Genomic DNA, 56294 nt, shown 5'->3' on the forward strand with positions numbered 1-56294 from the left:
GCACCACCGGCAGGTCCAAGGCCCGCACCAGATCGGCCTGCATCAGCTCGTGGTTGAGCGGGGCGCACCAGCCGCCGACGCCCTCCACCACCACATCGGCTTCGGCATGCAGCTGCTCATAGGCGGCGACCAGCTGGGGCAGGCCGAAGTGGACGCCTTCGATGCGGCAGGCGATCTCGGGCGCGGTCGCCGCCTTGAGGCAGACCGGGTTGACCAGGGCGTAGTCGGCCTGGAAGCTGCTGGCGCCCATCAGGTCAAGCGCGTCCTGGTTGACCCAGCCGCGGCGGTTCTCGCGTGCGCCCGAAGCGACCGGTTTCATGCCCACCGCGCGCCGGTCGAGGCGACGGATGGCGTGCAGCAAGGCGCAACTGGCGTGGGTCTTGCCCGCGCCGGTGTCGGTGCCGGTGACGAAACAGTTGAAGTGCATGGCGAGGCTCCGCGGGGGCAACAGGCGTCCAGTCTAGCGCCGCGGCGCGCGCTGCTAGACTTGCGCGCCGCATCCACGCACGAGGACCTTCCGCATGTTCGAAGCCGCTGCCCTGGCCGGTTCCAAGCCGGAACAGTATGCCGCCCTGGTCGAGCAGGCCCGGGCCCTTATGGCCGGCGAGCACGACCGCGTGGCCAATGCCGCCAACCTGTCGGCGCTGGCCTTCCATGCGCTGCCCGACCTGAACTGGCTGGGCTTCTACTTCTACGACGGCGAGGAGCTGGTGGTCGGCCCCTTCCAGGGCAAGCCGGCCTGCGTGCGGATTGCGCTGGGTCGCGGCGTCTGCGGCACCGCCGCCGCCACCGGCCGCACCCAGCGCGTTGACGATGTCGATGCCTTCCCCGGCCACATTCCCTGCGATTCGGCTTCGCGCTCCGAGGTGGTGGTGCCGATGTTCAAGGGCGAGCAGCTGGTCGGCGTGTTCGACATCGACAGCCCGGTGCTGGCGCGCTTCGACGCCGACGACGTGCGTGGTCTGGAAGCGCTGGCCGAAGTGTTCGTGGAGTCGCTGCGATGAGCGGTGATCGCCTGCGCAATGTCGGGCCGAAGTCGGCCGCCTGGCTGCGCCAGGTGGGCATCCGCACGCCCGAGGATCTGGTCGCGGCAGGTGCAGTCGGTGCCTTCATGAAGGTCAAGCGGGCCGGCTTCAAGCCCAGCCTGAACCTGCTGTACTCGCTGGAGGGCGCGCTGCTCGGCTGCCATTGGCAGCAGGTGCCGGAAGAGCGCCGCCAGCAGATGGCCGCCGAGGTGGAGAAGCTCAGCGAGCTGCTGCCGGACCCGAAGAAAAAGCGTCCCGGTGGGCCGGTGACCTACAGCGAGGGCCCGGCCATGCAGCGCGAGAACAGCGAGGACGAGCGTGGCCCCGAGCTGAGCTTCGGCTTCGACGATCCCTACGGCGGCAGCGAGGGGGGCGACAGCGCTGGCCATGACGGTGGCCACGACGGCGGACACGGCAGCGACTGAACTGGCTTGCCCGGCCGTCCGGTCCGGGCTATGGTCGCCGCGGTCGGCGATTGCGCCGCGCACGACCGAATCCCTCGGCCCGGGCTGGCAGCTGCCAGTCCGGGCCGATCTGCTTTTGGAGTTTCAGATGACTACCACTGCCCCTGAGCTCGTCGTGTCGAGCCTCGACTACGACCGACTCGACGCCATGATCGCCGCCCTGCCGCTGGAGCAGCGTGCCGCTGGCGAAGCCTTGGCTGCAGAGCTCGCACGGGCCCGGGTGGTCGAGCCGGCCGAGCTGCCGGCCGACCGCGTCAGCATGCGCAGCACGGTCTGCTTCGAGAGCACGCACGAGCACCATCCCTCGCGTCTGACCCTGGTCTACCCGCACCAGGTCGGTACCCATGCCGACCAGATCTCGGTGCTGGCGCCGGTCGGCACCGCGCTGTTGGGTCTCAAGGTCGGCGACAGCATTGACTGGACCCTGCCCGGCGGTGAAGTCACCCGCGTGCGCATTCTCGGCATCGACTACCAGCCCGAGCGCGAGGGCAAGCTGCACCTGTAAGTCGAAGCCTCAGCGCCGGAGGTCCTCGATCACTCCGCCGACCCGCAGGAAGGCGGCCGAGTCGCCTGAGCTCAGGCGGCCGTAGCCGAGGTAGACAGGGCCCAGCGGCGAGTCGACCCCGAAGAACAGGCTCGCGGCGTAATCGAGGCTGCCGGTCGAGGGACGCTCGAAGGGCAGCCAGTTCTGTCCGGCCTCCAGGCTGCCGCCGACGTACAGAGGCAGGGTGGCGAGCCCCAGATCATTGATCCGGCGATAGAACAGACTGCGCACGACAAAGGCCCGCGAGCCGATGCGCTCGCTGTCGCCCAGGCCCGAGAGCTGACCAAAGCCGCCCAGGAAGTTCAGCGCCTCGTCGGTATTGACGCCGCTCAGCGCCCAGTCCGCGCGCAGGCCGAGCAGCGCGGTGAACGGCCGCCATGCGATCGGCAGGTCGGCGCGCAGGCGCAGCACGTCGGCGCGGTTGTCCGAGCCGATGCCCGGGCGGTACAGCTCGGTGGCGACATCGAGCCGTGCGCCGCGGGTCGGAAAGCCAACGTCGTCGAGGCTGTCGAAGGTGGCCGCCAGCACCAGCGCACCGAGCGTGGTGTTGTTGTTGCGCTGGATATCCGGCGAACCGATGTCGCGACGCAGCTGCCGGCGCGCATGCTGCATGCCGGCCGAAAGCTGCCAGCGGGGATCGGGATAGAGGCCGATTTCGCCGCCGGTGCGCAGCTCTCGACGGCTGAACTCGGCGATCCTCACGCCAAGCAGCTCCGCCGGCTGGCGGGTGGCTTCGTACAGCCCGAAGGCCTGCAGGTAATAGCGGCCGTCGCCGCCGAAGGGCTGGTGGATCTCGCTGTACACACCGGAGCGGCGGCCGAGGTTGACCCGCGAGCGCCATTCGCGGCCGCGCTCGTCGAGCCCGGTCAGGCGCAGGTCGGCGCTGGCCTGGTAGCTGCTGCCGCCGCTGAAGTCGTCACCCAGGGCAAAGCCGAACTGCACAAAGCCCGGGCCCCAGCCCTTGTCGACCGGCTGCACCACGAGCACCGCGGCCTCGGCCTCGCGGCGCAGACGGTAATTGATGCGCTCGTAGTCGCCGCCGGCCATGGCCTCGTCGAGTCGCGCCTCCAGCTGATCCAGATCGAGCGCGCCGGGCGCGATGTCGCCGAGCAGCTTCTGCAGGCGCAGCGCCGAGCGTGAGCGTTCGCCGCTGACTTCGAAGCGCGCCACCTGCGGCGCCTCGCGCGCGCTGACGCGGCGCGCCGCCAGATGCTCGGCCCAGGCCGCCTCGTCCAGCGCCAGCGGCAGCAGGGCGGGCAGGGCGGCTTCCGCGGCGGCGCGGCCAACGGCGATGGTCGACAGGCTGTTCTCGAAGTCGGCCGAGGAGAATTCGCCCAGCGCGGGCCGGATCAGCACATCGTCGGGATGCAGTCCGGCCAGCACGCGGTCGGTTTCCTGCTTCATCAGCACCGAGATCATCTGCACGGTCACCGACAGCGGCGAGCCCAGCTGCTCTTCCTTCAACAGCGGCGCGCCGACGTCGACCACGATCAGGCGCTCGGCGCCCTGCTCGCGGGCCACGCGCACCGGCACGTTCTCGACGATGCCGCCGTCCACCATCAGCCGCCCCTCGACGCGGATCGGCGCGAACACGCCGGGGACGGCCATGCTCGCGCGCATCGCCAGTGCCAGATCACCTTCGCGCATCACCACGCGTTCGCCGTTGACGATGTCGGTGGCGACCGCGGCGAAGGGCAGGGGCAGCTGGCTGAAGTCCTCGATGCCCGCCACGCCCAGCGTCTGCCGGCGCAGCCACAGCAGCAGGCGATGGCCCTGCAGGGCGCCGCGCGGCAGCGCGAGGCGGCGTTCGCGGAAGCCGAGTTCGGCGCCGCCCAGGTTGGCGATGTCCTCGCGCTTGCGCCGCATCGGCTGCTCGGCGCGATCGGCGCTGTCGCGGAACAGTCGGCCCCAATCGATGGCGCGCATGATCGCTTCCATCTCGGTGGGCGACAGCCCGGTGGCGTACATGCCGCCGACCAGCGCGCCCATGCTGGTGCCGGCCACGCTGTCGACCGGAATCCGGTGTTCCTCCAGCACCTGCAGCACGCCGATATGCGCCGCGCCGCGCGCGCCGCCGCCGCCCAGGACCAGGCCGATGCGCGGTCGCTGGGCGGGCTCGGGCCGGGCTGCCTCATCGCCGGCTTCGCCCAGCACAGCCCCCGCTTCCATCGCGAGGATGGGCAGGCTGAGGCTCAACAGCAGGGCGAGCAGCAGGTGCGACAGGCTGCGTCGCGGCGGGAGCGATGGTAGGCGGTGCATGGGGTGCGTCCACTCGGAGCTGGCGCGCAGAATGCCGCAGGTGCTGGCGGCCGAGTAGGGTGCGCGGAGGGCCGTGGGCCCTGCGCCGGCAGACTCGATCCTGGCTCGCGGGGAGCCGCGGCGCCGTACCTTGCCGTGGGGATCAGTCCGCCTCGAACAGACGCCGCCAGCCCGCGTGGCCCAGCTCGCGCAGACGCTGCTGGTTGCGCTCGGGGATCGCATCGACATCGGCGCCGGCGTCGACGATGCGGCTGATGCTGTCCTCGCGCAGCACATGCAGCATCGGCAGCGGCGAGCGGTTCGTGCAGTTCTCGACGGCGTCGGCGTCCGCGCCCTCGAAGCGGTAGTCCGGGTGGAAGCTCGCCAACTGGAACTCGCCGGCATAGCCCAGCGCCTGCAGCAGCGCCTCGGCGGCGTGCAGCAGGTCGAGGTAGCCGTCGAAATCGGCGAGCAGCTGCGGAACCACCAGCAGGGTGGTCTCGACCTCGGTGATTTCGTGCTGGCGCAGATGCTCCAGCTCGCGCAGCAGCTCTTCGATCACACCGTCGCTGTCGGCGGCTTCGCTCAGCACCCATCGGATGCGTCCGCCGACATGCGGGGCGCGCGCATACGGGCAGAGGTTCAGGCCGATCACCGCGCGTTCGAGCCATTGCTGGCAGGCGGCGAGGGCGGTGCTGGGGTCGCGGGTGGGCATGCGCAGTCGGATCGAAGGGACAGGGCAGTCTGCCAGCCCCGGCACGGTCCGGTGCGGGGGCGCGTCCGCGCGGACGTCCGTCCGCTCCCGTCGGACAGCTTGAGCGGGGAACAAAGTTCAATGAAAACAGTGACCTGAGCGTTGGCACGCTGCCTGCTAGGTGTGAAGCATCCGCCAAGGAGGCTGACCATGATCCGTGACACCGCCGCCCAGGACCGCGCGCTTGCCCCCGCCACCCTGCCGCTCTGGCAGCGCCCCGCGCTGCGCCGCGGCGCGCTGATCGCGCTGCCGCTGCTGCTCGGCCTGTGGGGTCTGTCGGGCTGGCTGTCGGCCGAGCGTGGCGTGAGTGCTGAGCGCCTGCGCATCGCCGAGGTCAGCCGCGGCACCCTGATCCGCGATGCCGTGGTCGACGGCCGCGTCGTCGCCGCGGTCAGCCCGACCCTGTATGCGCCCTCGGCCGGCACGGTCAGCCTGCGCACCCAGGCGGGTGCGGGGGTCAAGGCCGGCGATGTCCTGCTGGAGATCGATTCGCCCGAGCTCAAATCCGAGCTCTCGCGCGAGCAGGCCAGCCTGGCCAGCCTGGAGGCCGAGGTCGGCCGCCAGCGCATCGAAGCCGAAAAGCTGCGGCAGCTGGCCCGGCGCACGCTGGACGAAGCCGACATCGCGCTGAATGCGCGCCGTCGTGACCTGGCGCGCACCGAGCGCGCCCACCGCATGGGCGCCCTGGCCGAGATCGAAGTGCTGCGCGCGCAGGATGCGGTGAAGAGCGCCGAAATCGTGCGTGAGCACGCGCTCCGCGGTGTCGATCTGGAAAGCCGCAGCGTCGGCTTCGATCTGGCGACCCGCGAGCAGGCGATGCAGCGCCAGAAGCTGGCGGTGCAGGAGCTGGAGCGCCGCGTCGATGCGCTCAGACTGCTCGCGCCGATCGACGGCCAGGTGGGGACGGTTTCGGTGATCGACCGCGCCGTGGTCGCCGCCAACGCGCCTCTGGTGACCGTGGTCGACCTCTCGCGCCTGCAGGCCGAGATCGAGGTGCCCGAGACCTTCGCCGACGACGTCGGCCTGGGCCTTGAAGTCAGCGTGCGCCTGCCGCAGGGCGAGGCGCCGGGGCGCGTGATTGCGATCTCGCCAGAGGTAGTGGCCAACCGCGTGCGCGTGCGCGTCGACTTCGAAGGCGGCCAACCGGCCGGCCTGCGCCAGAACCAGCGCCTGTCGGCGCGGCTGATGTTCGAGTCCAAGCCCGACGCGGTGATCGTGCAGCGCGGGCCCTTCGTTGAAGCCCAGGGCGGCCGCCATGCCTGGGTGATGGACGGCGACATCGCCGTGCGCCGCCCGATCCGCCTCGGCGCGCAGAGCGTCGGCGCGGTCGAGATCCTCGAAGGCGTCGCCCCCGGCGAGCGCATCGTCATCGCCGGCACCGAGCTGTTCGAGGACGCCGAGCGGGTGGCGGTGCGATGAGAGCCGGGATTCGGGATTGGGGATTCGGGATTGGCCGACGGTCGTCATCCCTTCGCGAACTCCGCAGACCCGCTCCGAACCACCGAGAACGCCAACAGCTCAAGTCTCGCCGCGACCTGCTCTGACGAATCCCCAATCCCCAATCCCAGCTTCCAGGACCACCGGCGCGCAGCGCCGACCACAGAAGGATCGCCAAATGCTCTCCATGCGCCAGCTCAGCAAGGTCTACCGCACCCACATGATCGAAACCCATGCCCTGCGCGGCATCGATATCGAGGTGTGCGAGGGTGAGTTCGTGGCGGTCACCGGGCCGTCGGGCTCGGGCAAGACCACCTTCCTCAACATCGCCGGTCTGCTGGAGGAGTTCAGCGGCGGCGAGTACCTGCTCGACGGTGTTGCCGTGCAGGGGCTGGATGACGACGCGCGCTCGCGTCTGCGCAACCAGAAGATCGGCTTCATCTTCCAGGGCTTCAACCTGATCGCCGACCTCAACCTGTTCGACAATGTCGACGTGCCGCTGCGCTACCGCGGCTTCAACGCCGCCGAGCGCAAGCGCCGCATCGAGGAAGCGCTGGGCAAGGTCGGCCTGGCCTCGCGCATGAAGCACTACCCGGCGGAACTTTCGGGCGGCCAGCAGCAGCGCGTGGCGATCGCCCGCGCGCTGGCCGGCCAGCCGCGCCTGCTGCTGGCCGACGAGCCCACCGGCAACCTCGACTCGCAGATGGCACGCGGCGTGATGGAGCTGATGGAGCAGATCAATGCCGAGGGCACGACGATCGTGATGGTGACCCACGATCCCGAGCTCGCCGCCCGCGCCCAGCGCAATGTGCACATCGTCGACGGCCAGGTCAGCGACCTCGACCACGGCCATGTCGCCCTGCGCGCGGTGAAGAGCTGAAGGGAGCCGGACCGATGTTTGCCTACTACCTGAAACTCGGCCTGCGCAGCCTGCGCAGGAACCCCGTGCTGACCGCACTGATGGTGCTGACTCTGGGCGTCGGCGTGGCCGCCAGCATGTCCACCTACACCGTGCTGCGGGCGATGAGCGGCGACCCGATCCCGCACAAGAGCGATCGTCTGCTGGTGCTGCAGGTGGACAATTCGCCCACCCCGCCGCCGGGCCAGACCCCGCCCGAGGACATCGGCATCGGCCTCGACCTGCCGGACCTCAGCAGCTGGCTCGACGTGCGCGCCCTGCTGGAGCACGACAGCGCCTACCGCCGCGCCGGCATCTACGGCATCAGCGGGGTGATCGAGCCCGAGCAGGACGGCGCCCAGCCGGTGCTGTCGCGCGGGCTGGCGGTCAGCAGCGACTTCTTTCCGATGTTCGAAGCGCCGTTCCGCTTTGGCGGCGGCTGGTCGGTCGAAGACGAGGCCCGCGAGGCGCGCGCCGTGGTGCTTAGCACTGCGCTCAGCCAGCGCCTGTTCGGCGATGCCGATCCCACCGGCCGCACGATTCGCATGATGGACAACGACTTCCGCGTCGCTGGCGTGCTCGATGCGTGGATGCCGACGCCGCGCTACTACTGGCTGTCGGTGGGGCGCCGCTTCGGCGAGACCGAGGACATCTACATCCCCCTGCGCACCGCGCTGGCGATGGAGCGCGACCCCGAGGGCAACGTCAACTGCAACGGCCCGACGCCGATCGCGCCCGGCTTCGGTGGACTGCTGCGCTCGGAGTGCGTGTTCATGCAGTACTGGGTCGAAGTCCCCGAGGGCGGCCGCGCCGCCTACGAGCAGCACCTTGCCGCCTACGTCGCCGCGCAGAAGTCGCTGGGCCGCCTGCCCAACGGCGAGCACTCGCGCGCGCTCGACGTGATGGACTGGCTGGTCGAGCAGCAGGTGGTCGGTTCGGACACGCGGCTGCAGGTGCTGCTGGCCTTCGCCTTCCTGCTGGTCTGCATCGTCAACACGGTCGGCCTGCTGCTGGCCAAGTTCACCCAGCACAGCGGCGAGATCGGCGTGCGCCGAGCACTCGGTGCCACCCGTCGCGAGATCTTCCAGCAGTACCTGGTGCAGGCCGGCGTGGTCGGCCTCGCCGGCGGCCTGATGGGGCTGGTGCTGACCTTCGGCGGCCTGTGGGTGCTGTCGCAGCAGTCGGCCGATGTTGCCCACGTCGCGCGCCTCGACACCGGCATGCTGCTGATCACCCTCGTCACCGCCATCGCCGCCAGCGTGATCGCCGGCCTCCTGCCGACCTGGCGCGCCTGCCAGGTGCTGCCCGCTGCCCAGCTCAAGACCCAGTGAGGCCCACCATGGAAATCCGTCCGATCCTTTCCGCCCTGCTGCGCTCCAAGACCGGCGCCCTGCTGATCGCCGCCCAGGTCGCACTCACCCTCGCCATTCTCGGCAACGCGCTCTACATCGTGCAGGACCGCCTCGCGCTGGCGGCGCGTCCCAGCGGCGCCGACGAGGCCAACCTGTTCTTCACTCGACTGGCCGCCTTCCGTCCGGGGCTGGACATCCCGGCCATGCGCGAGGCCGACCTGCAGCGCATCCGCGCGGTGCCGGGCGTGGTCGCTGCCGCCCACGTCAACCAGGTGCCCATGGGCCGTTCGGGCTGGGGCCTGGGCGTGCAGACCGAGCGCGAGAACCCGCGGTTCGCGTTCGGCGTGGCCTATTACTTCAGCGACGGTCCGCTGATCGACGCGCTCGGACTGCAGCTCGTCGAGGGCCGCGACTTCCGGCCGGAGGACGTGCTTGAAGTCGATCCGGCGGTCTCCAACGCCAATCCGAACACGGTGATCGTCACTCGCGAGGTGGCGCGCCGCATGTTCCCCGAGGGCAGCAGCGCGGTCGGCCAGCGCATCTTTCTCGGCGCGGGTGCCGAGGCTACCGAGATGGAAATCGTCGGGGTGGTCGAACACCTGCAGACGCCTTGGGCGCAGGCCGGCGAGGACGCCAAGCTGTCGATCCTCGTGCCGCTGCGCTACCTGACCGATGCGGTCAGCTACGTCGTGCGCACCGAGCCCGGTGAGCGCGACCGGGTGATGCGCGAGGTCGAGGATGCGTTGACCGCGCTACGCGACGACCGCGTGCATCTCGGCACGCTGAGCGTCGAGGAGAGCCGCAACCGCCGCTATCGCGCCGATCGCGGCCTGGCCTGGATGCTGCTGTCGGTGACCGGCCTCTTGGTGCTGGTGACGGCCTCGGGCATCGTCGGCATGGCCTCGCTGTGGGTCAACCAGCGCCGCAAGCAGATCGGCATCCGCCGCGCAGTGGGCGCGCGCCGCTTCGACATCCTGCGCTACTTCCTGGTCGAGAACTTCCTGGTCACCACGGCCGGCATCGCGGTCGGCCTGGCCGTGGCGCTGGCGCTCAACCAGTACCTGGTGCAGCAGCTGTCGATCGCACGCATGCCGCTCGAACACCTGGCCTTCGGCGTGCTCGGCCTGTGGGCGCTGGGCCTGTTCGCCGCCTTCGGCCCGGCCTGGCGGGCGTCGAGGATTCCGCCGGCGGTGGCGACCCGCAGCGCCTGAGGGCGCTGCGGGCGGGATTGGGGATTCGGGATTGGGGATTCCCAGCGCTTCGTTCGGCGGTGTGGCGCAGGTCTGGCGGGCGCGCCGATGCGGCTCACCAAGAACACCTCTGCTTGTCGGCCAACGACCCGTCTCGCAGCACAGCGCTCTTGCGAGTCCCGAGTCCCCAATCCCCAATCCCCGCTTCAACAGACGCTGCTAACCTCGCGGCCTCGAATCTCGCCGCACCCCGCTCTGACGAATCCCCAATCCCGAATCCCCAATCCCGGCTTTCAATGCCCACCGTCCTGATCATCGACGACAACCCGGCGGTCGCCACCGCGCTCTCGGTGCTGCTGTCCCTGCACGACATCGAAACCGAGCACGCGGCGGAGCCGGAGTCCGGGCTCGCGCGGATCGAGCGTGGTGGCATCGATCTGGTGATCCAGGATATGAACTTCAGCGCCGACACGACCTCGGGCGAAGAGGGCGTGGCTCTGTTCCGGCGGATCCGGGCGGCGCATCCGGACCTGCCGGTGATCCTCTTGACCGCATGGACGCATCTCGAAGCCGCGGTCGATCTGGTCAAGGCCGGTGCGGCCGACTATCTGGCCAAGCCCTGGGACGACGCCAAGCTGGTTGCCAGCGTGCGCAACCTGATCGAGCTGGGCCAGGCCAACCGCGAGCTGATGCGGCTCAAATCCAGCCAGCGCCGGCGCAGCGAAGCGCTGAAGAGTGAGCTCGACCTGCGCGGCTTGGTGTTCGCTGACCCGGCCATGGCCGAGCTGCTGCAGCTGGTCGCGCAGATCGCCCGCGCCGATGTGCCGGTGCTGATCACCGGCCCGAACGGCGCCGGCAAGGAGCGCATCGCCGAAATCCTGCAGGCCAATTCGCTGGTGCGCGAAGGCCCCTTTGTGACGCTCAACTGCGGTGCCTTGCCGTCCGAGCTGATCGAGGCGGAATTGTTTGGCGCCGAGGCCGGCGCCTACACCGGCGCCAGCCGGGCACGCGAGGGCAAGTTCGAGGCCGCCGACGGCGGCACTCTGTTCCTCGACGAGATCGGCAACCTGCCGCCGGCCGGGCAGATGAAGCTGCTGCGGGTGTTGGAGACCGGCCGCTTCGAGCGCCTGGGCAGCAATCGCGAGCGCCAGGTGCGGGTGCGTGTGCTCAGCGCGACCAATGCCGACATCCCGGCGATGATCCGCGCCGGTCAGTTCCGCGAAGACCTCTACTACCGGCTCAACCTCATCGAGCTGAAGCTGCCGCCGCTGGCCGCGCGGCCGCTGGACATCCTGCCGCTGGCCGAGCATTTCCTCGCCGGCCGCACGCCGCTGTCGACCGCTGCGCGCGAGGCCCTGCTGCGTCACGGCTGGCCGGGCAACGTGCGCGAGCTGCGCAATGTGATCGAACGCGCCAGCCTGCTGGCGCGCGGCGCGCAGATCGAAGCGATCGACCTCGGCCTGCCCTCGGCATCGATCGGCGCGGCGGGCGAGGGCAGCGGTGCCGAGGAACCCGACCGTGCCAGCATCGAGGCTGCACTCGCGCGCGCCGGCGGCGTGGTCGCGCAGGCGGCGTCCGAGCTGGGCCTGAGCCGCCAGGCCCTGTACCGGCGCATGGAGCGCCTGGGCATCGCGCGCTGATGCCGCTGCGTCGCCGCCGTCGCTCGCTCGCCGGCCGTCTGCTGCTGGCTCTGGCCGGGCTGATGGCCTTGGCAGCCACGCTCTCCGCCGTGCTGGTCGACTACCTGCGCAGCCCTGTGCTGGCCGTGTGCGCGGCCCTGCTGGTCTGCCTGCCGCTGGCCCTGCTGGCGGCGCGGCGCGTGCTGCGGCCGATCCTGTCGCTGTTCCGCGCCCTGGGGGGTACGGTCAGCGGCTACCGGGACGGTGACTTCAGTTCTGGCATCGCCTGGGACGCGGACGATGAGCTTGGCGATCTCGTGCGGGCCCACAACGAGCTCGGCAGCGTGCTGCGCGAGCAGCGCCAGGGTCTGGTCCAGCGCGAGCTGCTGCTCGACACGATGCTGCAGAACACGCCGGTGGCGACTCTGCTGGCGGACGCGCAGGGCTTCCTGGTCTACGCCAACATCGCGGCGCGGCGGCTCTTGAACGGTGGCCGCCGCCTGCAGGGGCTGACACTCGAAGCGGCGCTTGACGGTCAGCCCAGCAGCCTGCGCGAAGCCGTCGAGACCGGCCGCGACGGCCTCGTCGGCCTCGGCGAGCGCGAGGACGACGACACCTGGCATCTGGCCCAGCGCGAATTCCGCCTCAACGGCCGCGCGCATCGCCTGCTGCTGATGCGGCCGCTGACCCAGGAACTGCGCCGCGCTGAAGTGCGCACCTGGAAGAAGGTCATCCGGGTCATCAGCCACGAACTCAACAACTCGCTGGCGCCGATCGCCTCTTTGGCGCACTCCGGCGCCGAGCTCAACCGTCGCGGACAGCACGAGCGCCTGGGCCCGGTGTTCGAGACCATCGAAGAGCGTGCGCGGCACCTCAACGAGTTCATCCGCGGCTACGCGCGCTTCGCCAAGCTGCCGAATCCGCAGATCGAGACGGTCGAACTTGCGCCCTTCCTGCAGCGCTTGAGTGCCGAGCGCAGCTTTGGCCTGGCTGCGCCACCACCGCAGCACGCGCGGTTTGATCCGGCGCAGATGAGCCAGGCCTTGCTGAACCTGCTCAAGAACGCCCACGAGTCCGGCTCGCCACCGGAAGGTGTTGAGCTCGCAATCAGGGAGGAGGCCGGCGGGCTGCGCATAGAAGTGGCCGACCGCGGTCCCGGCATGAGCCCGCAGGTGCTGGAGCAGGCCCTGCTGCCCTTCTACTCGACCAAGCGCCATGGCACCGGGCTCGGCCTCGCGCTGGTGCGCGAAATCGTCGAGGCCCACGGCGGCCAGGTGCGGCTGGCCCTGCGCGAGGGGGGAGGGCTGTCGGTGGTGCTGCGGATTCCGCAGACGTTTGCCGCGTCTGCCTGAGCCCGCGACATTGCGCGCACGAGGTGGGGGCTTCGCGCAATAGCGCTGTGCGCAGGCCCTGCGACGAGGCGGCAAGCTGCGGCTGACACCCCGCCAGGCATGGCGGTGGGGGACGCCTGATCACCGGGTTAGGCGCTGCAGCAAGGGGCAGCGCCAAGGGCTGGCGGCCGAGATGGCGCGGCCGCGCCGACAATTCCGAAGCCCTTCATCGGAGTTTTCGGGCTCCAGTTCCGACTTTGTCGACCTTGGCCGAGTTGTCCGGGATTTTTTCGCACTGCTATACTTCGCCGGCTTTGGTCGGCCGTCCGTGCCGATCTTCACGCAGACAGGTTGCAACCGTGACTTCACCCCTGGCCTCCGGCCGACGTCTGGCACGGCGCTGTGCGCTGGCCCAGCTGGTCATGGCAGGTGTGCTGTCGCTCGCCTTCCTGCTGGTCTCCCCGCTTGCGGCGGTGGCCGCAGGTCTCGGGTCGGCGGTACTCGGGGTCGGCACCTTGCTGCTGGGCTGGCGCGCCTTTCCCGGCCGCGCGCCCAGCGCCAGCGAGGCGCTTGGCGGTCTGGTGGCCGGTCTGGTGGGCAAGATTCTGCTGGTGGGATTCGTCCTGCTGCTGGGCCTTGGGTTGTGGCGACTTCCGCCGCTCCCCCTGCTGCTCGGCGTGTTTGTCGGCCTGGTGACCTTCGCGGTCGCCGCCGCCATCCCCGCCTCGAGCGCTGGCCCGCAACGCGGCTAGCGACACCGGCGGTCCGGGCTCCCCGGACCACTCAAAGCATTCAAACGTTTCGGGATGCATCGCAATGGCGGCTGAAGGCGCACAGACCCCTACGACCTACATCCAGCACCACCTGAAGAACCTCACGGTTCAGATTCAGGAGGGTGGTTTCTGGACGCTGCACCTCGACACCTTCATCACCGCGGTCCTCATGGGACTGTTCGGCGTGTTCGTGATGTGGCTGGCAACGCGCAAGGCGACCGCCGGCGTGCCTGGCAAGTGGCAGGCCTTCGTCGAGATCGTGCTTGAGTTCATCGACAAGCAGGCCAAGGACGCCTACCACGGCAGCAGCCGCCTGGTGACGCCGATCGCCATCACGCTGTTCGTGTGGATCCTGTTGATGAACCTGCTGAAGATGATCCCGGCAGACTTCATCGCCCTGCCCCTGCATGCCATGGGTGTCGAATACTGGAAGCCGGTGCCGACCGCGGACGTCAATGCGACCCTCGGCATGTCGATCAGCGTGTTCTTCCTGATGATCTTCTTCGCCCTGCGTGCGAAGGGCGTCGGCGGCTTCGTGAAGGAGCTGTTCGTCGCGCCTTTCGGTCCCTGGATGTTCCCGGCCAACCTGCTGCTCAACGCGGTCGAGCTGCTCAGCAAGCCGGTGTCCTTGGCGATGCGACTGTTCGGCAACATGTACGGCGGCGAGATCGTATTCCTGCTGATCTGGGTGCTCGGCAGCGCCGGTCTTGCGGGCGCCGTTGCCGGCGGCGTGTTCGGCCTCGGCTGGATGCTGTTCCACATTCTGGTGATCCCGCTGCAGGCCTTCATCTTCATGATGCTGTCAGTGGTCTACCTGAGCCTCATGGAAGAGCACCACTAAGCGCCCGGGGCGCTTGGTTCCACGCAGTACCCCGCCCCCGCGCGGATTCCACCCTTTCGTTTCACCCACCTCAAAGCACTTCGCTCTCGGAGAAAAACCATGGAAGCCATCCTCCACCTCGCGTCCGTCCAGTCGTCCACCGCGCTGGCCATCGGCATCATGATCGGTCTGGCGGCGCTGGGCGCCGGTCTCGGTATGGCGCTCATGGCGGGCAAGTTCCTGGAGTCCGCCGCCCGCCAGCCGGAGCTGATCCCGGTCCTGCAGGTCCGCATGTTCATCACCGCCGGTCTGATCGACGCCGCCTTCATCATCAGCGTGGCCGTCGGCCTGATGTTCGCGTTCGCGAACCCGCTGATCGGCGTTATCCAGGGCGGTTGATCCGGAGTGTGTCGCGCGCCGCCGCCTCTGCGGTCGGCGCGTGAAGCACGCGGTTCGTCCCGGGCGCAGGCCCGGGGCTCACTCCACCGGAAGAGCACGCCATGAATATCGGTTTCACCCTCATCGCCCAGGCGCTGGCCTTCGCCGGCCTGATCTGGATCGTCGCGACCAAGATCTGGCCGCCGCTCCTGCAGGCCATCGAAGAGCGCCAGAAGAAGATCGCCGAAGGCCTCGCTGCTGCCGAACGCAGCCAGCGTGACCTGGTGCAGGCCGAGTCGCGCGTCAACGACCTGCTGAAGGAAGCCCGCGGCAAGGCCAACGAGATCATCGAGCAGGCCCACGCCCGCGCGAACCAGATCGTCGACAAGGCCAAGACCGACGCCGTCGCCGAAGCCGAGCGCCAGCTCGCCGCGGCCCAGGCGGAAATCGCCGCGGCCTCGCACCGTGCCCGCGAGGAACTGCGTCAGCAGGTCGCCGCGCTGGCCGTGGCGGGCGCGGAGAAGGTTCTGCGCCGCGAGATCAATGCTGACGCCCACAAGGCCCTGCTCTCCGAGCTGGCGGCTGAGATCTGAGCATGAGCAGCGCAGCCACTCTCGCTCGTCCCTACGCCCGTGCCGCCTTCCAGGTGGCGCGTGGTCAGCAGGCGCTGCCGGCCTGGTCGTCCGCTCTGGCCTTCGGGGCCCATGCCGCCGCCACGCCGGCCGTCGCCGCCCTGTTTGGGCATCCGCACGTGCAGGCCGACGCGCTGGTTGAGCTGCTGAAGTCGCCCTCGGCCAGCGAGGAGCAGTCGCGCTTCCTGGCCGTATTGGCAGAGAACGGTCGTCTCTCCCTGCTGCCCGAGATCGCCGCCCAGTTCGAAGTGCTGCGCGCCGAGGCCGAGCGCGTGGTGCCGGTGCAGGTGCGTTCGGCGGCGGCACTGTCCGAAGCGGAGATCGAGGCCCTGAAGAACTCGCTGAAGAAGCGCTTCGGCGCCGAGGTCAGCATGGGCTTCGAGGTCGATGCCGAGTTGATCGGCGGCGCGGTGATCAACGCGGGTGACATCGTCATCGACGGTTCGGTCCGCGGCAAGTTGAAGCGTATGGAGCGCGCGCTGGCGTCCTGACGCCAGCCGCGCTGTCTTGTTTTCCGACGGGCCGCCTCGCGCGGTTCGTCCTCCGCGGAGGGCACGAGGCCCTCCGGGCGCAGGGATGTGCCGGTTCGCGGCGATCGATGCAGGTCGTCGGCGGACACGGAACGCAGGCATCAAAGTGGGCTCGCGCGCGCGTCGTGCAACGACGCTGGCAGATGCAGCCCTCAAGGCGTCACGGCGTTCCCGTCCGGCACCCCATCCACGTATTCGAAATCTCCAGGGATCTCCCATGCAGAGCCAGCTCAACCCCTCCGAAATCAGCGAACTGATCCGCGGCCGCATCGAGAAGGTCAAGCTCGCTGCCGAAGCGCGCAACGAAGGCACCGTGACCTCGGTGGCCGACGGCATCGTGCGCATCCACGGCCTGGTCGACGTGATGTCCGGCGAAATGATCGAGCTGCCGGGCAACACCTACGCGCTGGCGCTGAACCTCGAGCGCGACTCGGTCGGCGCCGTGGTCCTGGGTGACTACGAGCACATCAGCGAGGGCGACACGGTCAAGACCACCGGGCGCATTCTTGAAGTGCCGGTCGGCGAAGCCCTGCTGGGCCGCGTGGTCGACGCGCTGGGCAATCCCATCGACGGCAAGGGCCCGATCGCGGCCAGCGAAAGCGCCCCGATCGAGAAGGTTGCGCCCGGCGTGATCTGGCGCAAGTCGGTCGACCAGCCGGTGCAGACCGGCTACAAGTCGGTCGACGCCATGATCCCGGTCGGCCGTGGCCAGCGCGAGCTGATCATCGGTGACCGCCAGACCGGCAAGACCGCGCTGGCGATCGACGCGATCATCAACCAGAAGGGCACCGGCGTTAAGTGCATTTACGTGGCGATCGGCCAGAAGGCCTCCTCGATCGCCAACGTCGTGCGCAAGCTGGAAGAGTACGGCGCGCTGGCCCACACCATCGTGGTCGCCGCCACCGCGTCGGAGTCCGCCGCGATGCAGTTCATCGCCCCGTACTCCGGCTGCTCGATGGGCGAGTACTTCCGCGACAACGGCGAAGACGCGCTGATCATCTACGACGACCTGTCCAAGCAGGCCGTGGCCTACCGCCAGGTGTCCCTGCTGCTGCGCCGCCCGCCGGGCCGCGAAGCCTATCCGGGTGACGTGTTCTATCTCCACTCGCGCCTGCTCGAGCGCGCCGCGCGCGTCAACGAGGAATACGTCGAGAAGCACACCAACGGTCGCGTCAAGGGCAAGACCGGTTCGCTGACCGCGCTGCCGATCATCGAGACCCAGGCGGGCGACGTCTCCGCCTTCGTGCCGACCAACGTGATCTCGATCACCGACGGCCAGATCTTCCTGGAAACCGACCTGTTCAACGCCGGCATCCGCCCGGCCGTGAACGCCGGTATCTCGGTGTCGCGCGTCGGTGGTGCCGCCCAGACCAAGATCATCAAGAAGCTCGGCGGCGGTATCCGCCTTTCGCTGGCGCAGTTCCGCGAGCTGGCGGCCTTCGCGCAGTTCGCTTCCGACCTCGACGAGACCACCCGCAAGCAGCTGGAGCGCGGTCAGCGCGTCACCGAGCTGATGAAGCAGAAGCAGTACTCGCCGCTGTCGATCGCGCAGATGGCGCTGTCGCTGTACGCCGTCGACAACGGCTACATGGACGATCTGCCGCTCAACAAGATCGGTGCCTTCGAAGCCGGCCTGCACGCGCACTTCGCCAACACCCAGGGCGAGTTGATGGCCAAGATCGTCGAGACCGGCGACTGGAACAAGGACATCGAAGGCGCCTTCAAGAAGGGCATCAGCGAGTTCAAGTCCACCGGGACGTGGTGATGTAGCCGGGATTCGGGAGTGGGGATTCGGGATTCGCAACAGCGACCTGGCGCCCGGCTTACGAATCCCGAATCCCCAATCCCCAATCCCGCGTAGCGAGCAAAGCGAGCGAAGCACATGGCAGGCGGCCGCGAAATCAAGTCCAAGATCAAGTCGGTGCAGAACACCCGCAAGGTGACCCGCGCACTGGAGATGGTCTCGGCATCCAAGATCCGTAAAGCCCAGGACCGCATGAAGGCCTCGCGCCCCTATGCGCGCCTGATGAAGCAGGTGATCGGCCACATCGCCCGCGCCAACACCGACTACGTGCACCCCTACATGGCGGCGCGCAACACGGTGAAGCGGGTGGGCTACATCGTCGTGTCCACCGACCGCGGCCTCTGCGGCGGCCTGAACTCGAACCTGTTCCGCAAGCTGCTCGGCGAGATCCGCGAGCATCAGCAGCAGGGCGTCGAGGTTGATGTCGTTGCGATCGGCCAGAAGGCCAACGCCTTCTTCCGTCGGCTGAAGGTCAACATGGTGGCCTCGGTCACCCACCTCGGCGAGAAGCCGCAGGTCGAGCAGCTGATCGGCGTGATCCGGGTGATGCTGGACGCCTACGAGGCGGGCACGGTCGATCGCGTCAAGCTGGCCTACAACGACTTCATCAACACGATGACCCAGCGTCCGACCGTCGACCAGCTGCTGCCGCTGCCGCCGGCCGAGGAAATGTCGCAGAGCCACGACTGGGACTACATCTACGAGCCCGATGCACCGAGCGTGCTGAACGACGTGCTGACCCGCTACGTCGAGTCGCTGGTCTACCAGGCGGTGCTCGAGAACCTTGCATCGGAGCATGCGGCGCGCATGGTCGCGATGAAGTCGGCCTCGGACAACGCCAGCAAGCTGATCGATACGCTGAACCTGATCTACAACAAGGCCCGCCAGGCCGCGATCACCCAGGAGATCTCGGAGATCGTGGGCGGCGCGGCGGCGGTTTAAGAGCACGGGATTCGGGATTGGGGATTCGGGATCGACCAGCGCGGCAACACGCAGCTAGCGCCTCGAACCCAAGCCCGCATCACCGAGCGAACAAAGAAACACACTTCGGAGCACAGCAATGAGCCAGGGTAAAGTTGTCCAGATCATCGGCGCCGTCGTCGACGTGGAATTCCCGCGCGAGTCGGTGCCGCGCGTGTACGACGCGCTCAAGGTCGATGGCACCGCCATCACGCTGGAAGTCCAGCAGCAGCTCGGTGACGGCGTTGTCCGCACGATCGCGCTGGGTTCCACCGAGGGCCTGAAGCGCGGCCTCGTCGCCAGCAACACCGGCGAAGGCATCAAGGTGCCGGTCGGCAAGGAGACCCTGGGCCGTATCATGGACGTGCTCGGCAATCCGATCGACGAGGCCGGCCCGGTCAACGCCCAGCACTACCGCGTCATCCATCAGCCTGCGCCCTCGTACGAAGACCAGGCGGCCGCCAACGAGCTGCTGGAAACCGGCATCAAGGTCATCGACCTGATGTGCCCGTTCGCCAAGGGCGGCAAGGTCGGCCTGTTCGGCGGCGCCGGCGTCGGCAAGACCGTCAACATGATGGAACTGATCCGCAACATCGCGATCGAGCACAGCGGCTACTCGGTGTTCGCCGGCGTCGGTGAGCGTACCCGCGAGGGCAATGACTTCTACCACGAGATGAAGGACTCGAACGTCCTCGACAAGGTCGCCCTGGTCTATGGCCAGATGAACGAGCCGCCGGGCAACCGCCTGCGCGTGGCGCTCACCGGCCTGTCGATCGCCGAGCACTTCCGTGATGAAGGTCGCGACGTGCTGCTCTTCGTCGACAACATCTACCGCTACACCCTGGCCGGTACTGAAGTGTCGGCGCTGCTGGGCCGCATGCCGTCGGCGGTGGGTTACCAGCCGACGCTCGCCGAGGAAATGGGCGTGCTGCAGGAGCGCATCACCTCGACCAAGACCGGCTCGATCACCTCGATCCAGGCCGTTTACGTGCCCGCGGACGACCTCACCGACCCGTCGCCGGCGACCACCTTCGCCCACCTCGACGCGACCGTCGTGCTGAGCCGTAACATCGCCTCGCTGGGTATCTACCCGGCGGTCGACCCGCTCGACTCGACCAGCCGCCAGCTCGACCCGAACGTGATCGGCAACGAGCACTACGACACCGCCCGCAAGGTGCAGTCGACCCTGCAGCGCTACAAGGAGCTGAAGGACATCATCGCGATCCTCGGCATGGACGAGCTGTCCGAAGAAGACAAGCAGGTCGTGTCGCGCGCCCGCAAGGTCGAGCGCTTCTTCTCGCAGCCCTTCTTTGTCGCCGAAGTCTTCACCGGCTCGCCCGGCAAGTACGTGTCGCTGAAGGAAACCATCCGCGGCTTCAAGATGATCGTCGACGGCGAGTGCGACCACCTGCCCGAGCAGGCCTTCTACATGGTCGGCGGCATCGACGAAGTGTTCGAGAAGGCAAAGGCCATGTCGGCCGCGGCCTAAGGCCGCAACCGACCGGGATTCGGGATTCGGGATTCGGGATTCGGAACAGCGCGGAGCGAAAGCTCGCCTCGTTCGGCTCTTACGAATCCCGAATCCCGAATCCCCAATCCCGAGTTCAGCGAGAGAGCACCAATGAGCACCATCCGTTGCGACATCGTCAGTGCCGAGGAGGAGATCTACTCCGGCCCGGTCTCCATGGTGGTCGCCACCGGCGAAATGGGTGAGCTCGGCATCGCGCCCAAGCACGCGCCGCTCATCACCCGCCTGAAGGCCGGTCAGGTCCGCGTGATCCTGCCGAACGGCGAAGAGCAGCTGTTCTACGTCTCCGGCGGGATCCTGGAGGTGCAGCCGCAGGTCGTGACCGTGCTGACCGACACCGCCATCCGCGGCAAGGACCTCGACGAAGCCGCGGCCAAGAAGGCCAAGGAAGAAGCCGAGCGCATCCTCGCCAACCGCAGCGAAGCCATGGAAGTCGCCGAAGCCCAGGCCCAGCTGGCCCAGGCGATCGCCCAGCTGCAGGCGCTGGAGCGGCTGCGCAAGAACCTCAAGCACTGACGCCGACGCGAAAGTGTCGAGCGGCAAGCAAGCGCCGGCCTTTGGGTCGGCGTTTTGCTTTCAGGAGCCGGGATTCGGGATTCGGGATTCGGGATTCGCGGCAGTGTCGCGCGGAGTCAGCGCCTTCCTTCGCGTAGCGGCGCGAGAGGGTCCCATGGGGCCAAACGCTTGCCTGGGGCGAATCCCCAATCCCGAATCCCCAATCCCAGCCTAAAGCGGCAAGCCCTGATCCGCCTTCACCGTCTTCAGCACGAAGCTGGTATTGACGTCCGCCACCGCCGACGAGGCCAGCAGGGTGTCGAGCAGGAAACGGGAGAAGTGGGCGAGGTCGGTGACGACCACCTGGATCATGTAGTCGGTGTCGCCGGACAGGGCGTAGCAGGCGACGACCTCGGGCCAGTGTTTGACGTCTTCGCCGAAGCGGCGCACGGCGTCGCCGTCGTGGTGGCGCAGCTGCAGGCGCACGAAGGCGGACAGGCCCAGCCCCAACGCGGGCGCGGACAGTACGGCGCGGTAGCCCGCGATGACGCCGGCGGTTTCCAGGCGCTGCACCCGGCGCAGGCAGGCAGAGGCGGAGAGGTTGATGCGCTCGGCGAGATCGGTGTTCGCGATGCGGCCCTCGGCCTGCAGGATGGCGAGCAGGCGCAGGTCGGTGCGGTCGAGCTGGAGGTCTTCCATTTCTTGCGTGGCTGGCGAGAACGAAGCTCGAAGATTGCGTCAGCTTGCCCCTGTTCAGCAAGCACGCACGCGAATTGCGCACTTGCGCCGATACAGTAAGGCACTCAGGAACGTGCCGAGCGAGCACGTCCGCCGTCCGGGAGGCCGCCATGAACACACCGCAACGCGTCGAGCACGCGATGACCGACAAGGGCTATGTGCCGCTCTACGCCACCGGCGTGGTGGAGCAGCCTTGGGACACCTACAGCGCCACCGACCACGCGGTCTGGGGCCTGCTCTACCGTCGCCAGCGCGCTCTGCTCCCGGGCTTGGCATGCACGGCATTTCTCGAGGCCCAGGACGCGATGGGCATGGGCGAAGACCAGATCCCGCGCTTCGATGAGCTCAACGCGATCCTCTCGCGCACGACCGGCTGGCGAATCATCGGTGTCGAGGGATTGCTGCCGGAGCTCGACTTTTTCGATCACCTGGCCAACCGGCGTTTCCCGGTGACTTGGTGGATCCGCCGCCCGGACCAGATCGACTACATCGCCGAGCCGGACCTGTTCCACGACCTGTTCGGTCACGTGCCGCTGCTGATGAACCCGGTGTTCGCCGACTACATGCAGGCCTATGGTCGCGGTGGCGTGCGTGCGCATGGCATCGGGCCGGAGGCGCTGGTGAACCTGACCCGCCTGTACTGGTACACGGTGGAGTTCGGCCTGATCCGCGAGGCGCAGGGCCTGCGCATCTACGGCGCCGGCATCGTCAGTTCCGCGGGTGAGTCGAAGTACAGCATCGAAAGCGAAGCGCCGAACCGCATCGGCTTCGATCTCAAGCGCATCATGCGCACGCGCTACCGCATCGATACCTATCAGAAAACCTATTTCGTCATCGACGACTTCGAACAGCTGTTCGATGCCACCCGCCCCGATTTCGCACCGATCTATGCGGAACTGAAGCCGCTGGAGAGCTTCCCGGCGGGCAGCGTGCAGGCCGACGACCGGGTGATCACCCGCGGCACCGGCGAGGGCTGGCTGAGCGATGGCGACGTCTGAGAGCATCTGAGAGCATCTGAGAGCATCTGAGAGCCATCCGCCCGCTGCGGCCGTCTCTGGACGCCCGTGGCGGCAGTGCGCGACGCGAAGTCCGCGGTCATTTGGCCCACCAGACGCTCTTGAATTCACGTGCCGCGCTTTGCCACGAACGCCCGGCGACGCTCTCGCTGGCGCTTCTGGGCTTCTCTCACGCCTGAACCCTGCAGCCGGGCCCGCCATCGGCGGGCCCGGCGGCTTTCGCTACTTGAAGTTCTCGACCACCGCTCTGGGCGCCGCCACCTCGTAGCTCGCGCAGTTGCCACTGCTGCCCGCGGGCTGCGCACAGGCGGCGTTGAGCATGCCCCAGACGAAGTCGGTCTGCAGCGAGATGGGCTGCGGCGTGCCATAGCTGTAGAACCAGGCGAGGTCGGGGGGGCCGAACACGGTTTGCCCGTAGCCGATGTCGCTCAGCCGCGGCTGTGCGCCGACGCCTGGCAGCCCGGGGTTGCCGGTGGCATTGGGGCCAGCCTGCGAGTGACAGGTCATGCACGAGGCGCTGCTGACGAAGCCGCCTTCGGTGATCGAGGCACCGAGATTGATCTCCATGCCGTCCACCGTCACGAAGTCGATCTGGGTGCCTTTCAGCCGATAGCTGTTCCAGGCCGGGTCCTCCTGTGTGGGAACGCGCCCGGTGCCGAGCCGGCGCCCCTGGCCCACGCCCATGCCCTTCATCAGCGCCGCCAGCGCGGCGGTGGCCTGCTCGCCGGTTTCCTTGGATGGATACGGCTTGCCGAGGTCGAAGATCACTTCGGGGCTGCTGCCGCCCGGCGTGGTCGAGTCGAAGGCGGCCGCCGTGTGCGGGGCAATGAAGTTCTGCCGCAGTTCCGCGCCCGACGGTGAGTGCGCCAGCGCGCTGAAGCCGAACGAATCGTTGCAGCCGTTGTAGTCGCAGCGGCCGGGGTTGGCGACGTGCTCGATGGCGTACCAGTGCCATCCGGGCAGCGCTTTCGACGCCGCGGTGATCGCCAGCAGGTAGTAACGGCCAGGCTTGAAATCCGGATTTCCGCCGACCTGGGCGTCGACCACCAGGCTGATGTAGGGCGCCTCCGGATTGTTCGGCACGGGACTGCCGGGGATGTCGCGGATCAGGCCGTTTTCGCGCATCAGCTTCTCGCTGATGAAGTCGGCCTTGAACATCACGGCGTCGGTGGGGTAGCTCACCTGCAGGGCGCGGTTGCGATAAGGCGCGTTGGCAGCGGTCCAGTTGCTCGCGGCGGTGAAGCGCGCGCCCAGGCCCTCCTTGGTGTAGAGGTTCTGCTCGAAGGTGTAGCGCACGAAGCTGCGATTACGGAAGACGATCTCGGCTTCCTCTTCGCGCAAGATTCGGGAGGGGTCGATCGAGCGCAGAAAGCCGAACTGATGGCTGCGGGTCAGCCGCGCCGTGGTGCTCGACAGCTCGGGCGCGTCGGTCCAGTCCGGCGGAAAGTAGGGGCAGGCGGGATCGGGCTTGCCCTGGTAGGGCGGGGTCTGCGCCATGGCCTGCGGGTCGCAGCAGTCGGGGCCGCTGCTGCCTTCAGCGCAGATCGGCTTCGGGTTGGACGGCCACAGGGTCTGGTCGGTCGCCCAGGTCCAGAAGCCCTGGTCGATCGCCTGCAGGAAGGACACCCAGCCAAACGCATCCGGGCAGGTGGCCGCGGGGTTGGCCACGCTGCCCCAGTCCACGCGGCCGTTCGCGAAGCTGGGTTTGCACTCGGGACTGTCCTGCGGTGCGGAGCGGAAATACATGGCTTCTTGCACCCCGTTCGGGGGCACCGCGGGCGCATCGGCAGCGGTGGAGATGGCCGGTGCGGCCAGCAGGGGCAGCAGGCAAAGTCGAGCGGTAAACGAGGGCATGGGCAGGCTCCGGTCGGTGGGGCGCACCCAGCCTGCGCGCGCTCATGCGTGATTCGCATCACAAATACCGGGCGATCAGGGACGCTTTTGCCGGGCTGTTCGCACGGAGGGCGTGCTCAACGCCCGAGAGGCTCGAGGGAAACCCTGCAGATTCAGGTGCCTGAGTGCGAGGAAGGCGTGTGCGCGCTCGGCTGGCAGCGAGAAGCGCTCCGCCCTGGCCGGCCTACGGAAACTGCCCGCCCCGACCCGGCCGCCGGGCGCAGACAGCAACAGGCCCGCGCGGATCGCTCCGCGCGGGCCCGTTGGGAGAACTTCATGAGGCGCCGGTCAGCGCTTCATGAAGTTGAAGAACTCCTCGTTGGTCTTGGTGTTCTTCATCTTGTCGAGCAGGAACTCGATGGCGGCCAGCTCGTCCATCGGATGCAGCAGCTTGCGCAGGATCCAGATCTTCTGCAGGAAGTCCGGGTCGATCAGCAGCTCCTCGCGACGGGTGCCGGAGCGGTTGATGTTGATCGCCGGGTAGACGCGCTTCTCGGTGATGCGGCGGTCCAGGTGCACTTCCATGTTGCCGGTGCCCTTGAACTCCTCGTAGATCACCTCGTCCATCTTCGAGCCCGTGTCGACCAGCGCGGTGGCGATGATGGTCAGCGAGCCGCCTTCCTCGACGTTGCGGGCAGCGCCGAAGAAGCGCTTGGGCCGCTGCAGGGCATTGGCGTCGACGCCGCCGGTCAGGACCTTGCCCGAGCTCGGCACCACGGTGTTGTAGGCGCGGGCCAAGCGGGTGATCGAGTCGAGCAGGATCACCACGTCCTTCTTGTGCTCGACCAGGCGCTTGGCGCGCTCGATCACCATCTCGGCGACCTGCACGTGGCGGGCCGCGGGTTCGTCGAAGGTCGAGCTCACGACTTCGCCGCGCACGGTGCGGCTCATTTCGGTGACCTCTTCCGGGCGCTCGTCGATCAGCAGCACGATCAGGTGTACGTCCGGGTGGTTGTGGCTGATCGCCGAGGCGATGTTCTGCAGGAGCATCGTCTTGCCGGCCTTGGGCGGCGAGACGATGAGGCCGCGCTGGCCCTTGCCGATCGGCGCCATCAGATCGAGGATGCGGCCGGTGATGTCCTCGGTGCTGCCGTTGCCGCGCTCCAGCACGAAGCGCTTGCGCGGGAACAGCGGCGTCAGGTTCTCGAACAGCGCCTTGTTCTTGGAGGCTTCTGGCGGTTCGCCGTTGATCGTGTCGACCTTGGCCAGGGCGAAATAGCGCTCGCCGTCCTTGGGCGAACGGATGCGACCGGTCATGTAGTCGCCGGTGCGCAGGTTGAAGCGGCGGATCTGGCTCGGCGAGATGTAGACGTCGTCGGGGCCGGCCAGATAGCTGGCCTCGGCGCCGCGCAGGAAGCCGAAGCCGTCCGGCAGGATTTCCAGCACGCCTTCACCGGCGACGCCGTCGCCGAAGCGGGTCAGCACCTTCATGATCGCGAAGGTGACGTCCTGCTTGCGCATGCGCGCCACCGTCTCGGTGATGCGCAGGGTCTCGGCCAGGTCCATCAGCTGGTCGGCGCGCATGCGCTTCAGCTCGGTGAGGCTGTAGCTCGGCAGGTTGGCCGGCGGCTGGTAATGCTGGTACTGCGGGCTGGGCGCGGCGTCTTCATCGCCGTCACCGCCGTTCTGCTGGGCCTGCGCGCGCTCGCGGTTGCGGCGCTCGCGGCGGCGCTCACGGAACTCGCGGCGGCTTTCGCGGCGCTCGCGGCGCGCGCGCTCGGCGGCGTCCTCGGTGCCTTCGCCGACAGCATTGGCGCTATCGCCATTGCCTTCAGCGCCTGCCTCTGCCGGCGCGCCGACCTCGCCGTCACCCGAGGGCTTGGACACCGTCGGGGAAGGCGTTGCGGAGCTGGAGGAGCCGGGTGCCGGGGACGACTCGGCGGCCGGCTCCGCGCTCCGCGACTGTGCGGCGGGTGATGGCGTCGCTGGCGCGGCCTGCACGGCAGGTGCGGCGACAGCGGGCTCGGCGGCCGGCTTCTCGGCCAAGGGCAGCTCGGGTTGGGCCACCGGCGCCGGCTTCGGCGCGCGCGGTGCGCGCGGCGGCTTGGGCGCGGGGGCAGGCGTGGCGGGCGTCGAGTCGGCGCGCGTCAGCGCGTCGTCGCCGTTCGGGATCTCATTCTCGGACAAGGGATACCTCGCGTGCTGCGAGCGATGGATTCTTGCGAATCGTGGTGGAAAGCGGGGGAGGGGTGCCGCAGAGGGTGGCGGGCGTGATCGCGCCGCAATGCTCGCGAACACTACACGCCGCGCCGCGCTGCGGCAAGCAGAGCCGCGGCTGTCGTTCAGCCCTGCCGGATCGGAGCTGAGGCCGGACCGGGATGCCTGCACCCGATGCAGGCAGGACGAACCGCTCCGGATTGAGCCGTGTCAAGCCGTGGTCGACGCAGCCGGCGCACTCTTCGCTCCTCGACTCTTCACACTCCGGGGAACCCTCATGGACGCCTGGCGCGCACTCCTCACCACCGATGCCGGCCTGCTCAGCCTCGGCGTCATTGTCTTCATGCTGGCCATGGGCGGCTTCATGTTCTGGCGCTTCCGGCGCTTCATCACCGAAGAAGAGGCGAAGGCCGGCAGGTCGCGCTGACGGGGTCTAGGCTCACAGAAAACGGCGCCCTCAAGGGGGCGCCGTCTCCGCTGTGCTCCGCAGGGGAAGCTTGGTCGCGTTTCAGATCGCCTTCTGCACGAACTGGCTCAGCTGTCCGCGATTGACCGCGCCGACCTGGGTGGCCGCGACCTTGCCGTCCTTGAACAGCATCAGGGTCGGGATGCCACGCACCGCGAATTGGCGCGGGGTGCCGGGATTGTGGTCGATGTTGAGCTTGACGACCTTCACGCGGCCGGCGAACTCCTGGGCAATCTGGTCGACGATCGGGCCGATCGCCTTGCAGGGGCCGCACCACTCGGCCCAGAAGTCGACCAGCACGGGCTCGCCGGACTTCAGCACTTCGGCATCGAAATCGGCGTCGCCGACGTTCTTGATGAGTTCGCTCACGAGGGGCTCCTGATGCGGCCGGGCGCAGCGCCCGGCGGTGAGGTGGGGGCCGGTCAGACGCCGACCGGGGACCGTATTGTGGGCCGGTAGCGCGTGAAGCGGGCGCCGCTGCGGCCGCTCGGGCTTCGGCTACACTTGCGGCCGATGCCTGAACTTCACAAGCCGTCCGCCCTTCGTTCCGCCCCGCTCGGGGCCTGCTTCCGCGCCTGCCGCGGCGGCCTTGGGCGCCTCTCTCGGCCTTTCCTGATGTCGCAGCGGTACCCGGGTGGACTCGCCCGGCGCGCCGCAGTGTGCGTTCGCTGGACGGGCCACGCAAGCATCCGCGCATCGCGCGGACTGCCGGAAACCCCATGAGCGACAAACCCCTTACCGATATCGCGTTTTCCAGTCTCGACCTGCACCCGGTGCTGCTGCAGGGCCTGACCCAGGCCGGCTTCACCCGCTGCACGCCGATCCAGGCCCTGACCCTGCCGCTGGCGCTGACCGGGCGCGATGTCGCAGGTCAAGCCCAGACCGGCACCGGCAAGACCATCGCCTTCCTCGTCGCGGTGGTGAACCGCCTGCTGACCCGGCCGGCGATCGCCAACCGCGGCGAGACCGACCCGCGCGCCCTGATCCTGGCGCCGACCCGCGAACTGGCCATCCAGATCCAGAAGGACGCCCAGAAGATCGCCGCCGATACCGGCCTGCGTTTTGCGCTCATCTATGGCGGCGTCGATTACGACAAGCAGCGCGAAATGCTGCGCGCCGGCTGCGACGTCATCATCGCGACACCCGGTCGCCTCATCGACTACCTCAAGCAGCGGGTGTTCTCGCTGTCGGCCTGCGAGGCGGTGGTGCTGGACGAGGCCGACCGCATGTTCGATCTGGGCTTCATCAAAGACATCCGCTTCCTGCTGCGGCGCATGCCGCCAGCAGGCGAGCGCCAGAGCCTGCTGTTCTCGGCCACGCTCAGCCATCGCGTGCTGGAGCTGGCCTACGAGCACATGAACGAGCCGGAGAAGCTCACCGTCGAGACCGAGACGGTGACCGCCGCGCGGGTGCGCCAGGTGGTCTATTTCCCGGCCGCCGAGGAGAAGATCCCGCTGCTGCTGAACCTGCTGGCGCGCAACGACTCCCGCCGCAGCATGGTGTTCGTCAACATGAAGGTCGCCGCCGAGAAGGTCTGGCGCCGGCTCGAGCGCCAGGGCCACAAGGTCGCGGTGCTGTCGGGCGACGTCCCGCAGAAAAAGCGCCAGAGCCTCTTGGCCAAGTTCCAGCGCGGCGACCTGCACATCCTGGTGGCCACCGACGTCGCCGCCCGCGGCCTGCATATCGACGGCGTCAGCCACGTCTACAACTACGACCTGCCCAACGACTGCGAGGACTACGTCCACCGCATCGGCCGCACCGCGCGGCTGGGCGCCGAGGGCGATGCGATCAGCTTCGCCTGCGACATGTACGCGATGAGCCTGCCGGAGATCGAGTCCTACATCGAGCAGAAGATCCCGGTGGCGCAGATCACTCCGGACCTGCTGGCGCCGGTGCCGGTGATCCCACGCGATGCCGCGGCCGCCGAGGAGGAGGACGAGGATGACGGCTCGGTGCCGACCAACCCGGCGCCGTCCGACAAGAGCGAGGCCGCGCGCAAGCGTCGTCGGCGTCCGCGCCGCTCCGGCAGCGGCGGTAGTGGCGCAGGCGGCAGCAGCGCGGGCGCACCGCCGGCGCCGTCGACCCCGGCAGGCTGAAGCACCATGCAGGCCGCGCTGGCGCGACTTTCCACGGTGTTCTGGGCGCGCCTGCTCGCACTGGCGGCAGCCGCGCTCGCCCTGTGGGCGCTGGCGCGGTTGGCCCTGCTGCTGGTCGCAGGACCCGCGATTCCGCTGCAGCCGTCCGGCTTTCAGCCGCTGGCGGCCGGGGCGGCGCCGGCTGAGGCCAACATCGCCCGCTGGAAGCTGTTCGGTGAGGCGGGCGTGGCGATGGATCTGGCAGCGCTGGCGGCGAATGCGCCCGAGACCGCGCTCAAGCTCACCTTGCGCGGCACCCTGAACCTCGAGGACCAGGACCAGGGTATCGCCATCATCAGCGACGAGTCCGGCCGTCACGCGCGCTACCAGGTGGGCGATGAACTGCCCGGCGGCGCCCGCCTCAGCGCGATCAGCGCCGGCCGTGTGCTGCTGGAGCGCAACGGCCAGACCGAGGGCCTGAGCCTGCCGCGCGAGGACGGCTCCCGCCCCGCGCCTGGCGCGCGGCCGAGCCCCAGCGCCGCGCGCGGCGTCGACCGCAGCATGCCCTCGCCCTTCATCAATCCGATGATCGCGCCCGGCGGTCCTGACATGGAAGGCATCCGCAACGCCACCGGCATTGATGCTGCTGAGCTTGCCAGCCAGGTGCAGGTGTTCCCGGTGCTGGAGAACGGTCGCTTCGCCGGCGTGCGCCTCTCGGCCGGACGCGACAGCGCGCTGTTCGAGCGCTCGGGGCTCAAGCCCACCGACATCGTCACCGCGGTCAACGGCATCCCGCTGGATGGCCCGCAGCGCCAGAGCGAGCTGATGAACTCGCTGCGCGACGCCAGCAGCCTGCAGCTGACCATCCGCCGCGACGGCCGCGAGCAGCAACTCGGCGTGGACCTCAAGTAGCGGCGGTGCCGCGGCGCGCTCGCGCTATGATCGGCCGCCCGCCGCGCTGACGCGCGGCGATTCCCCATCGCACTGCCCCGGATCGCCCATGCGCCATCGCCTGTTGACCGCCGCCATCCTGTTCGCGCTGGCCCTGCCGGCCTCGTCCCAGACGCCCGCGCAGCCGACCGCGCCGACGGTGATGATTCCCCAAGTCGAGCAGACGGCGGCAGCGGAGGCGACGCAGCCCGGCTATGCCAACGGCAGCGGCCGCCACACGCTCAATCTGAAGGCGGCCGACATCAACGTGCTGATCGAGACGGTCAGCGAGATCACCGGCAAGAGCTTCATCGTCGACCAGTCCGTCACTGGCGCGGTGACGGTGGTCTCGCGCCAGCCGATGACGGCAGACGAGATCTACGAAGTGTTTCTCTCCGTGCTGCGCGTGCATGGCTACACCGCCGTGCCGGCCGGCAGCATGGTGAAGATCGTGCCGGACGTCAGCGCCGCCCAGCAGGCGCCGATGACGGGGCTCGGCGGCGGCGACGCCCAGCTGACCCGCATCATCGATCTGAAGCATGTCTCGGCGCAGGAAATGATCGCCCTGCTGCGCCCGCTGATGCCGCAGCAGGCGCACATCGCCGCGCACGGCGGCAGCAACAGCCTGCTGGTGGCGGACCGCGCCTCCAACCTAGAGCGCATCGCCGCGATCATCCGTCGCATCGACGTCGCCGCCGATGCCGAGGTCGAGGTGATCCCGCTGCGCCATGCGCGAGCCTCCGAGATCGCCCGCACCCTGCTGGCGCTTGAGAGCGGCACCGCGCAGGCCGCCGGCGGACAGGCCAGCACCTCCAAGGTGCTGGCGGACGAGCGCACCAACTCCCTGCTGCTCTCGGGCGACCGCGCCCAGCGCCTGCGCGCGCGCAGCCTGATCGTGCATCTGGACACGCCGCTGGACGGCGGTGAGGCCACCCAGGTGGTCTACCTGCGCAACGCCAAGGCGGAAGACCTGGTGCCGGTGCTGGACGGTGTCGCCGCGACCCTGACTGGCTATGCCGCGCCGGCGGAGGGCCAGGCCGGCGGTGCCAAGGTCGCGACCATCCAGGCCCATGCCGAGACCAATGCGCTGGTGATCAGCGCCGCGCCCGCGGTGTTCCGCGAATTGGAGACGGTCATCCGCCAGCTCGATGTGCGCCGCGCACAGGTGCAGGTCGAGGCGATCATCGCCGAGGTCAGCGACGAGCTGGCCTCCGAGCTCGGCGTGCAGTGGCAGAGCGCGGATGTGGGCGAGGATGCGCGGGGTGTGATCGGCGGCACCAACTTCGGAGGCGCAGGCGGTCTTGGTGGCATCGTCGGCGGTCTGGCCGATCCGCGCAGCGTGATCGGTGGCAACGGCCTGAACATCGGCTACCTGCGTGGCTCGATCAAGCTGCCGCTGGGCGAGAACGGCGAAAACGTCACCGTCTTCCAGCTGGGTGCCCTGGTCAAGGCGCTGCGCGGCGATGGCCGCGCCAACGTGTTGTCGAGCCCGAGCATCGTCACCCTCGACCACCAGGAAGCCGAGATCAAGGTTGTACAGGAAGTGCCCTTCCTCACCGGCCAGTACACCAACACCTCGACCAATGGCGGCGCCAACCAGCCGACCAACCCGTTCCAGACCATCGACCGTCGCGATGTCGGCGTGATTCTCACCGTCACCCCGCACGTCAACGAAGGCGATGCGGTGCGGCTGGAGTTGAAGCAGGAAGTCTCGGCGCTGGCGCCGCAGGCCTCGGGCGCGGTCGATCTGATCACCAACAAGCGCGAGCTCTCGACTACCGTCCTGGTGCCCGACGGCGGCCTGCTGGTGCTGGGAGGCTTGACCTCGGAGGAAGCCACCGAGAACGTCCAGGGCGTGCCGGGCCTCTCGCGCATCCCGCTGCTCGGCAACCTGTTCAAGTCGCGAGGCGCCAAGCGCAACAAGCGCACGCTGATGGTGTTCCTGCGCCCGACCATCCTGCGCGATGCGGTCACCGAGGCCGCGGTGAGCTCGGAGAAGTACAACTACATCCGCGCCGAGCAGCTGCAGATCCGCGAGCGTGCGGGCAGCCGCATTGGCGGCCAGGAGCAGCCCCTGCTGCCCGAGCTGCCGCGCGACCTGTTCCAGGCACCACCGCCCGTGCAGAACGAGTCGGAGCGTCCGCAGCCGTGAGCCTGCCCGCGCGTCCGGGCTTTGGTTTCGCCCGCCGCCACGGCGCCACCGTGCGCGCCCTGGACGACACCCAGGCCGAAATCATCCATCGCCCCGGCGTCGCACCGGAGGTGATCGCCGAGCTGCGCCGCCATGTGGCGCGGCCGATCGTGCTGAGCCCGCAGTCCGCCGAAGATTACGAGCGCCTGCTGCGCCAGCTCTACGAGGGCGGCGCCGACGATGCGCGGGCCATGGCTGCCGACTTCGACGAGCGCGCCGACTTGAACCAGCTGGTCGATGCCCTGCCCGAACCCCAGGACCTGCTGGAGAGCGAGGACGAGGCGCCGATCATCCGCCTGATCAACGCCTTGCTGACCGAGGCGGTGAAGGAGAACGCGTCCGACATCCACCTCGAGCCTTTCGAGCACAGCCTGTTGGTGCGCTTCCGTGTCGATGGCGTGCTGCGCGAGGTGCTGCGCCCGCAGAAGGCCGTGGCCCAGCCGGTGGTCAGCCGCATCAAGGTGATGGCCAAGCTCGACATCGCCGAGAAGCGTCTGCCGCAGGATGGCCGCATCAGCCTGCGCATTGCTGGCCGCCCGGTCGATGTGCGTGTTTCGACCATTCCGGCGGGCTTCGGCGAGCGGGTCGTGCTGCGCCTGCTGGACAAACAGGCGGGTCGACTGGACCTTGCGGAACTGGGCATGGATCCGGTCACCCTCGGCCATGTCGACCGGCTGATCCACCGTCCGCACGGCATCCTTCTGGTCACCGGGCCAACGGGTTCGGGCAAGACCACCACGCTGTATGCCGCGCTGTCCCGGCTCAACGACAGCACCCGCAACATTCTGACCGTCGAAGACCCGATCGAGTACTACCTCGACGGCATCGGCCAGACCCAGGTCAATCCCAAGGTCGACATGACCTTCGCCCGCGGCCTGCGCGCCATCCTGCGTCAGGATCCCGACGTGGTCATGGTCGGTGAGATCCGCGATCTCGAAACCGCCGAGATCGCCGTGCAGGCTTCGCTGACCGGTCATCTGGTGCTGTCGACCCTGCACACCAACTCCGCCGTGGGCGCGGTGACCCGCCTGCGCGACATGGGTGTGGAGCCCTTTCTGCTGTCGTCCTCCCTGCTCGGCGTGCTGGCCCAACGACTGGTCCGCAGGCTCGATCCGGCGCAGAGCGAGTGGTACACGCCAAGTCCCAGTGAATGCGCTGCGTTCGGCCGCCAGCCCGCGGAGGGGCTGCGCTTTGCGCGCCCGCGCAGCGACCTGCCCGGCCGCGCTTCGGGCTATCGCGGCCGCAGCGGGGTCTACGAGGTCGTGCTGGTCGATGAGGCCATGCGCGCGCTGATCCACGGCGGCGCGTCCGAGTCCGAGATGGTCCGCGCCGCGCGCCAGCACACGCCGTCGATCCTCGATGATGGCTGGGCCAAGGTCACCGCCGGCCTGACCACCGCCGACGAAGTGTTGCGCGTCACGCGCGACGACTGAGGCCGCCGAGTGCGGATTCTGCTGGCACGCGTCATGCAGTCTTCACGCTTGCGCGCGACCCGCGGTTTGCATGCCCTGAGCCGTGACGACGCGTTTTCGCGTTGATTCAATCCAGTCACCCGTGGGTCGCGACGGCCACGGGGAGCTTCGATCCGCAGACCGCTCAGCCATCCAGGTTGCTCAAGAGGAGACCGCAATGCCCGCAGCCCGTTTCGTTCCCGCCCTGTTCGCCGCGCTCCTCCTCACCATGGCCGGGCTTGCCCAGGCCAATGAGTACGAGGCCGTGGTACGCGCCCAGCTCGAAGCCATCAAGTCGATCGGCCAGGGCGAGGGCTATCGCCACGCCTTCGATGACCACTACGACCTGCTCGGTAACCAGGCCAGCGATGAGTACACGTTCGAACTGAAGTCGGGACGCGAGTACTTCATCGCGGCGGTCTGCGACCAGGACTGCTCCGACCTCGACCTCAAGCTCTACGACGAGAACGACAACGTCATCGCCGAGGACGCGCTGGTCGACGACGCCCCGATCGTGCGCGTCAGCCCGCGCTGGAGCGGCAAGTTCCGCTTGAACGTCACCATGTACGACTGCGGCAACGCGCCCTGCTTCTACGGCATCAGCGTGATGGGCCGCTGACCCGCTGCCTCGCCTGCAACGACAAAGCCCGCCGATTGGCGGGCTTTGTCATACCGGCGGCGAGAGCATCAGCGTTCGAGGATGGCGGTGACGCCCATGCCGCCGGCGGTGCAGACCGACACCAGCCCGCGTCCGCTGCCGCGCTCCTCCAGCAGCTTGGCGAGCGTTGCGATGATGCGGCCGCCGGTGGCGGCGAAGGGGTGGCCGAAGGCCAGCGAGCTGCCGACCACGTTGAGCTTGGCCGGGTCGATGCCGCCCAGCGGCGCGTCGAGACCCAGCTTGTCGCGGCAGAAGCTCTCGCTCTCCCAGGCCCGCAGGGTGCACAGCACCTGCGCGGCGAAGGCCTCGTGGATCTCGTAGAAGTCGAAGTCCTGCAGGCTCAGACCATGGCGCTTCAGCATCTGCGGCACCGCCCAGGCCGGGGCCATCAGCAGGCCTTCGCCGTGCACGAAGTCGACCGCCGCGACCTGCGCATCCACCAGCCAGGCCTGTACCTTCAGGCCGCGCGACTCGGCCCACTCCTGCGTGCCGAGCAGAACCGCGGAGGCGCCGTCGGTGAGCGGCGTCGAATTGCCGGCTGTCAGCGTGCCGCGGCCGGAAAGCTTGTCGAAGGCGGGCTTCAGCGTCGCCAGCTTCTCGACCGTGGTATCGGGTCGCAGGATGTTGTCGCGGGTGACGCCGCGGAAGGGCACGACCAGGTCGTCGAAGAAGCCGCGCTCGTAGGCGGCCGCCGCTTTGTGGTGCGAGGCCGCGGCCAGCGCATCCTGCTCGGCGCGCGGGATCTTCCACTCCTGCGCCATCAGCTCGCAGTGCTGGCCCATGCTCTTGCCAGTGCGCGGCTCGCCGACGCCGGGGAACTCGGGCTTCAGCTCGCGCGGCGAAAAGCCGCGGAAGGCGCGCAGGCGATCGCCGGCCGAGCGCGCCATGTTGGCGTCGAGCAGGCGCCGGCGCAGCGTGCGGCTGACGTTGATCGGCACATCCGAGGTGGTGTCGGACCCGCCGCCGATGCCCGACTCGATCTGGCCGAGCGCGATCTTGTTGGCGATGTGGATGATGGTGTCGAGGCTGGTGCCGCAGGCACGCTGCAGGGTGATGCCCGGCGTCGCCGGCGACAGGCCGGAGGACAGCGTGGCCTCGCGGCCAAGGTTCCAGTCGCTGCTGTGCTTCAGCACCGCGCCCAGCGCGACTTCGCCGAGCTGCGCGCCGTGCAGGCCGAAGCGTTCGACCAGGGCGCCCAGGGTGCGGATCGACATGCCGAGGTTGCCGACGTCGGCGTAGGCGGTGTTGTTGCGGCAGAAGGGGATGCGGACGCCGCCGAGGATGCCGACGGGGCGGACGGTGCGGGTGGGGCTCATGCGCTTCATGCCGTGCAAGCCAAAGGTCGGCCGATAATAGCCCAGCGATTCCGAGCGAAAGCTTTAGCGCAGGCCGTGTGCGCCTGCCTTTGACGAAGGACAGCCCAAGTGGACGAAAACCTGAACTGCTTCGGCGCGCTGGCGCTGGAGATCAGCCCGCAGTCGGCGAACCAGGACGCGCCGGTCGAATTCGCGCAAGGCCGCGAGACCCTGGAGCGCGAGGCCGCCGAGCCCCTGTTGGAGCCCATCCTGATCGACCTGCAGCGCCTGCTGCCCGCCGCTGCCAGTCTCGATCTGGGCCTGGCGATGGCGAGCTTCGATCCGGCTGAACTGCTGCGCCCCGGCTGGCCTGTGTTCACCGCGCTGGCCGATCTGCTGGTGGGCGCGCCCGGTGAGCGCTCGCAGGCGCGCGTGGTCAGCCTGTGGGCCAGCGGCGGGCGCATGCCGGCACCCGGCCTGCAGCCGGACCCTGGTCTGCGCGGCGGCCCCCTGCGCCTCCTGCCCTTCGTCCTGCACGGCGGCGCCTCGCGCATTGCCGAAGTCGGCCAGCAGATGGAGGCCGAGCTGATCGAGAAGGGCATGGCCGCCGCAGCCACCGCGCTGGCCGCGCAGAGCGCTTTCGGTCTGCCGCTGGAGCACGCCCGCTACCTCAGCCTGCACGATCTCTGCGCAATGACCGCCCTGCAGTATGAGCACGCGGGTCTCGCGCCGGTGTGGAAGCTGGTCGAGTGCGCGCTGTTCGCACCCCAGGGTGAGGAGTGGGTGGCGGAAGCCGATGAGCCGCCGGCGCTGTTTACCGCCGGCGAGGTGCGCATCGGCATCGAGCCCGAAGGCCTGCTGCGCGCGCAGGCCGAAACGCAGCGCTTGCCGGTGAGTCGCCTGGCCCAGCTGCGCCGACTGCGCGCACGGCAGTGGCAGGCGGTGCTTTGTGCGCACGCCATCAGCGTGGAGCTGATCGAACTCACCAGTGACGAAGCCGAGGGCGAACTGCGCGCGGGGCTCCGCAAGCACTGAAGGGCGGGGATTGGGGATTCGGGATTCGAAAGAGCAGGCAGCGAAGGCTTCGCGGAGTTCCCAATCCCCGATCCCCAATCCCGAATCCCAAAACAGCGAGCCCCGGGGCGGACGCCCCGGGGCTTTCAGGAATCGCGTTACGAAGCGCCCTTACGGCAGGATCACCGTATCGATCACGTGGATCACGCCGTTGCTGCCGACGATGTCGGTGGCGGTCACGGTGGCGTTGTTGATCTTGACGCCATTGCGGGTGTCGATCGCGAGCTTCTTGCCGTTGACCGTGTCGGCTTCGGTCAGGCCGCCGACGTCAGCCGCCAGCACCTTGGCCGGGACCACGTGGTAGGTGAGGATGGCGACCAGCTGGTCCTTGTTCTCGGGCTTCAGCAGGTTCTCGACGGTGCCGGCCGGCAGCTTGGCGAAGGCGGCATTGGTCGGGGCGAACACCGTGAACGGCCCGGCGCCGCTCAGGGTTTCGGCCAGGCCGGCCGCCTGCACGGCGGCGACCAGGGTGGAGAAGTCGGGGTTGCCGGCAGCGATCTCGACCACGGTCTGCTCCTTCTTCATCCCGTGGTGGTCGGCGAAGGCGATGGGGGCGATCAGCAGGGCGGCGGCGATGAACATGAGGCGCTTCAACATGGCGTTCTCCGGCAGGTGATGAGGGTCAGCGGTGTGCTGCACGCTGCGTCGGGCCACATGCCCTCCGCTTCAGCGTGACACGCAGTCTGCGCAGGCCACTGTTCAACGCCTGTCTATTTCCGGTGAGATCGGTCTTGAGTGATGCGAAGCGCGGCTTCACCCGCGCACAGGCTGCATGAAGAGCCGTTCACCGCGCCCTCGCCCGGCGTCCACAGTGGCTTCAGGGCCGCGTCGACGCCTCGAACATCCGGTAGTGCGTCTCCTGCATGCCGAGCGCGGCGTAGGTGGCCTGAGCGCGGACGTTGTCGCGCTCGACGTAGAGTCGCAGGCCACAGACATCGGCACGCGCGCGCGCCTCGCGCTCGACGCTCTCGAACAGCGCGCGGAACACGCCGGCGCGACGCGCCTCGGGGCGCACATAGACGCTCTGGATCCACCACCAGTCGCCGCAGCGCCAGTCGCTCCACTCGCGGGTCAGCATCAGTGCGCCGACAACCGTGCCCTCGCGTTCGGCCACCCGGTACTGGCCTTTCGCGGCGTCGGCCAGCAGCTGGGCTACGCCCTCGCGCAGACGCGTGCGATCGAGCACGAGCTGTTCGGTTTCGAGGGCCATGGCCGCGTTGAAATCGACCAGGGAGTCGAGGTCCTCGGCGCGGGCAGGGCGGATGCTGATCGAGACCATCTGAACTTCTCCGGGCGAAAGGGCGAACGCCATTCTGCGCGAGGAGCCGCCCCCGGGCGCAGGCGCCGAGCCGCGTTCGCCGCGGCGGCCTTGGCGCCGGTCGCGGGCTGCTAGACTCCGCGCCATGTTCAAGGACCACTTCTCCGCCCAGGCCGGCCTGTATGCCGCGGCGCGCCCGAGCTATCCCGAGGCGCTGTTCGATTGGCTGGCCAGCCTGCCCGGTGAGCGCGAGCTCGCCTGGGACGTGGGCTGTGGCAGCGGTCAGGCAGCGCTGCCGCTGGCCCGTCGCTTCGAGCGGGTGGTGGCCACCGACCCCAGCGCCGCCCAGATCGCGCTGGCCGACACACTGGGCAATATCGACTACCGCGTCGAGCCGGCCGAGCTGCCCTCCCTGCCGCTGGGCAGCGTGGACCTGATTACCGTCGCCCAGGCACTGCACTGGTTCGACCTCGACGCGTTCTACGACGCGGTCTATGGCGTGCTCCGAAAGGACGGCGTGATCGCCGTCTGGTGCTATGGCCTGTCGCTGGTGACGCCGGCGGTCGACCAGGTCTTCATGCGCCTGTACCGCGGCGTGCTGGGTCCCTATTGGCCGCCGGAGCGCAAGCACGTCGAGAACGGCTATGCCGAGCTGGCCTTTCCGTTCGAGCCGGTCGAGGCGCCGCGCTTCAACATCGAGCTCGACCTGCGTCTTGCCGACTACCTCGACTACCTTCGCAGCTGGTCCGCCAGTCAGGCCTGGCTCCGCCAACACGGCGAAGACCCGGTGCAGCAGATCACCGATGAGATGGCCGCCGCCTGGGGGGACCCCGACGCGCCCCGCCGCGTGCGCTGGCCGATTCATCTGAAGGTCGGGCGGCGTCTGCCGCCCGACTGACCCCGAGCGCTTCGCATGCCCGCCTTCGAGTACAGCGCGCTCGATGCCGGTGGCCGCCGCACGCGCGGCGTGCTGCAGGCCGATACCGCCCGTGCGGCCCGCAGCCAGCTGCGCGAGCGTGGCCTCAACCCGCTCAGCGTCGACGAGGCCGCGCCTTCCGCCGGCGCGGGCGCCCGCAACCTCGGCAGCGCCCAGCGCGCCCTGCTGATGCGCCAACTCGCGACGCTGGTCGCCTCGGGCCTGCCGATCGACGAGTCGCTGGCCGCCCTGGCCGAAGGCAGCGAGGGCCGGCTGCGCAGCCAGGTGATGGCGCTGCGCGCGCGCGTGCTGGAAGGCAGCACCCTCGCCGCGGCCATGGCCGAGTATCCGGGCTCGTTTCCTGCGCTCTATCGCGCCTCGGTCGCAGCGGGCGAGGCCGCTGGCAAGCTCGACGGCATCCTGCTGCGTCTGGCCGACTACGCCGAAAGCCGCGACGCGCTGGGTCGGCGGGTGCTGCTGGCCCTGACCTATCCCCTGCTGCTGTCGACCGTGGCGATCGCGGTCGTGGCCGGCCTGATGGTGTGGGTGGTGCCGCAGGTGATCGGCGTGTTCAGCCAGTTCGGCCAGGCCCTGCCGCTGCCGACCCGGATCCTGGTCGCGCTGTCGGGCTTCGTGCAGGCCTCTGGGTTGTGGCTGCTGCTGGCCTTGCCTCTGGTGGCCGCCGCGCTGTGGCTGGCACTGCGCCAGCGTGGCGCGCGCGCGGCCCTCGACAGCTTCAGCCTGCGCATTCCGGTCTGGGGCCGTCTGGTGCGCGCGCTGGACACCGCGCGCTTCGCCCGCACGCTGGCCTTGCTGACCGCCGCGGCGGTTCCACTGCTGGAGGCGCTGTCCATCGCCAGTCAGGTCGTCCAGAACCGCAGCCTGCGCGAGGCGCTGGCGCGTGCGTCACTGCGTGTGCGCGAAGGCCAGGCCCTGTCGCGCGCGCTGGCTGACAGCGGCCAGTTCCCGCCGGTGGCCCTGCGCCTGATCGCCAGCGGTGAACGCAGCGGCCGCCTCCACGCGATGCTCGACGAGGCCGCTCTGCAGCAGGAGCGCGAGCTCGACACTGCACTCGGCGTGGCCATGGCGGCGCTGGGGCCCGGCGTGATCCTGCTGGTCGGCGGCCTGGTGCTGTTTGTGGTGCTGGCGATCCTCCTGCCGATCTTCCAGATCAACACCCTGGTGCGCTGAGGTCCGATGCGAGCCCGCGCCCCGACCCCCGACTCCGCTCTGCCGCTGCTGCGTTTCGATGCGGTGTCCAAGCGCTATGCGGGTGGCAACGAGGCCCTGCGCGAGCTCAGCTTTGATCTCGAGCGCGGCGAGATGGTCTTCGTCACCGGCCATTCCGGCGCCGGCAAGAGCACCCTGCTGCGGCTGATCCATCTGGCCGAGCGCGCCAGCCGCGGCAGTGTGCTGCTGGAGGGCCGCAACCTCGCCCAGGTCAGCGCGCGCGAGCAGCCCTTCGTGCGCCGGCGGGTTGGCATGGTGTTCCAGGACCACCGCCTGCTGCTCGACCGCAGCCTCTTCGACAACGTCGCCCTGCCGCTGCTGATCGCTGGCCTGCCGCGCGCAGAAATCGCCGCGCGCGTGCGCGCTGCGCTTGATCGGGTGGGTCTACTGGCGCGGGAGCGCAGTTCGCCGCAGGGGCTGTCGGCCGGCGAGCAGCAGCGCGTCGGCATCGCCCGCGCCATCGTCGCCCAGCCGCCGCTGCTGGTCGCCGACGAGCCGACGGGCAACCTCGACCCGCAGCTGGCGGAGGACATCATGCGGCTGTTCGCCGAGCTGCCGGCCCAAGGTACGGCGGTACTGGTGGCCAGCCACGACCTGCATCTGGTGCGGCGCATGGGCAAGCGTGTGCTGGTGCTGGACCATGGCCGCTTGGTGGATGACTTCCGTCCGGGGTCGCAGTCGTGAGCCGCAACCGTCGCCGTCGCCCGCCGGCCGCGCCGCGCGTCGCCGCCGCTCCCCGCGGCTTTGCAGCGGCGCTCGCGCACTGGCGCGATCTGCACCTGTACAGCCTGGTGTCCAGCCTGGGCCGGATCGCCACCCGGCCGTTCGCCACCGCCCTGACCGTGGGCGTCATGGCCATCGCCATGGTCCTGCCCCTGGCCCTCGCGCTGATGCTCGACAACCTCAAGGGGCTCAGCGGAGCGGTCGAGCAGGCCCGCGAGATCGGTGTCTTCCTTGAGCTTGATCTCGATGAGGCTGCCCAGCAGCAGCTGCAACAGGCCGCGCGCGACCTGCCCGGCGTCGCCGAGGTCAGCCTGCGCACCACCGAGCAGGGGCTGGCCGAGTTCCAGCGCTATGCCGGTTTTGGCGAGGCGCTGGCGCTGCTGGACGACAATCCCATTCCCGCCGTGCTGGACGTCGCGCCGGTCCTGGACGCAGACCTGCCCACCCTGGTGGGGGCGCTGGAATCGCTGCCGGGGGTCGAGCTGGTCCAGCACGACGCCGTCTGGCGGCAGCGCCTTGAGGCTTGGCTGCAGCTCGGCGAACGTGCCGTCGTCGCCCTCGGGCTGCTGCTCTTGGCCGGTGCACTGCTGGTCGTCGGCAACACGGTGCGTCTGGATGTGCAGGGCCGGGCCGAAGAGATCGCCGTCATCCAGCTTCTGGGCGGCACCGCCGGCTTCATCCGCCGACCCTTTCTGTACCTCGGGGCCTGGTACGGACTGCTGTCCGGGCTCCTGGCTCTGGCCCTGCTTGCCCTGCTGCAGTTCGGCCTGGCAGGCCCAGTGGACGCCTTGATCCGCAGTTACGACAGCGGATTCCGGCTGCGCGGGTTCGGCATCCCCGCCACCCTTGCGGTACCCTGCGCCGCTGCCGCACTGGGCTGGTTGGGGGCCTTCCTCGCTGTCGGCCACCATTTGCGCCAGGGACAGTCGGGGAGGACAGTCGATGTGGAATGAGTGGCGTCAACCTTTGTCGTGGGTCGAGGTGCGCGCATGAGCGGCGCCAGCATCACCCGTCACATCACCTCGGAAACCCCGCGGGTCATGGTGGTGGATGGCTCCAAAGTCGTGCGTCGCCTGCTGGAGCAGGTGCTCAAGGCCGAGTTGCCCGGAGTCACGGTGTTGTCCTGCGAGACCGGCGCCGAGGCCCAGGCCGCCCTGCAGTCCGGCGTGGTCGATCTGGTCACGACCGCCTTGCGCCTGCCCGACATGGATGGCCTGCAGCTCGCCCGCTACGTGCGCGAGCACGCGCCCCAGGCCTTCATCCCGATCATCGTGGTCTCGGGCGATGTCAACGAGCGCCTGATCGAGCGCAGCTTCAGCGATGACGTCACCGATTACTTCGACAAGTCCCTGGGATTCGCGGCCCTGGGAGCCTTCATCCGCGGCTATGTACAGCCGCAGGACGAGGCCGGCGGCGAGGTGCTTTACGTCGAGGACAGCAAGGTCGTCGCGGTCGCCACTCGGCGCATGCTGGAAAAGCACGGCCTCAAGGTCACCCACGTGGTCAGCGTCGAAGACGCTCTGGCGCTGCTGGAGCAGTACGTCGCCGAGGGCCGAGTGCCCGGTCCGGATATCGTGCTCACCGACGTCTATCTCAAGGGCGGTATGACTGGCCATGACCTGCTGGAGCAGGTTCGCGGGCGCTTTGGCTACGGCAAGGCGCAGCTGCCCATCCTGGTGATGACCGGCGACGACAATCCGGCCAACCAGTCCGCCCTGCTGCGCGCCGGCGCCAATGATCTGGTCGAGAAGCCGATCGAGGAGCGTCTGCTGGTCACCAAGCTGCTGTTCCAGCTGCGGGTGGGCCGGATCATGCGTTCCAAGGTGCAGGGCACTTGAGCGAGGCGCTGGAGCGGGTGCGGCTGCACCCGTCCTGGAAGTCCCGTCTGGCCGAGGTGCTGCTCTCGCCGGGCATGGATGCGCTGCGCCAGTTTCTGCTGGCCGAGCGCGGGCGCGGCGCCCGCATCTATCCGCCGTCGGGGCAGATCTTCGCCGCGCTGGATGCGACGCCCTTCGAAGCGGTGAAAGTGGTGATCCTGGGCCAGGACCCCTACCATGGGCCGGGGCAGGCGCATGGCTTGTGCTTTTCGGTTCTGCCGGGCCTCCCGGTGCCGCCTTCGCTGGCCAACATCTTTGCCGAGATTCGCCGCGATCTCGGCATCGAGCCGCCCGATCACGGCTGCCTGCTGCCCTGGGCGCAGCGGGGCGTGCTGCTTCTGAATGCGGTGCTCACGGTCGAGGCCGGGCGTGCCGGCTCGCACCAGGGCAAGGGCTGGGAGGCCTTCACCGATGCCGTCGTCGATCGGCTGAACCGCGAGCGCGAGGGTCTGGTCTTCCTGCTCTGGGGCAGCTATGCGCAAGCCAAGGGCAAGTTCATCGACCGGACCCGACACGCCGTGCTTCGCGCGCCGCATCCTTCGCCACTGTCGGCCTACCGGGGTTTCATCGGCTGCGGCCACTTCTCGGCGGCCAACCGCTACCTGGAGGGCCGCGGCCTGGGGGCGGTGGATTGGCGCCTGCCCCGCCTCGACGCCCTGCAGATGGCGGGCACTTGAATTGCATCCGTGCGTCCATATCTGTCTGCGGGTGACGGGCGGGGCCGAATCGGGAACTTCACCCGCGGTTTAGCACTCTCACGGATAGACTGCTAAAGTCCCTGCCTATGGAGAAGGACATGACCCACGCTCTTGTTGCGCACAATCTTCCGGTACCTGCCGCCATCGGCACGCTGGATGCCTACATCGGCACGGTCAACCGCATCCCCGTGCTGAGCGTCGAGGAAGAACAGGCGCTGGCCCGCCGCTACCAGGCCGAGCAGGACTTGGAGTCCGCCCGCAAGCTGGTGCTGTCCCACCTGCGCTTCGTCGTCCATGTCGCCCGCGGCTACAACGGCTACGGCCTGCAGTTGGCCGACCTCATCCAGGAAGGCAACATCGGCCTGATGAAGGCGGTCAAGCGCTTCGATCCGGAGCAGGGCGTGCGCCTGGTGAGCTTCGCGGTGCATTGGATCCGTGCCGAGATGCACGAGTTCATCCTGCGCAACTGGCGCATCGTCAAGGTCGCCACCACCAAGGCGCAGCGCAAGCTGTTCTTCAACCTGCGCAAGAGCAAGCGCCGTCTGGGCTGGATGAATCACGAAGAGGTCAAGGCTATTGCCCGCGACCTCAACGTGCCGGAGTCCGAAGTGCTGGAGATGGAAGCCCGTCTGCAGGGTCAGGACGTGGGCTTCGATGCCCCCACCGACGCCGATGACGACGCCCGCCCCGCGCCGGTCGCCTACCTTGAGCAACACGGCGCCGACCCTTCGCTGCGCTATGCCGCCGAGGACGAGGACGAGAATCGCCTCGAGATCCTCCGCGAGGGCCTCGCCAGCCTGGACGCCCGATCGCGCGATATCGTCAAACGCCGCTGGCTGGGCGACGGCAAGATCACCCTGCAGGAGCTGGCCGACGAGTACGGCGTGTCAGCCGAGCGCATCCGTCAGATCGAAGCGGCGGCGATGAAGAAGATGAAGGCGCTGTTCGCAGCGTAAGCTGCGCGTCCCAAGCACTGCCTGCGGGCCCTGCATGAGCAGGGCCCGCGTCGTTTCCGGAGTCCGCCGATGGAAATCTTCAAGGTCTTCACCCTCGAGGCGGCCCACCGCCTGCCCAAAGTGCCGCCGGGCCACAAGTGCGCGCGCCTGCACGGGCACAGCTTCCGCGTGGAAATCCATGTCGAGGGCGAGCCCGATCCCGAAACCGGTTGGCTGATGGATTTCGCCGACATCAAGACCGCCTTCAAGCCGATCTACGACCGGCTGGACCATCACTACCTCAACGATGTGCCTGGGCTCGAGAACCCCACCAGCGAACGGCTGGCGATCTGGATCTGGGAACAGCTCAAACCCTCCCTGCCGGAGCTTTCGACGGTGGTGGTGCATGAGACCTGCACCTCGGGGTGCCGCTATCGGGGGCCCTGAGGGGGGCGAGATCCTGCTGTCGCGGGCGAGTTGTCGGCGCTGGCGCCAGCGCGGCCGAGGGTTGATCCGTACTCTGCCGTTTGGAAGATCGATCAAGGTGTCTCTTGTCAAGCCAAAAGATAAACTGCAGATAAACAGAAAGCTCTTGATGGGGTCTTCTGTGTTGCGTTGCAGCATTGGCGCGGTTAGCCTCTGTCCACCCCCAACGCTCAGCTCAGGAGAGCGCCATGTTCGACCAGATCAACGCCCAGTTCAGCCAGTACACCAAGCAGCTGACCGAGTCGGCGCTGCGCGCCAACGCGATCGCCGTGGAGCACTTCGAAGCCATGGCTGCCCTCCAGGTGAAGGCCATCGAAGCCCGCCTGAATGCTGCAACCGCGTTCGCCAGCGAAGCCGCCGAGGCCCGCGACCTTGAAGCCGCCAAGGCCCTGCTGCCGAAGACCATGAGCTTCGTCAAGGATGCCTCCGAGCATCTGATCGCTGTCAGCCAGGAAGTGGTTGGGCAGACGCTCAAGACGTCTGAAGCCCTGGCTGGCCTCGCCAAGTCCAACTTTGATGCCGCCAGCGAAGTCGTCGCCCGTCCCGCCGCGGTCAAGGCTGCGCCGAAGAAGGCGGCCTGATCCAGGCTCAGTCATCCGCCGTGCCGATCGGTGCCGGCGGGCGGAGCCAGCGTCCATGTCTGCGACGCGCCTTGCGGGCCGCAGCCAACGCCGAGGGCAACCTCCCTCCCTGTCTTCGGCGTATTTCGAAACCGGCGGTCCTCTCGTGACCGCCGGTTCTTTTTTGCCCATCCTCAGGGCGCTCCACCCTCGGCGGGAGGGCTAGCTCCGGAGTCGCGCCGGCGCAGGCGTTCGATCCAGCGACCCGCGCGCCCGCGCGCGAGCCGGGAGGGGCGCGGCGACGTGCGGAATTTGAGTCCGACCCGACTGACGCGGTCCTCAACCAGGTCGCGCGCGACCAGAATCGCGTTGCCCACTTCCAAGATGTCGCCGATCTGCGGCTGGTCGTCAAAACGATCGGCAAAGAGCTCCGCTGCAGACTTTCCCTGCATGCGTGGACTGAGCTTCAGCCCGTAAAAATCCGCCAGTGGGCCCAAGGGAACATTGCCGGGCAGGGTGAATTCACCGAACAGTTCGCGCTCCGCCTCCCGGGCCTCTGCGGCCTCGGCGAACAGCCAATCCAGGCGGATTACCCGTCCCGGTGGTGCCAGATAGTAGGCATAGTCCTCGACCCGCAGGGCGCCGGCTTCCTCAGGCGACAGCACCTGACCCTTGCGTACCACCAGCACGGGCCGCGCCCAGGCGGGCAGGCGCCCGCGTCCACTCAGCAGAGCGCAGTCGGGTGCAACGCGGTAGCCAACCATCTCGTGCTCCAACTGGCCGGGCAGGTCCAGTTCAACGCGACGTGACGGTGGATCCCGCCGCGGCACTGCCACGCCCAGACGGAAGGCAGCCCAGGACAGGCTCCAGCCCTGCACCAGCAGCGAGGTCAGCACCACGACGAATCCGATGTTGAAGTACATCTGCGCATCGGGCAGGCCGACCAGCATCGGCACGGAGGCGAGGAAGATGCCAACCGCGCCACGCAGTCCGACCCAGGAGACGAAGGCGAGCTCGCGCTTGCCGAAGCCGAAGGGCCACAGGCAGAGCATCACCGCCAACGGGCGCGCGACCAGCATGAGGAAAGCTGCGATCGCCAGCGCCGGCAAGGCCAGTTCGAGCAGACGCGAGGGCGTGACCAGCAGCCCCAGCACCAGGAACATGAGCATTTGCGCCAGCCAGGTCGCGGCGTCCTGCACGCTCAGCACGTTGGCAAAGGCGCGGACCGGCCGATTGCCCACCACCAAGCCGGCGAAATAGACAGCCAGGAACCCGCTGCCGCCCAACATGTTGGTCAGCGGCACTAGCGCGATGGCGCCGCTTACCGCCAGTAGTGGATGCAGGCCCGAGGGCAGATCCAACCGGTTCAGGGCCAGGGCAAGGACGCGTCCGCCCGCATAGCCGGCGAGCGCACCGACACCGATCTGCTGCAGCAGGCTGAGCGCGAGACCGCCCGGCGTCAGTGCATCGGGTGACATGGCCAGACCCAGCAGCAGCAGGGTGAGGAAGATCGCCATCGGATCATTGCTGCCCGACTCGACTTCGAGCGTCGCGCCAACGCGTCGCTGCAGATGCAGACCGTTCGACCGCAGCAGGAAGAACACCGCCGCGGCATCCGTGCTGGCCACGATCGAGCCGATCAGCAGTGAAGGAATCCAGCCGAGATCAAGGATGTGGTGCACGGCCACGCCGGTCAGGCCCGCGGTTACAACGACGCCCATCGTCGCCAGCACACCTGCCGGCGCGAGTGCGCCGCGTACCTGACTGAGCCGCGTGCGCAATCCGCCATCGAACAGGATGACGGCCAGCGCGACCGAACCCAGCGCATAGGTGATCTGGTAATTGCTGAATGCAATACCGCCTGGACCATCCTCGCCCGCCAGCATGCCGATGACCAGGAAGACCAGCAGCAGTGGGGCGCCGAAGCGCGTCGCCACGAGGCTCGAAAGAATGCCCGCGAGCATCAGGAGACCGCCGATCAACATCCAGATGTCGTTCGTCTGCAGGCTGTCCATGCGCCCCCCGTGTCCGACCCCAAGACTTGGCGACGATCCGGCCCCAAGTCAAGGAAATGGGCCCGTCGCAATTGCACATGGCATACCCACGCATTACTTTCTCAACTGTGTCGCGGAATCCACGCACGCTCCGGCACAGGCGCGGCGGCCCGCGAGCCCTCAGGGGGAGGTGATTCAATTGGGAGTTCGGATGAATCGGCTAGGCAGCAGCATCCTGGGTGCGGCGTTGGCGATGGGCGTGCTGCCCGCCACCGCGGCACAGCTCGTGGTGGAGGTGACCGGCCTCGAGGACGATCAAGGGCAGTTCGTGGTGGAGGTGTTCGGCAGCCGAGTCGGCTATCCCCGCCAGCCCAGTTACACGCTGTCGGTGCCAGTGGAGGCGGGCTCGGCGCGCGCCGAGTTCACCGAACTGGCACCCAGTGACTATGCGGTCCACGGCTGGCATGACCGCAACGAGAACGGCAAGGCTGATCGCGGCTTCGGCTCCGAGCCCTTCGCCTACTCCAACTTGCCGGTTGGCGAGCGCGGCGACTGGGAGGAGACGCGGATCACGCTTGGCGTCGACCCGCTCAACCTGCGTTTCGACTTCGCTCCGCAGCGCGATGAGGACTGACAGTCGACGTTCGCGCTGCCGGGCCTTGACTCAACTGCGCCTGTCCATGCGCCGGTAGCCGATCGCCTCGGCCAGGTGGGCCGCGTCGATGGATTCCGCGCCCGCGAGATCCGCCACGGTGCGCGCCACACGCAGGATGCGCTGGCTGGCGCGGGCCGAGAGCTGCAGACGTTCGACTGCTGACTCCAGCAGGCTCTGCTCGCGCGCGGACAGGCGACAGTGCGCCAGAAGTTCGGTCTGGCCCATCTGCGAGTTGAGCAGGCCGCAGCGCGAGACTTGCCGCGAGCGTGCTGCTGCCACGCGTTCGCGGACGGCGGCGCTGCTCTCGCCGGGCGCGGCATCCGGCCGCAGTTCCGCGGCCTGCACGCGCGGCACCTCGATCTGCAGGTCAATACGATCCAGCAGCGGCCCCGAGATCCGGCCACGGTAACGGCCGATCTGTTCTGCGCTGCAGTGGCAGCGGCCGGAAGGGTCGCCGGCCCAGCCGCAAGGGCAGGGATTCATCGCCGCGACCAGCTGGAAGCGGGCGGGGAACTCGGCCTGGCGCGCTGCCCTCGAGATCGTGATGTGGCCCGATTCAAGCGGCTCGCGCAGCACTTCCAGCACGCGTCGATCCCACTCCGGCAGCTCGTCGAGGAAGAGCACGCCGCGGTGGGCCAGGCTGATCTCGCCGGGCCGCGGATGTGAGCCCCCGCCGACCAGGGCTACGGCGCTGGCCGTATGGTGCGGCTGGCGGTAGGGCGGGACGCGCCAGCGCGCGGGGTCGACGCGACCGGCGGCGACCGAGGCGATGGCTGCGACTTCCAGTGCACCGTCCTCGTCCAGCGGCGGCAGGATCCCAGGCAGTCGCTGCGCCAGCATGGACTTGCCGCTACCCGGCGGGCCGCACATCAGCAGGTTGTGGCCGCCGGCGGCGGCGATCTCCAGCGCGCGCCGCGCCAGTACTTGCCCGCGCACGTCGGCGAGATCCGGTATCGAAGAAGACTGCGCCTGCGTCGGATCGCAGCTCGCCACCGGCAGGCTGGCCTGCCCACGCAGATAGGCGCAGACCTCCAGCAGGCTGGCCGCGGTGTGCGCACTGCCGCTGCCGACGAGCCCCGCCTCGTGGGAGTTGGCTCGCGGCAGGACCATCGAGCGCCCCTCGCGGCCGGCAGCCAGCACGGCCGGTAGCGCCCCGTCGACGCCGCGCAGGTCGCCCGTCAGTGCGAGCTCGCCCAGGAATTCGTGCGCGCGCAGGGCGGCGACCGGCAGCTGGCCCGAGGCCGCGAGGATGCCGAGCGCTATCGGCAGGTCGAAGCGCCCGCCGTCCTTGGGCAGGTCGGCGGGCGCGAGATTGATGGTGATGCGCCGCTGCGGCAGCTCGAACTGGCCGCAGATCAGTGCCGCGCGCACGCGGTCGCGGCTTTCCTTCACGGCCGTCTCGGGCAGGCCGACGATCGACATGCCCGGCAGCCCGCCGGAGAGGTGCACCTCGACCTGTACCGGCGGCGCGCTCACGCCGTACTGGGCCCGGCTGTGGACGACCGCGAGCGCCATTCCTACGCGACTCCCGCCCTGCCGTCCGCGCGGGCTTCAGTTGCGGGTGGCGGCGTCGTCGGAGGCGCGCGCATCGAGGCGCGCCTCCAGATCGCCGAGCATCCGCTCCAGCAGGGCCAGCTTCTCGCGGGTGCGCAGCAGCACGGCACGCTGCACATCGAACTCCTCGCGGGTGACCAGATCGAGCTTGCTGAAACCGCTGTGCAGGGCCGCGCGGAAGTTCTTCTCAAGGTCTGCACGTGTGTCCTCCAAGCCCGGAGGCAGGAGTTCGCTCAGGCGGTGGGCGAGGTCATCGAGAGCCTTCAAGCGGATCATGAGGCGGTCCTTTGGGGGGCACGGGCGGGAAAGTGTAGGCAGGGGCGATGCGGGCATGCAGTCGTCGTTCCGCCTGGCCAGGGGTAGGAGTTCTCCTACCGCCGCCTGTCCCGCGTAGACCGCAATTGTCGCATCGCCGCGACCGCCAGCGGGCGCAGCTCAGGCCAAGGCCAGCGCGCGTCGCCGCTGCATCTGCCAGCCTTCGGCTGCGTACACCGCCAGCGCGGCCCAGATCAGGCCGAAGCCGACCGCCTGCACCAGTCCGAAACTCTCTCCGAACACGAACAGGCCCAGCAGGAACTGGATGCTCGGCCCGATGTATTGCAGCAGGCCCAGCACCGACAGCGGGATCCGGCGAGCGCCGTAGGCAAAGGCCACCAGCGGCAGGGCAGTCAGCAGGCCGCCGGTGATCAGCAGCGCGTCGGTGGCCCAGTTGCCGTGAAAGATGGCCCCGCCGCCGCCCTGTTCGGCCATCCACAGCCAGGCGGCCGCCGGCAGGAACAGCAGCACGCTTTCAACGCCGAGCCCCGGCACCGACTCGACGGCGACCTGCTTGCGGATCAGCCCGTACAGCGCGAACGAACCGGCCAGACCCAGCGCGATCCACGGCGGGCGATCCTGCTGCAGGCTGAGCCAGAGCACGCCGGCGGCGGCAAGGCCGACGGCGATCCACTGCGTGCGGCGCAGGCGCTCGCCAAGCACGGCCACGCCCAGCACCACGTTGACCAGTGGGTTGATGAAGTAGCCGAGGCTGGTTTCGACCACGTGGCCGCTGTTGACGCCCCAGATGTACAGGCCCCAGTTGAAGCTGATGAGCAGGCTGGAGGCGAACAGCATCCACGCCGCATGGCGCTGCCGCAGCGCGCGGAACAGCCATCCCGGGCCGTCCTTCCAGCACAGCCAGGCCACCACGAAGACCGCACACCAGACGATTCGGTGGGCGACGATCTCGAAAGACGGCACGTGTTTCAGCAGCGCCCAGTAGAGCGGAAACACGCCCCAGGTCAGGAAAGCGAAAACGGCCGCCGCAAGGCCCTTGCGGTCGAGGGGTTCGGGATGGATGTTCACGGGCATCGACCTGCAAGCGGCGTGCAGCAGTCCGCCGTCGCTGGCGCGACGGGCGGGCATGGCGGAAAGGCGCGGGAGTATGCGCTCGTGGCGCCTGTGGCGCCGGGATTCGGGATCCGGGATTGGGGATTCGTTAAAGCAGGTGGCGGTGAGGCGAAGCCCGCGGGTTGTGTCCCGGTCTGATCACCCGCGAAGTGCGGCCGTCACCGGAAGTCGCGCCGCGCGCAGGGCGGGGGCGAGGCCGCCGACGAAGCCGATGCCGAGTGCGATGAACAGACCGGTCATCACCAGCCGTGGCGTCACCGCGAACTCGAAGGCGACCTGGGTGAAGCCGCCGCCCAAGGTGCTGACCGCGTAGCCGTTGAAGGCGAAGTAGGCAAGTGCTGCGCCCAGCGCACCGCCCAGCAGTGACAGCAGCAGGGCCTCGGCCATCACCGAAGCCACCACTGGAGCAGCGCCAAAGCCCAGCGCACGCAGGGTGCCGATTTCCTTGGTCCGCGCCGATACCGCCGAGTACATGGTGTTGAGCGCGCCGAACACCGCGCCCACGCCCATGATCGCGGCGACGACGCCGGCCAGCACGCCGATGGTCGCGGTGAGGTTGCCGCTCTGGCCGGCGAAGAAGGCGTCCTGGCTGCGCACGTCGACATCGAGCTGGGGATCGGCCTTGAGCCGCGCCTCCATGGTCTCCAGCAGGTCGGGGTCCTTGATGCGCGCCAGGATCGAGGACACGCCGGCCCGGCCGAAAGCGCCCTGCGCGGTCTCGCGGTCGGTCCACAGCTCACTGTCATAGGCGCCGCCGGATTCGAAGTGGCCGACGATCGTCCAGCGCCCGCCGCGGAAGCGCAGCTCACGCCCCACCTCCAGCCCGCTGAACTGTCGTGAGGCGCCGATGCCGACGATGATCTCCTGCACCCCGGGGCGGAACATGCGTCCCTGCAGCAGCCGGAACTTGGGTCGCAGCGTGAGACCCACCGGCTCGATGCCGCGCAGGCTGACATTGGCGCCGGTGTCCTGGCCCGGACGCGGCACCTCGGTGATCACGATGAGTTCGCCCGAGGCGAGCGGGAGGCCGTCGGCCCCCCGCGCGATCGCTGGATCCTGCTTCACCAGGGTCATGCTGGCCACCGCAAGAAAGCTGGAGATCTCGCCCTGGCTGCCGCCCCGGCTCACCACCACCTGGTCGGGCTCGCCGGTGCTGCCCAGGGTCTGACCCAGGCCGGCCGACATCGACAGCAGAGCCACCAACACGCCGACCACGCCGGCAATGCCGACCACGATCACCAGCGAAGGCGCGAGCCGCTCGGGGATCGAGCGCAGGTTCATCAGGGTGATCTCGCGGATCTGGGTGATGCGGCTCATGCGCTGGCCTCCTCGCTGCGGCCGCCGAGCAGTCGGCGCAGTACACGCTCGAAGGCAGAGGGCTCACCTCGACCGGCCAGCGCATCGACGATCTTGAGCCGGCGCGCGGCCAGCGCAGGCGGCAGGCCCACCGCGAGCGTCAGCAACGCGACGCTGATGCCGGCGATCACCCACACCCGCAGATCGGTACGCACCGGGAATTCGGGAGGCAGCACGCCGGTGGCCACGCTCGCCACCGCCATGCCGAGGAGGGCGCCGATCACGCACAAGACGAAAGCTTCGGCGAGCACAAGGCCCATGACCTGACGATCGGTGAAACCCAGGCACTTCAGCACCGCCAGCTCGGGGATGCGTTCGCGCACCGCCTGGCTCATGGCCACGCCGGTGAGGAAAAGAATCGAGAAGAACACCGCCCCGGTGATCAGATTGACGATCAGACCGATGTCGCCGAGCTGGCGGATGAAGCCCAGCTGGAACTCGGATTCCTTCTGCGTCTTGGTTTCGTCCGAGGAGTTCTCGAACTTCGCGTCGATGACGGCGGCGATGCGCTCGGACGCCTCCGGATCGGCGATGCGTACCACGAAGATACCGGCCAGCCCCTTGCCGCCCGAGCGCGCCTCGTCGAACTGCGCATAGTTCAGGTACATCAGGTTCGCGCGCTGCGACCAGTCTTCGTTGACGCCGTCGAAAATGCCGACCACCCGCCACTCCCAGGTGCGGCTGCCACCGGCCTGGGTCCAGATGAAGCTGTTCAGCGGCACGATGTCGCCGACCTTCCAGCCGTACTGCTCCGCCAGATTGCGGCCAACGATGGCACCGTCATTGGTGCTGATGAAGCGCAGCCAGCTCTCGTTGTCCATCACCCATTCGGGGTAGGTGTCGCGCAGGCGCTGTGGATTGACCGCGAACTGCGGAAAGAAACCGCGACCGTCCTGGTACTGGCCGCCAAAGAACTGCGAGTGGTTGACCGCCGCCACCCCCGGCACGGCCTCGATCTGCGGCAGCATGCGCATCGGCAGGGGCTGGGTGAAGCTGGTGCTGGCCTGGGTGATCAGGCGACTCGCACCGAGGAAATCCGCCGCGCCCGAGAACAGCGAGTTCACCGCCTGCAGCAGACCCAGCAGGCTGAAGGCCGCGATCAGCGAGGCCAGCGTCAGGAAGGTGCGCAGCTTCTTGCGGAACAGGCCGGCGTAGATCAATCCAAGGTACTTCACGGCGGCGGATTCCAGTGGGTCAGGGTAGGCTCAGGCGGCGCGGTCGAGCGTGAGGCCGGCCTCTCGCGCGGCGAACCAGTCGCGGGCAAGCGCAGTTTGCGCCTCCGCCGTCGTTGCCGCGTTGACGAGCGCGCGAAAGCGGTCGCCACCCTCGACATCCCTGGCGTACCAGCCCAGATGCTTGCGCGCGATGCGCAGGCCCTGTTCCTCGCCGTAGAACGCATACAGCGCGTCGAGATGGCCGAGCAGGATGTCGCGCACCTCGCTCAGGTCCGGCTCGGGCAGGCGCTGGCCGGTGGCGAGGAAATGGGCGACCTCGCGGAAGATCCACGGCCGGCCTTGCGCCGCGCGGCCGATCATCACCGCATCCGCACCCGTCTCGCGCAGCACGGCGGCGGCCTTTTCCGGCCCGGTGATGTCGCCATTGGCCAGCACCGGGATGTGCAGCTCGGATTTGATCTCGGCGATCAACGCGTACTCGGCCTCGCCTTGGTAGAGGTCCTCGCGGGTCCGGCCGTGCACCGCCAGCGCCTGGATGCCGGCGGCTTCCGCGATGCGCGCGATCGCCAGCCCGTTGCGGTGCGCCCGCGCCCATCCGGTGCGGATCTTCAGGGTCACCGGCACCTCGACCGCACGCACGACGGCCTCGAGGATGCGCCCGACCAGGGCCTCGTCGCGCATCAGCGCCGAGCCCGCCCAGGCGTTGCAGACCTTCTTGGCCGGGCAGCCCATGTTGATGTCGATGATCTGCGCGCCCTGCTCGACGTTGTGGCGGGCGGCGTTCGCGAGTTGCTCGGGCTCGGTGCCGGCGATCTGCACCGAGATGGGGTCCGGCTCGCCGGCATGGTCCATGCGCAGCTTTGACTTGCGGGTGTGCCAGAGCTTGGGATCGGAATGGGTCATCTCCGACACCGCCAACCCCGCACCCAGGCGCTTGCACAGCACCCGGAAGGGCTTGTCGGTGACGCCGGCCATGGGCGCCAGCACCACGCGCGGTTCGATGGGGTAGGGACCGATTCGCATGCCGTCCAGTGTATCGAGCGCCGCGCCCGGGGGAATGACCGCAGCCCGCGGATCGGAGACGCAAAGGCTAGAATCCGCGCCTCGCCGAGCCTCTCGGCAGCCCCCACACGGAACGCCCCATGAGCAAGCCCTCGAACGCCCGCCACGGCCTCGGCACGCGCGCCATCCACGCCGGCCAGTCGCCCGATCCGACCACCGGCGCGGTGATGACGCCGATCTACGCGACCTCGACCTATGTGCAGCGCAGCCCCGGCGACCACCAGGGCTTCGAGTATTCGCGCAGCCACAACCCGACCCGCTTCGCCTACGAGGACTGCGTCGCCGCACTCGAAGGTGGCCGCCGGGGCTATGCGTTCGCGTCGGGTCTGGCCGCGACCTCGACCGCGCTGGAAGTGCTCGACTCCGGCAGCCACGTGATCTGCATGGACGATGTCTACGGCGGCACCTACCGCCTGTTCGAGCGCGTGCGCCGGCGTTCGGCGGGGCTGGACTTCAGCTTCGTCGACCTCGACGACCTCGACGCCGTGGCTGCGGCCCTGCGCCCGAACACCAGGATGATCTGGTGCGAGACGCCGACCAACCCGATGCTGAAGCTGGTCGATATCGCCAAGCTCGCGGCCTTCGCGCGCGAGAAGGGCCTGATCCTCGCCGTCGACAACACGTTCTGCAGCCCGATCCTGCAGCGCCCGCTGGAGCTGGGCGCGCATCTGGTCATGCACTCGGCGACCAAGTATCTGAACGGCCACAGCGACATCGTCGGCGGCATGCTGGTGGTGGGTGACCACGCCGAGCTGGAAGAGAAGCTCACCTTCCTGCAGAACGCGGTCGGTGGCGTGCAGGGCCCGTTCGACAGCTTCCTCGCCCTGCGCGGCCTGAAGACCCTGCACCTGCGCATGCGCGCGCACTGCGAGAACGCACTCGCCCTGGCGCAGTGGCTGGAAACGCATCCCAAAGTGCGCCGCGTGATCTATCCGGGCCTTGAATCGCACCCGCAGCACGCGCTGGCCAAGCAGCAGATGCATGGATTCGGCGGGATGATCAGCGTGGTGCTCGACACCGACCTCGCCGGTACCCGCCGGATGATGGAGCGCTGCAAGCTGTTCGCGCTGGCCGAATCTCTGGGTGGCGTCGAGAGCCTGATCAACCACCCGGCGATCATGACCCACGCGTCGGTGCCGCCGGAGAACCGCGCCAAGCTCGGCATCCACGACAACCTGGTGCGTCTGAGCGTGGGCGTTGAGGACCTCGTCGATCTGCGCGCGGAGCTGGAGGACGCGCTCGGCGCGATCTGACTCGGAGCCGGGATTCGGGATTGGGGATTCGGGATTCGAAAGAGCGCGGCCCATAGGGTGGGTCTTGACCCACCGGAGCTGAACTCTCGCGGTGGCCCACGAGATCTTTCGCGGTGCTCCCCTCTCCCCTTGTGGGAGAGGGGCCGGGGGAGAGGGGTAGGGTGCTTGCGACGAGCGTTGCCCCCTCTCCCCAACCCGCCTTCGCTTCGCTTGGGCTCCAGAGAGCGTCGGCTGCCACCGGCAGCCGACAAGCGCTCTCTTCCGCTTCCCACCAGGGGAGAGGGGCTCGCTTCGGTGGCTTGCGACGCTGCGGCCGATCCCAAATCCCAAATCCCGAACACCCAATCCCCAATCCCCAATCCCAACCAAAGTGTTGAGCCCCGCTTGAGACAAGCCCCCCACGCTGACGCCATTGGATCAACGGCGGAGGCTCGAGCATGTGGCGCAAGCGATGGGT

General features: G+C 68.7%; 53 protein-coding genes and 2 pseudogenes (2 of these 55 cut by a window edge). 38 read left to right on the forward strand and 17 right to left on the reverse strand.

Translation table 11 applies throughout. The features are described from left to right. Nucleotides 1–427, reverse strand: the 5' portion of a protein-coding gene (gene bioD, locus BLP83_RS08500) for a dethiobiotin synthase (protein ID WP_091241298.1). It extends 254 nt beyond the left edge of the window; only the first 427 of its 681 coding nucleotides appear in the window; it begins with the start codon at nt 425–427; its stop codon lies off the left edge, out of view. A 94-nt stretch (nt 428–521) separates the two neighbouring features. Here bioD and BLP83_RS08505 point away from each other — a divergent pair, with 94 nt between their 5' ends. From BLP83_RS08505 to rnk, 3 genes are all read left to right on the forward strand, one after another. Beyond that, nucleotides 522–1004, forward strand: coding sequence for a GAF domain-containing protein (locus BLP83_RS08505; protein WP_091241300.1), 483 nt, complete (start codon nt 522–524; stop codon nt 1002–1004). Further along, the gene (locus tag BLP83_RS08510) at nt 1001–1450 is read left to right on the forward strand and encodes a TfoX/Sxy family protein (protein WP_091241303.1); all 450 of its coding nucleotides are present in this window, start codon (nt 1001–1003) and stop codon (nt 1448–1450) included. The genes BLP83_RS08505 and BLP83_RS08510 overlap by 4 nt, the downstream gene beginning before the upstream one ends. A 127-nt stretch (nt 1451–1577) precedes the next feature. Continuing rightward, nucleotides 1578–1994, forward strand: coding sequence for a nucleoside diphosphate kinase regulator (gene rnk / locus BLP83_RS08515; protein WP_091241306.1), 417 nt, complete (start codon nt 1578–1580; stop codon nt 1992–1994). A 9-nt stretch (nt 1995–2003) separates the two neighbouring features. Here the strand turns inward: rnk and BLP83_RS08520 are convergent, their stop codons facing one another. Further along, on the reverse strand, nt 2004–4292 hold the full coding sequence (locus tag BLP83_RS08520) for a patatin-like phospholipase family protein (RefSeq protein ID WP_176764080.1): 2289 nt from the start codon (nt 4290–4292) through the stop codon (nt 2004–2006). A gap of 142 nt (nt 4293–4434) precedes the next feature. Further along, entirely contained in the window at nt 4435–4986 is a 552-nt protein-coding gene (locus BLP83_RS08525; protein ID WP_091241313.1) for a DUF1415 domain-containing protein, read from the reverse strand. A 189-nt stretch (nt 4987–5175) separates the two neighbouring features. Here BLP83_RS08525 and BLP83_RS08530 point away from each other — a divergent pair, with 189 nt between their 5' ends. The 15 genes from BLP83_RS08530 to BLP83_RS08600 all read left to right on the forward strand — a co-directional run bounded on the left by BLP83_RS08530 (nt 5176) and on the right by BLP83_RS08600 (nt 20793). Further along, on the forward strand, nt 5176–6444 hold the full coding sequence (locus BLP83_RS08530; protein ID WP_091241316.1) for an efflux RND transporter periplasmic adaptor subunit: 1269 nt from the start codon (nt 5176–5178) through the stop codon (nt 6442–6444). 196 nt (nt 6445–6640) lie between these two features. After that, a complete protein-coding gene (locus BLP83_RS08535; protein ID WP_091241319.1) occupies nt 6641–7342 on the forward strand; it encodes an ABC transporter ATP-binding protein in 702 nt (233 codons plus the stop codon). 14 nt (nt 7343–7356) lie between these two features. Continuing rightward, a complete protein-coding gene (locus BLP83_RS08540; protein WP_091241322.1) occupies nt 7357–8691 on the forward strand; it encodes an ABC transporter permease in 1335 nt (444 codons plus the stop codon). Nucleotides 8692–8699: 8 nt separating this feature from the next. Continuing rightward, complete coding sequence (locus BLP83_RS08545; protein WP_091241324.1) at nt 8700–9923, forward strand: ABC transporter permease; 1224 nt, start codon at nt 8700–8702, stop codon at nt 9921–9923. Between the two features lie 275 nt (nt 9924–10198). After that, a complete protein-coding gene (locus BLP83_RS08550; protein WP_091241327.1) occupies nt 10199–11542 on the forward strand; it encodes a sigma-54-dependent transcriptional regulator in 1344 nt (447 codons plus the stop codon). Further along, entirely contained in the window at nt 11542–12873 is a 1332-nt protein-coding gene (locus BLP83_RS08555) for a sensor histidine kinase (RefSeq protein ID WP_091241330.1), read from the forward strand. The genes BLP83_RS08550 and BLP83_RS08555 overlap by 1 nt, the downstream gene beginning before the upstream one ends. A 338-nt stretch (nt 12874–13211) precedes the next feature. Continuing rightward, on the forward strand, nt 13212–13604 hold the full coding sequence (locus BLP83_RS08560; protein ID WP_143006614.1) for a hypothetical protein: 393 nt from the start codon (nt 13212–13214) through the stop codon (nt 13602–13604). Between the two features lie 64 nt (nt 13605–13668). After that, on the forward strand, nt 13669–14466 hold the full coding sequence (gene atpB, locus BLP83_RS08565; protein ID WP_091241335.1) for a F0F1 ATP synthase subunit A: 798 nt from the start codon (nt 13669–13671) through the stop codon (nt 14464–14466). Nucleotides 14467–14565: 99 nt separating this feature from the next. Continuing rightward, nucleotides 14566–14844 carry a F0F1 ATP synthase subunit C gene (gene atpE, locus BLP83_RS08570; protein WP_091241339.1) on the forward strand — a complete coding sequence of 93 codons (279 nt, stop codon included), beginning with the start codon at nt 14566–14568 and terminating at the stop codon, nt 14842–14844. Nucleotides 14845–14945: 101 nt separating this feature from the next. Further along, a complete protein-coding gene (locus BLP83_RS08575) occupies nt 14946–15416 on the forward strand; it encodes a F0F1 ATP synthase subunit B (protein ID WP_091241342.1) in 471 nt (156 codons plus the stop codon). Between the two features lie 2 nt (nt 15417–15418). Further along, nucleotides 15419–15946 (forward strand): F0F1 ATP synthase subunit delta, encoded by a 528-nt coding sequence (locus tag BLP83_RS08580; RefSeq protein WP_091241347.1) that lies wholly within the window; start codon nt 15419–15421, stop codon nt 15944–15946. A gap of 256 nt (nt 15947–16202) precedes the next feature. Beyond that, the gene (gene atpA, locus BLP83_RS08585) at nt 16203–17750 is read left to right on the forward strand and encodes a F0F1 ATP synthase subunit alpha (protein ID WP_091241349.1); all 1548 of its coding nucleotides are present in this window, start codon (nt 16203–16205) and stop codon (nt 17748–17750) included. A gap of 117 nt (nt 17751–17867) precedes the next feature. Next, entirely contained in the window at nt 17868–18731 is an 864-nt protein-coding gene (atpG, locus tag BLP83_RS08590; protein WP_091241351.1) for a F0F1 ATP synthase subunit gamma, read from the forward strand. 118 nt (nt 18732–18849) lie between these two features. After that, a complete protein-coding gene (gene atpD / locus BLP83_RS08595) occupies nt 18850–20238 on the forward strand; it encodes a F0F1 ATP synthase subunit beta (protein ID WP_091241354.1) in 1389 nt (462 codons plus the stop codon). 132 nt (nt 20239–20370) lie between these two features. Continuing rightward, nucleotides 20371–20793, forward strand: a complete 423-nt coding sequence (locus BLP83_RS08600; RefSeq protein WP_091241361.1) for a F0F1 ATP synthase subunit epsilon — start codon at nt 20371–20373, stop codon at nt 20791–20793. Between the two features lie 210 nt (nt 20794–21003). Here the strand turns inward: BLP83_RS08600 and BLP83_RS08605 are convergent, their stop codons facing one another. Continuing rightward, a complete protein-coding gene (locus BLP83_RS08605; protein ID WP_091241364.1) occupies nt 21004–21471 on the reverse strand; it encodes an Lrp/AsnC family transcriptional regulator in 468 nt (155 codons plus the stop codon). A gap of 149 nt (nt 21472–21620) precedes the next feature. Here BLP83_RS08605 and phhA point away from each other — a divergent pair, with 149 nt between their 5' ends. Next, complete coding sequence (gene phhA, locus BLP83_RS08610) at nt 21621–22508, forward strand: phenylalanine 4-monooxygenase (RefSeq protein WP_091241367.1); 888 nt, start codon at nt 21621–21623, stop codon at nt 22506–22508. 240 nt (nt 22509–22748) lie between these two features. Here the strand turns inward: phhA and BLP83_RS08615 are convergent, their stop codons facing one another. Continuing rightward, nucleotides 22749–24380 (reverse strand): hypothetical protein, encoded by a 1632-nt coding sequence (locus tag BLP83_RS08615; protein WP_091241370.1) that lies wholly within the window; start codon nt 24378–24380, stop codon nt 22749–22751. A gap of 327 nt (nt 24381–24707) precedes the next feature. Then, nucleotides 24708–26546, reverse strand: coding sequence for a transcription termination factor Rho (rho, locus tag BLP83_RS08620; RefSeq protein ID WP_425388983.1), 1839 nt, complete (start codon nt 26544–26546; stop codon nt 24708–24710). Between the two features lie 307 nt (nt 26547–26853). On the opposite strand from rho, the gene BLP83_RS18645 reads away from it, so the two are divergent. Then, nucleotides 26854–27003 carry a DUF3149 domain-containing protein gene (locus BLP83_RS18645; RefSeq protein ID WP_176764081.1) on the forward strand — a complete coding sequence of 50 codons (150 nt, stop codon included), beginning with the start codon at nt 26854–26856 and terminating at the stop codon, nt 27001–27003. An 81-nt stretch (nt 27004–27084) separates the two neighbouring features. Here the strand turns inward: BLP83_RS18645 and trxA are convergent, their stop codons facing one another. Then, nucleotides 27085–27411: a thioredoxin TrxA gene (trxA, locus tag BLP83_RS08630; protein ID WP_091241374.1), complete on the reverse strand. Its 327-nt coding sequence runs from the start codon at nt 27409–27411 to the stop codon at nt 27085–27087. 350 nt (nt 27412–27761) lie between these two features. On the opposite strand from trxA, the pseudogene rhlB reads away from it, so the two are divergent. The 5 genes and pseudogenes from rhlB to BLP83_RS08655 form a co-directional block, all read left to right on the forward strand. Beyond that, nucleotides 27762–29287: pseudogene (rhlB, locus tag BLP83_RS08635) on the forward strand (ATP-dependent RNA helicase RhlB); the annotation flags it as partial. Next, nucleotides 29238–30029, forward strand: a complete 792-nt coding sequence (gspC, locus tag BLP83_RS08640) for a type II secretion system protein GspC (RefSeq protein WP_425388984.1) — start codon at nt 29238–29240, stop codon at nt 30027–30029. The pseudogene rhlB and the gene gspC, both read left to right, overlap by 50 nt. Before the next feature lie 88 nt (nt 30030–30117). Continuing rightward, nucleotides 30118–32199, forward strand: a complete 2082-nt coding sequence (gspD, locus tag BLP83_RS08645) for a type II secretion system secretin GspD (RefSeq protein ID WP_091241381.1) — start codon at nt 30118–30120, stop codon at nt 32197–32199. Nucleotides 32200–32201: 2 nt separating this feature from the next. Beyond that, entirely contained in the window at nt 32202–33671 is a 1470-nt protein-coding gene (gene gspE / locus BLP83_RS08650; RefSeq protein ID WP_218121229.1) for a type II secretion system ATPase GspE, read from the forward strand. A gap of 196 nt (nt 33672–33867) precedes the next feature. Next, a complete protein-coding gene (locus BLP83_RS08655; protein WP_091241387.1) occupies nt 33868–34308 on the forward strand; it encodes a hypothetical protein in 441 nt (146 codons plus the stop codon). A gap of 68 nt (nt 34309–34376) precedes the next feature. On the opposite strand, the gene BLP83_RS08660 is transcribed toward BLP83_RS08655, so the two are convergent. Then, on the reverse strand, nt 34377–35663 hold the full coding sequence (locus BLP83_RS08660; protein WP_091241495.1) for an acetyl-CoA C-acetyltransferase: 1287 nt from the start codon (nt 35661–35663) through the stop codon (nt 34377–34379). 108 nt (nt 35664–35771) lie between these two features. On the opposite strand from BLP83_RS08660, the gene BLP83_RS08665 reads away from it, so the two are divergent. After that, a complete protein-coding gene (locus tag BLP83_RS08665; RefSeq protein WP_091241388.1) occupies nt 35772–36677 on the forward strand; it encodes a hypothetical protein in 906 nt (301 codons plus the stop codon). 150 nt (nt 36678–36827) lie between these two features. On the opposite strand, the gene BLP83_RS08670 is transcribed toward BLP83_RS08665, so the two are convergent. Next, entirely contained in the window at nt 36828–37241 is a 414-nt protein-coding gene (locus BLP83_RS08670) for a fasciclin domain-containing protein (protein WP_342670442.1), read from the reverse strand. A 292-nt stretch (nt 37242–37533) separates the two neighbouring features. Then, nucleotides 37534–37995, reverse strand: a complete 462-nt coding sequence (locus tag BLP83_RS08675) for a GNAT family N-acetyltransferase (RefSeq protein ID WP_091241393.1) — start codon at nt 37993–37995, stop codon at nt 37534–37536. A 124-nt stretch (nt 37996–38119) separates the two neighbouring features. On the opposite strand from BLP83_RS08675, the gene BLP83_RS08680 reads away from it, so the two are divergent. From BLP83_RS08680 to BLP83_RS08720, 9 genes are all read left to right on the forward strand, one after another. Then, nucleotides 38120–38872, forward strand: coding sequence for a class I SAM-dependent methyltransferase (locus BLP83_RS08680; RefSeq protein ID WP_091241395.1), 753 nt, complete (start codon nt 38120–38122; stop codon nt 38870–38872). 15 nt (nt 38873–38887) lie between these two features. Beyond that, a complete protein-coding gene (gene gspF / locus BLP83_RS08685; RefSeq protein WP_091241398.1) occupies nt 38888–40081 on the forward strand; it encodes a type II secretion system inner membrane protein GspF in 1194 nt (397 codons plus the stop codon). Nucleotides 40082–40120: 39 nt separating this feature from the next. After that, nucleotides 40121–40804 carry a cell division ATP-binding protein FtsE gene (gene ftsE / locus BLP83_RS08690; protein WP_176764084.1) on the forward strand — a complete coding sequence of 228 codons (684 nt, stop codon included), beginning with the start codon at nt 40121–40123 and terminating at the stop codon, nt 40802–40804. Between the two features lie 89 nt (nt 40805–40893). Next, nucleotides 40894–41796, forward strand: coding sequence for a permease-like cell division protein FtsX (ftsX, locus tag BLP83_RS08695; RefSeq protein ID WP_091241497.1), 903 nt, complete (start codon nt 40894–40896; stop codon nt 41794–41796). 36 nt (nt 41797–41832) lie between these two features. After that, entirely contained in the window at nt 41833–42681 is an 849-nt protein-coding gene (locus tag BLP83_RS08700) for a response regulator (protein ID WP_091241404.1), read from the forward strand. Then, nucleotides 42678–43397: a uracil-DNA glycosylase gene (gene ung, locus BLP83_RS08705; protein ID WP_091241407.1), complete on the forward strand. Its 720-nt coding sequence runs from the start codon at nt 42678–42680 to the stop codon at nt 43395–43397. Before BLP83_RS08700 ends, ung begins: the two co-directional genes overlap by 4 nt. A 107-nt stretch (nt 43398–43504) precedes the next feature. Further along, complete coding sequence (rpoH, locus tag BLP83_RS08710) at nt 43505–44374, forward strand: RNA polymerase sigma factor RpoH (RefSeq protein WP_091241410.1); 870 nt, start codon at nt 43505–43507, stop codon at nt 44372–44374. A gap of 69 nt (nt 44375–44443) precedes the next feature. Then, a complete protein-coding gene (gene queD / locus BLP83_RS08715; RefSeq protein ID WP_091241413.1) occupies nt 44444–44800 on the forward strand; it encodes a 6-carboxytetrahydropterin synthase QueD in 357 nt (118 codons plus the stop codon). A gap of 227 nt (nt 44801–45027) precedes the next feature. Beyond that, nucleotides 45028–45420: a phasin family protein gene (locus tag BLP83_RS08720; RefSeq protein ID WP_091241417.1), complete on the forward strand. Its 393-nt coding sequence runs from the start codon at nt 45028–45030 to the stop codon at nt 45418–45420. Nucleotides 45421–45593: 173 nt separating this feature from the next. On the opposite strand, the gene BLP83_RS08725 is transcribed toward BLP83_RS08720, so the two are convergent. After that, nucleotides 45594–47414, reverse strand: a complete 1821-nt coding sequence (locus BLP83_RS08725; protein WP_091241420.1) for a potassium/proton antiporter — start codon at nt 47412–47414, stop codon at nt 45594–45596. Between the two features lie 190 nt (nt 47415–47604). On the opposite strand from BLP83_RS08725, the gene BLP83_RS18650 reads away from it, so the two are divergent. Continuing rightward, the gene (locus BLP83_RS18650; protein ID WP_176764082.1) at nt 47605–48027 is read left to right on the forward strand and encodes a DUF2141 domain-containing protein; all 423 of its coding nucleotides are present in this window, start codon (nt 47605–47607) and stop codon (nt 48025–48027) included. Nucleotides 48028–48057: 30 nt separating this feature from the next. Here the strand turns inward: BLP83_RS18650 and BLP83_RS08735 are convergent, their stop codons facing one another. The 6 genes and pseudogenes from BLP83_RS08735 to dusB form a co-directional block, all read right to left on the reverse strand. Continuing rightward, nucleotides 48058–49563 carry a YifB family Mg chelatase-like AAA ATPase gene (locus BLP83_RS08735; protein ID WP_091241428.1) on the reverse strand — a complete coding sequence of 502 codons (1506 nt, stop codon included), beginning with the start codon at nt 49561–49563 and terminating at the stop codon, nt 48058–48060. A 2-nt stretch (nt 49564–49565) separates the two neighbouring features. Then, nucleotides 49566–49878 (reverse strand): annotated as a pseudogene (gene ubiK, locus BLP83_RS08740) (ubiquinone biosynthesis accessory factor UbiK). Between the two features lie 159 nt (nt 49879–50037). Continuing rightward, nucleotides 50038–50946, reverse strand: a complete 909-nt coding sequence (gene rarD / locus BLP83_RS08745) for an EamA family transporter RarD (RefSeq protein ID WP_425388985.1) — start codon at nt 50944–50946, stop codon at nt 50038–50040. Nucleotides 50947–51129: 183 nt separating this feature from the next. After that, nucleotides 51130–52308, reverse strand: a complete 1179-nt coding sequence (locus tag BLP83_RS08750; protein WP_091241432.1) for an ABC transporter permease — start codon at nt 52306–52308, stop codon at nt 51130–51132. After that, the gene (locus tag BLP83_RS08755; protein ID WP_143006615.1) at nt 52305–53522 is read right to left on the reverse strand and encodes an ABC transporter permease; all 1218 of its coding nucleotides are present in this window, start codon (nt 53520–53522) and stop codon (nt 52305–52307) included. The genes BLP83_RS08750 and BLP83_RS08755 overlap by 4 nt, the downstream gene beginning before the upstream one ends. A 30-nt stretch (nt 53523–53552) precedes the next feature. After that, nucleotides 53553–54545 carry a tRNA dihydrouridine synthase DusB gene (dusB, locus tag BLP83_RS08760; protein ID WP_091241437.1) on the reverse strand — a complete coding sequence of 331 codons (993 nt, stop codon included), beginning with the start codon at nt 54543–54545 and terminating at the stop codon, nt 53553–53555. Nucleotides 54546–54664: 119 nt separating this feature from the next. Here dusB and BLP83_RS08765 point away from each other — a divergent pair, with 119 nt between their 5' ends. Then, complete coding sequence (locus BLP83_RS08765; protein WP_091241440.1) at nt 54665–55837, forward strand: cystathionine gamma-synthase; 1173 nt, start codon at nt 54665–54667, stop codon at nt 55835–55837. A 437-nt stretch (nt 55838–56274) separates the two neighbouring features. Further along, nucleotides 56275–56294: the start of a type 1 glutamine amidotransferase domain-containing protein gene (locus BLP83_RS08770; protein WP_091241443.1), read on the forward strand. It continues 1033 nt past the right edge of the window; 20 of the gene's 1053 nt are visible here — the first part of the coding sequence; its start codon is at nt 56275–56277; the stop codon falls past the right edge of the window.

The organism is Aquimonas voraii, assembly GCF_900101825.1.
Classification (GTDB): Bacteria; Pseudomonadota; Gammaproteobacteria; order Xanthomonadales; family Xanthomonadaceae; genus Aquimonas; species Aquimonas voraii.

Bases quoted from the DNA above. Each gene is read 5' to 3' on its own strand.
- BLP83_RS08530 (WP_091241316.1), top strand. From the start codon at position 5,176: ATGATCCGTGACACCGCCGCCCAGGACCGCGCGCTTGCCCCCGCCACC.
- BLP83_RS08605 (WP_091241364.1), bottom strand. From the start codon at position 21,471: ATGGAAGACCTCCAGCTCGACCGCACCGACCTGCGCCTGCTCGCCATC.
- BLP83_RS08520 (WP_176764080.1), bottom strand. From the start codon at position 4,292: ATGCACCGCCTACCATCGCTCCCGCCGCGACGCAGCCTGTCGCACCTG.
- BLP83_RS08750 (WP_091241432.1), bottom strand. From the start codon at position 52,308: ATGAGCCGCATCACCCAGATCCGCGAGATCACCCTGATGAACCTGCGC.
- BLP83_RS08525 (WP_091241313.1), bottom strand. From the start codon at position 4,986: ATGCCCACCCGCGACCCCAGCACCGCCCTCGCCGCCTGCCAGCAATGG.
- BLP83_RS08680 (WP_091241395.1), top strand. From the start codon at position 38,120: ATGTTCAAGGACCACTTCTCCGCCCAGGCCGGCCTGTATGCCGCGGCG.
- gspD (WP_091241381.1), top strand. From the start codon at position 30,118: ATGCGCCATCGCCTGTTGACCGCCGCCATCCTGTTCGCGCTGGCCCTG.
- BLP83_RS08660 (WP_091241495.1), bottom strand. From the start codon at position 35,663: ATGAGCCCCACCCGCACCGTCCGCCCCGTCGGCATCCTCGGCGGCGTC.
- BLP83_RS08735 (WP_091241428.1), bottom strand. From the start codon at position 49,563: ATGGCGCTCGCGGTCGTCCACAGCCGGGCCCAGTACGGCGTGAGCGCG.
- BLP83_RS08550 (WP_091241327.1), top strand. From the start codon at position 10,199: ATGCCCACCGTCCTGATCATCGACGACAACCCGGCGGTCGCCACCGCG.
- BLP83_RS08615 (WP_091241370.1), bottom strand. From the start codon at position 24,380: ATGCCCTCGTTTACCGCTCGACTTTGCCTGCTGCCCCTGCTGGCCGCA.
- BLP83_RS08555 (WP_091241330.1), top strand. From the start codon at position 11,542: ATGCCGCTGCGTCGCCGCCGTCGCTCGCTCGCCGGCCGTCTGCTGCTG.
- atpB (WP_091241335.1), top strand. From the start codon at position 13,669: ATGGCGGCTGAAGGCGCACAGACCCCTACGACCTACATCCAGCACCAC.
- BLP83_RS08700 (WP_091241404.1), top strand. From the start codon at position 41,833: ATGAGCGGCGCCAGCATCACCCGTCACATCACCTCGGAAACCCCGCGG.
- rpoH (WP_091241410.1), top strand. From the start codon at position 43,505: ATGGAGAAGGACATGACCCACGCTCTTGTTGCGCACAATCTTCCGGTA.
- atpE (WP_091241339.1), top strand. From the start codon at position 14,566: ATGGAAGCCATCCTCCACCTCGCGTCCGTCCAGTCGTCCACCGCGCTG.
- rnk (WP_091241306.1), top strand. From the start codon at position 1,578: ATGACTACCACTGCCCCTGAGCTCGTCGTGTCGAGCCTCGACTACGAC.
- BLP83_RS08575 (WP_091241342.1), top strand. From the start codon at position 14,946: ATGAATATCGGTTTCACCCTCATCGCCCAGGCGCTGGCCTTCGCCGGC.
- BLP83_RS08600 (WP_091241361.1), top strand. From the start codon at position 20,371: ATGAGCACCATCCGTTGCGACATCGTCAGTGCCGAGGAGGAGATCTAC.
- atpG (WP_091241351.1), top strand. From the start codon at position 17,868: ATGGCAGGCGGCCGCGAAATCAAGTCCAAGATCAAGTCGGTGCAGAAC.
- BLP83_RS08540 (WP_091241322.1), top strand. From the start codon at position 7,357: ATGTTTGCCTACTACCTGAAACTCGGCCTGCGCAGCCTGCGCAGGAAC.
- BLP83_RS08765 (WP_091241440.1), top strand. From the start codon at position 54,665: ATGAGCAAGCCCTCGAACGCCCGCCACGGCCTCGGCACGCGCGCCATC.
- BLP83_RS08675 (WP_091241393.1), bottom strand. From the start codon at position 37,995: ATGGTCTCGATCAGCATCCGCCCTGCCCGCGCCGAGGACCTCGACTCC.
- BLP83_RS18645 (WP_176764081.1), top strand. From the start codon at position 26,854: ATGGACGCCTGGCGCGCACTCCTCACCACCGATGCCGGCCTGCTCAGC.
- phhA (WP_091241367.1), top strand. From the start codon at position 21,621: ATGAACACACCGCAACGCGTCGAGCACGCGATGACCGACAAGGGCTAT.
- atpA (WP_091241349.1), top strand. From the start codon at position 16,203: ATGCAGAGCCAGCTCAACCCCTCCGAAATCAGCGAACTGATCCGCGGC.
- BLP83_RS08510 (WP_091241303.1), top strand. From the start codon at position 1,001: ATGAGCGGTGATCGCCTGCGCAATGTCGGGCCGAAGTCGGCCGCCTGG.
- BLP83_RS08545 (WP_091241324.1), top strand. From the start codon at position 8,700: ATGGAAATCCGTCCGATCCTTTCCGCCCTGCTGCGCTCCAAGACCGGC.
- BLP83_RS08670 (WP_342670442.1), bottom strand. From the start codon at position 37,241: ATGAAGAAGGAGCAGACCGTGGTCGAGATCGCTGCCGGCAACCCCGAC.
- BLP83_RS08720 (WP_091241417.1), top strand. From the start codon at position 45,028: ATGTTCGACCAGATCAACGCCCAGTTCAGCCAGTACACCAAGCAGCTG.
- gspF (WP_091241398.1), top strand. From the start codon at position 38,888: ATGCCCGCCTTCGAGTACAGCGCGCTCGATGCCGGTGGCCGCCGCACG.
- BLP83_RS08725 (WP_091241420.1), bottom strand. From the start codon at position 47,414: ATGGACAGCCTGCAGACGAACGACATCTGGATGTTGATCGGCGGTCTC.
- BLP83_RS18650 (WP_176764082.1), top strand. From the start codon at position 47,605: ATGAATCGGCTAGGCAGCAGCATCCTGGGTGCGGCGTTGGCGATGGGC.
- dusB (WP_091241437.1), bottom strand. From the start codon at position 54,545: ATGCGAATCGGTCCCTACCCCATCGAACCGCGCGTGGTGCTGGCGCCC.
- atpD (WP_091241354.1), top strand. From the start codon at position 18,850: ATGAGCCAGGGTAAAGTTGTCCAGATCATCGGCGCCGTCGTCGACGTG.
- BLP83_RS08580 (WP_091241347.1), top strand. From the start codon at position 15,419: ATGAGCAGCGCAGCCACTCTCGCTCGTCCCTACGCCCGTGCCGCCTTC.
- queD (WP_091241413.1), top strand. From the start codon at position 44,444: ATGGAAATCTTCAAGGTCTTCACCCTCGAGGCGGCCCACCGCCTGCCC.
- BLP83_RS08535 (WP_091241319.1), top strand. From the start codon at position 6,641: ATGCTCTCCATGCGCCAGCTCAGCAAGGTCTACCGCACCCACATGATC.
- BLP83_RS08505 (WP_091241300.1), top strand. From the start codon at position 522: ATGTTCGAAGCCGCTGCCCTGGCCGGTTCCAAGCCGGAACAGTATGCC.
- BLP83_RS08655 (WP_091241387.1), top strand. From the start codon at position 33,868: ATGCCCGCAGCCCGTTTCGTTCCCGCCCTGTTCGCCGCGCTCCTCCTC.